At 72.5% G+C, this 57,671-nt stretch carries 48 protein-coding genes and 6 tRNA genes (2 of these 54 running past the window's edge); 44 read left to right on the top strand and 10 right to left on the bottom strand.

What is annotated here, in order from left to right:
* From PUR61_RS43315 to PUR61_RS43300, 4 genes are all read right to left on the bottom strand, one after another.
* Nucleotides 1-200: the 5' end (the start) of an aminopeptidase P family protein gene (locus PUR61_RS43315; RefSeq protein WP_329885447.1), read on the bottom strand. The gene continues 919 nt to the left of window position 1, outside the view; 200 of the gene's 1,119 nt are visible here — the first part of the coding sequence; its start codon is at nt 198-200; the stop codon falls past the left edge of the window.
* 143 nt (nt 201-343) lie between these two features.
* Entirely contained in the window at nt 344-1,696 is a 1,353-nt protein-coding gene (locus tag PUR61_RS43310) for a dipeptidase (protein WP_329885446.1), read from the bottom strand.
* A gap of 145 nt (nt 1,697-1,841) precedes the next feature.
* Nucleotides 1,842-2,279 (bottom strand): hypothetical protein, encoded by a 438-nt coding sequence (locus PUR61_RS43305; protein ID WP_329885445.1) that lies wholly within the window; start codon nt 2,277-2,279, stop codon nt 1,842-1,844.
* Nucleotides 2,276-4,045: an APC family permease gene (locus tag PUR61_RS43300; protein ID WP_329885444.1), complete on the bottom strand. Its 1,770-nt coding sequence runs from the start codon at nt 4,043-4,045 to the stop codon at nt 2,276-2,278. Before PUR61_RS43300 ends, PUR61_RS43305 begins: the two co-directional genes overlap by 4 nt.
* A 655-nt stretch (nt 4,046-4,700) precedes the next feature.
* Between PUR61_RS43300 and PUR61_RS43295 the strand changes: the two genes are divergently transcribed.
* From PUR61_RS43295 to PUR61_RS43285, 3 genes are all read left to right on the top strand, one after another.
* Entirely contained in the window at nt 4,701-5,234 is a 534-nt protein-coding gene (locus PUR61_RS43295; protein ID WP_329885443.1) for a hypothetical protein, read from the top strand.
* A gap of 200 nt (nt 5,235-5,434) precedes the next feature.
* Nucleotides 5,435-5,929 (top strand): hypothetical protein, encoded by a 495-nt coding sequence (locus PUR61_RS43290; protein ID WP_329885442.1) that lies wholly within the window; start codon nt 5,435-5,437, stop codon nt 5,927-5,929.
* A 168-nt stretch (nt 5,930-6,097) separates the two neighbouring features.
* On the top strand, nt 6,098-6,703 hold the full coding sequence (locus PUR61_RS43285) for a hypothetical protein (RefSeq protein WP_329885441.1): 606 nt from the start codon (nt 6,098-6,100) through the stop codon (nt 6,701-6,703).
* Between the two features lie 89 nt (nt 6,704-6,792).
* Here the strand turns inward: PUR61_RS43285 and PUR61_RS43280 are convergent, their stop codons facing one another.
* Entirely contained in the window at nt 6,793-7,281 is a 489-nt protein-coding gene (locus PUR61_RS43280; protein ID WP_329885440.1) for a YajQ family cyclic di-GMP-binding protein, read from the bottom strand.
* A gap of 216 nt (nt 7,282-7,497) precedes the next feature.
* Here PUR61_RS43280 and PUR61_RS43275 point away from each other — a divergent pair.
* Nucleotides 7,498-7,578 (top strand) — tRNA-Tyr (locus tag PUR61_RS43275).
* A 65-nt stretch (nt 7,579-7,643) separates the two neighbouring features.
* Here the strand turns inward: PUR61_RS43275 and PUR61_RS43270 are convergent.
* Nucleotides 7,644-8,366, bottom strand: a complete 723-nt coding sequence (locus PUR61_RS43270) for an HAD family hydrolase (RefSeq protein ID WP_329885439.1) — start codon at nt 8,364-8,366, stop codon at nt 7,644-7,646.
* A gap of 346 nt (nt 8,367-8,712) precedes the next feature.
* Here PUR61_RS43270 and PUR61_RS43265 point away from each other — a divergent pair, with 346 nt between their 5' ends.
* The 8 genes from PUR61_RS43265 (at nt 8,713) to PUR61_RS43230 (ending at nt 21,379) form a co-directional block, all read left to right on the top strand.
* Complete coding sequence (locus PUR61_RS43265; RefSeq protein WP_329885438.1) at nt 8,713-10,596, top strand: APC family permease; 1,884 nt, start codon at nt 8,713-8,715, stop codon at nt 10,594-10,596.
* Between the two features lie 302 nt (nt 10,597-10,898).
* Nucleotides 10,899-12,893, top strand: coding sequence for an APC family permease (locus PUR61_RS43260; protein ID WP_329885739.1), 1,995 nt, complete (start codon nt 10,899-10,901; stop codon nt 12,891-12,893).
* 434 nt (nt 12,894-13,327) lie between these two features.
* Nucleotides 13,328-13,417 (top strand): K(+)-transporting ATPase subunit F, encoded by a 90-nt coding sequence (gene kdpF, locus PUR61_RS43255; RefSeq protein ID WP_238863773.1) that lies wholly within the window; start codon nt 13,328-13,330, stop codon nt 13,415-13,417.
* A gap of 1 nt (nt 13,418) precedes the next feature.
* Entirely contained in the window at nt 13,419-15,080 is a 1,662-nt protein-coding gene (gene kdpA, locus PUR61_RS43250; protein ID WP_329885437.1) for a potassium-transporting ATPase subunit KdpA, read from the top strand.
* Nucleotides 15,080-17,197: a potassium-transporting ATPase subunit KdpB gene (gene kdpB, locus PUR61_RS43245; RefSeq protein WP_329885436.1), complete on the top strand. Its 2,118-nt coding sequence runs from the start codon at nt 15,080-15,082 to the stop codon at nt 17,195-17,197. Before kdpA ends, kdpB begins: the two co-directional genes overlap by 1 nt.
* A 15-nt stretch (nt 17,198-17,212) precedes the next feature.
* On the top strand, nt 17,213-17,845 hold the full coding sequence (kdpC, locus tag PUR61_RS43240; RefSeq protein WP_329885435.1) for a K(+)-transporting ATPase subunit C: 633 nt from the start codon (nt 17,213-17,215) through the stop codon (nt 17,843-17,845).
* Between the two features lie 259 nt (nt 17,846-18,104).
* Nucleotides 18,105-20,705 (top strand): sensor histidine kinase KdpD, encoded by a 2,601-nt coding sequence (locus tag PUR61_RS43235; protein ID WP_329885434.1) that lies wholly within the window; start codon nt 18,105-18,107, stop codon nt 20,703-20,705.
* Nucleotides 20,702-21,379: a response regulator gene (locus tag PUR61_RS43230; protein WP_329885433.1), complete on the top strand. Its 678-nt coding sequence runs from the start codon at nt 20,702-20,704 to the stop codon at nt 21,377-21,379. The genes PUR61_RS43235 and PUR61_RS43230 overlap by 4 nt, the downstream gene beginning before the upstream one ends.
* 270 nt (nt 21,380-21,649) lie before the next feature.
* Here PUR61_RS43230 and PUR61_RS43225 read toward each other — a convergent pair whose 3' ends face one another.
* Nucleotides 21,650-22,921, bottom strand: coding sequence for a hydrolase (locus PUR61_RS43225; RefSeq protein WP_329885432.1), 1,272 nt, complete (start codon nt 22,919-22,921; stop codon nt 21,650-21,652).
* A gap of 263 nt (nt 22,922-23,184) precedes the next feature.
* Between PUR61_RS43225 and PUR61_RS43220 the strand changes: the two genes are divergently transcribed.
* The 6 genes from PUR61_RS43220 (at nt 23,185) to PUR61_RS43195 (ending at nt 25,748) form a co-directional block, all read left to right on the top strand.
* A tRNA-Thr gene (locus PUR61_RS43220) sits at nt 23,185-23,257 on the top strand.
* A gap of 43 nt (nt 23,258-23,300) precedes the next feature.
* A tRNA-Met gene (locus PUR61_RS43215) sits at nt 23,301-23,373 on the top strand.
* A gap of 87 nt (nt 23,374-23,460) precedes the next feature.
* Nucleotides 23,461-23,625, top strand: a complete 165-nt coding sequence (gene rpmG, locus PUR61_RS43210) for a 50S ribosomal protein L33 (RefSeq protein ID WP_006604855.1) — start codon at nt 23,461-23,463, stop codon at nt 23,623-23,625.
* 116 nt (nt 23,626-23,741) lie between these two features.
* Entirely contained in the window at nt 23,742-24,203 is a 462-nt protein-coding gene (locus tag PUR61_RS43205) for a MaoC family dehydratase N-terminal domain-containing protein (protein WP_329885431.1), read from the top strand.
* A gap of 5 nt (nt 24,204-24,208) precedes the next feature.
* Nucleotides 24,209-24,631 (top strand): MaoC family dehydratase, encoded by a 423-nt coding sequence (locus PUR61_RS43200; protein WP_329885430.1) that lies wholly within the window; start codon nt 24,209-24,211, stop codon nt 24,629-24,631.
* Between the two features lie 73 nt (nt 24,632-24,704).
* Nucleotides 24,705-25,748 (top strand): UDP-N-acetylmuramate dehydrogenase, encoded by a 1,044-nt coding sequence (locus tag PUR61_RS43195; protein ID WP_329885738.1) that lies wholly within the window; start codon nt 24,705-24,707, stop codon nt 25,746-25,748.
* Between the two features lie 38 nt (nt 25,749-25,786).
* On the opposite strand, the gene PUR61_RS43190 is transcribed toward PUR61_RS43195, so the two are convergent.
* Nucleotides 25,787-26,815 (bottom strand): adenosine deaminase, encoded by a 1,029-nt coding sequence (locus tag PUR61_RS43190; RefSeq protein WP_329885429.1) that lies wholly within the window; start codon nt 26,813-26,815, stop codon nt 25,787-25,789.
* A gap of 94 nt (nt 26,816-26,909) precedes the next feature.
* A complete protein-coding gene (locus PUR61_RS43185; protein WP_329885428.1) occupies nt 26,910-28,157 on the bottom strand; it encodes a pyridoxal phosphate-dependent aminotransferase in 1,248 nt (415 codons plus the stop codon).
* A 226-nt stretch (nt 28,158-28,383) separates the two neighbouring features.
* Between PUR61_RS43185 and PUR61_RS43180 the strand changes: the two genes are divergently transcribed.
* The 26 genes from PUR61_RS43180 to PUR61_RS43055 all read left to right on the top strand — a co-directional run bounded on the left by PUR61_RS43180 (nt 28,384) and on the right by PUR61_RS43055 (nt 57,116).
* A tRNA-Trp gene (locus tag PUR61_RS43180) sits at nt 28,384-28,456 on the top strand.
* A 150-nt stretch (nt 28,457-28,606) separates the two neighbouring features.
* Nucleotides 28,607-28,939, top strand: a complete 333-nt coding sequence (gene secE / locus PUR61_RS43175) for a preprotein translocase subunit SecE (protein WP_329885427.1) — start codon at nt 28,607-28,609, stop codon at nt 28,937-28,939.
* A gap of 211 nt (nt 28,940-29,150) precedes the next feature.
* Nucleotides 29,151-30,074 (top strand): transcription termination/antitermination protein NusG, encoded by a 924-nt coding sequence (nusG, locus tag PUR61_RS43170; RefSeq protein ID WP_443035342.1) that lies wholly within the window; start codon nt 29,151-29,153, stop codon nt 30,072-30,074.
* Nucleotides 30,075-30,240: 166 nt separating this feature from the next.
* The gene (gene rplK / locus PUR61_RS43165) at nt 30,241-30,675 is read left to right on the top strand and encodes a 50S ribosomal protein L11 (protein WP_148644356.1); all 435 of its coding nucleotides are present in this window, start codon (nt 30,241-30,243) and stop codon (nt 30,673-30,675) included.
* 76 nt (nt 30,676-30,751) lie between these two features.
* Nucleotides 30,752-31,474: a 50S ribosomal protein L1 gene (gene rplA / locus PUR61_RS43160; protein WP_329885426.1), complete on the top strand. Its 723-nt coding sequence runs from the start codon at nt 30,752-30,754 to the stop codon at nt 31,472-31,474.
* A 178-nt stretch (nt 31,475-31,652) separates the two neighbouring features.
* Nucleotides 31,653-32,540 (top strand): hypothetical protein, encoded by an 888-nt coding sequence (locus tag PUR61_RS43155; protein WP_329885425.1) that lies wholly within the window; start codon nt 31,653-31,655, stop codon nt 32,538-32,540.
* A gap of 117 nt (nt 32,541-32,657) precedes the next feature.
* On the top strand, nt 32,658-33,530 hold the full coding sequence (locus PUR61_RS43150) for a hypothetical protein (protein WP_329885424.1): 873 nt from the start codon (nt 32,658-32,660) through the stop codon (nt 33,528-33,530).
* Nucleotides 33,531-33,982: 452 nt separating this feature from the next.
* Nucleotides 33,983-34,546 carry a 50S ribosomal protein L10 gene (gene rplJ, locus PUR61_RS43145; protein ID WP_329885423.1) on the top strand — a complete coding sequence of 188 codons (564 nt, stop codon included), beginning with the start codon at nt 33,983-33,985 and terminating at the stop codon, nt 34,544-34,546.
* Between the two features lie 87 nt (nt 34,547-34,633).
* Nucleotides 34,634-35,017 carry a 50S ribosomal protein L7/L12 gene (gene rplL, locus PUR61_RS43140; protein ID WP_329885736.1) on the top strand — a complete coding sequence of 128 codons (384 nt, stop codon included), beginning with the start codon at nt 34,634-34,636 and terminating at the stop codon, nt 35,015-35,017.
* A 722-nt stretch (nt 35,018-35,739) separates the two neighbouring features.
* Entirely contained in the window at nt 35,740-39,216 is a 3,477-nt protein-coding gene (gene rpoB / locus PUR61_RS43135; protein WP_329885422.1) for a DNA-directed RNA polymerase subunit beta, read from the top strand.
* Nucleotides 39,217-39,314: 98 nt separating this feature from the next.
* On the top strand, nt 39,315-43,208 hold the full coding sequence (locus PUR61_RS43130; protein WP_329885421.1) for a DNA-directed RNA polymerase subunit beta': 3,894 nt from the start codon (nt 39,315-39,317) through the stop codon (nt 43,206-43,208).
* Nucleotides 43,209-43,429: 221 nt separating this feature from the next.
* Nucleotides 43,430-43,503: transfer RNA gene (locus PUR61_RS43125), tRNA-Met, on the top strand.
* Between the two features lie 122 nt (nt 43,504-43,625).
* Nucleotides 43,626-43,699, top strand: a tRNA-Met gene (locus PUR61_RS43120).
* Between the two features lie 185 nt (nt 43,700-43,884).
* Nucleotides 43,885-44,556, top strand: a complete 672-nt coding sequence (locus PUR61_RS43115) for a hypothetical protein (protein ID WP_329885420.1) — start codon at nt 43,885-43,887, stop codon at nt 44,554-44,556.
* Nucleotides 44,549-45,856 (top strand): sensor histidine kinase, encoded by a 1,308-nt coding sequence (locus PUR61_RS43110; protein ID WP_329885419.1) that lies wholly within the window; start codon nt 44,549-44,551, stop codon nt 45,854-45,856. The genes PUR61_RS43115 and PUR61_RS43110 overlap by 8 nt, the downstream gene beginning before the upstream one ends.
* Nucleotides 45,853-46,533: a response regulator transcription factor gene (locus PUR61_RS43105; RefSeq protein WP_329885418.1), complete on the top strand. Its 681-nt coding sequence runs from the start codon at nt 45,853-45,855 to the stop codon at nt 46,531-46,533. Before PUR61_RS43110 ends, PUR61_RS43105 begins: the two co-directional genes overlap by 4 nt.
* Before the next feature lie 120 nt (nt 46,534-46,653).
* Nucleotides 46,654-47,268, top strand: coding sequence for a hypothetical protein (locus PUR61_RS43100; RefSeq protein ID WP_329885417.1), 615 nt, complete (start codon nt 46,654-46,656; stop codon nt 47,266-47,268).
* Between the two features lie 118 nt (nt 47,269-47,386).
* Nucleotides 47,387-48,127 carry an SIR2 family NAD-dependent protein deacylase gene (locus PUR61_RS43095; protein WP_329885416.1) on the top strand — a complete coding sequence of 247 codons (741 nt, stop codon included), beginning with the start codon at nt 47,387-47,389 and terminating at the stop codon, nt 48,125-48,127.
* Between the two features lie 226 nt (nt 48,128-48,353).
* Nucleotides 48,354-49,745 carry a methyl-accepting chemotaxis protein gene (locus tag PUR61_RS43090; protein ID WP_329885415.1) on the top strand — a complete coding sequence of 464 codons (1,392 nt, stop codon included), beginning with the start codon at nt 48,354-48,356 and terminating at the stop codon, nt 49,743-49,745.
* On the top strand, nt 49,742-50,278 hold the full coding sequence (locus PUR61_RS43085; protein WP_329885414.1) for a hypothetical protein: 537 nt from the start codon (nt 49,742-49,744) through the stop codon (nt 50,276-50,278). Before PUR61_RS43090 ends, PUR61_RS43085 begins: the two co-directional genes overlap by 4 nt.
* Nucleotides 50,279-50,362: 84 nt before the next feature.
* Entirely contained in the window at nt 50,363-51,022 is a 660-nt protein-coding gene (locus PUR61_RS43080; protein WP_329885413.1) for a vWA domain-containing protein, read from the top strand.
* A gap of 13 nt (nt 51,023-51,035) precedes the next feature.
* Nucleotides 51,036-52,250, top strand: coding sequence for a PP2C family serine/threonine-protein phosphatase (locus PUR61_RS43075; protein WP_329885412.1), 1,215 nt, complete (start codon nt 51,036-51,038; stop codon nt 52,248-52,250).
* Complete coding sequence (locus tag PUR61_RS43070) at nt 52,247-53,227, top strand: hypothetical protein (protein WP_329885411.1); 981 nt, start codon at nt 52,247-52,249, stop codon at nt 53,225-53,227. The genes PUR61_RS43075 and PUR61_RS43070 overlap by 4 nt, the downstream gene beginning before the upstream one ends.
* 217 nt (nt 53,228-53,444) lie before the next feature.
* Nucleotides 53,445-54,659, top strand: a complete 1,215-nt coding sequence (locus PUR61_RS43065; RefSeq protein ID WP_329885410.1) for a cytochrome P450 — start codon at nt 53,445-53,447, stop codon at nt 54,657-54,659.
* 36 nt (nt 54,660-54,695) lie between these two features.
* Nucleotides 54,696-55,700 (top strand): ADP-ribosylglycohydrolase family protein, encoded by a 1,005-nt coding sequence (locus PUR61_RS43060; RefSeq protein ID WP_329885409.1) that lies wholly within the window; start codon nt 54,696-54,698, stop codon nt 55,698-55,700.
* Nucleotides 55,701-55,814: 114 nt separating this feature from the next.
* The gene (locus PUR61_RS43055) at nt 55,815-57,116 is read left to right on the top strand and encodes a serpin family protein (RefSeq protein WP_329885408.1); all 1,302 of its coding nucleotides are present in this window, start codon (nt 55,815-55,817) and stop codon (nt 57,114-57,116) included.
* Between the two features lie 42 nt (nt 57,117-57,158).
* On the opposite strand, the gene PUR61_RS43050 is transcribed toward PUR61_RS43055, so the two are convergent.
* A protein-coding gene (locus PUR61_RS43050; RefSeq protein ID WP_329885407.1) for an ADP-ribosylglycohydrolase family protein crosses the window boundary here: on the bottom strand, nt 57,159-57,671 show its 3' portion. The gene runs 591 nt beyond the window's last position; 513 of the gene's 1,104 nt are visible here — the last part of the coding sequence; the start codon falls outside the window, past its right edge — the gene reads right to left on this strand; the stop codon is at nt 57,159-57,161.

Below are 57,671 nucleotides of genomic sequence, written 5' to 3'. Positions count from 1 at the left end.
ACGATCAGGGCGGGCTCGTGCCCGGCGCCGAGGACGAGGGCGGTCAGGCGTTCGGTGATCGCGGTGGGCTGGTACCCGGTCAGGTAGACGAGGTCGGGGCCGGGGGCGACGACCAGGCCGGCCAGCCCGGCGGCGGTGGCGGCCGAGGCCGCCCGGTCGAGGCGGGCTCGGTAGTCCTCGGTGGTGAAGGGTCGGGGCATGCGAGGTCTCCTGGTGGGGGCGAACGCTCCGGGGCGAGCGCTCCGGGGCGGTCGGAGCCCGGGCGGTCGATGTCCGGGGGGTGCGGTGTCCGGGGGTGCGGTGTCCGGCCGGGGCTCGACCGCCCGGGCCGGCGTCAACTCCGTTACGGCCTGGGCGAGTCGGCGTAGTGCTTGAGGAACAGCGCCTCCACGTGCGCCATGTGCTCGATCTCGCCGGGGTCGACGCTCTCGTTGGGCGCGTGGATCAGGCAGCGCGGCTCCTCGACGCCCATCAGGATGATCTCCGACTCCGGGAAGGTCCTGGCGAACACGTTGCAGAGCGGGATCGAGCCGCCCTGGCCGAGGAAGGAGAGCGGTCGTCCGTAGACCTCCTGCGCGGCCTTGTCGAGCGCCGCGTACGCGGGCCCGCCGGTGGCGGCCCGGAACGGCGAACCGGTGCTCTCCGGGGCCACCTCGACGTGCACGCCCCAGGGCGCGGCGGTCTTCAGGTGCGCGACGAGGGCCTCCTGCGCGGCGTGCGGGTCCGTACCGGGCGGGACGCGGAGGCTGACCCGGGCCCGGGCGGTCGCCGGGACGGCGGCGGCGGAGCCGACCACGGGCGGGCAGTCGATGCCGAGCACGGTGACGGCCGGGCGGGCCCAGAGCCGGTCGGCGACGCTGCCGGAACCGGTCAGCCGGACGCCGTCCAGGACTCCCGCGTCGGTGCGGAACTGCTGCTCGTCGTAGCCGACGCCGCTCCAGCCGCCGGTGCTGTCCAGGCCGTCGATCCGCGTGCCGCCCTCGGCGTCGCGCAGCGTGTCGAGGACGCGGATCAGCGCGGCCAGCGCGTCCGGGGCCGGACCGCCGAACATGCCGGAGTGCACGTCGCCCTTGAGCGTGGCGACCGTGACCACCACGTTGGTGAGGCCGCGCAGGGAGGTGGTGGCGGTGGGCACGCCGACCGACGCGTTGCCGGTGTCGCAGACCAGCAGGGCGTCGGCGTGCAACTCGCCCGCGTGCGGCGGCACGTAGGCCTCCAGGCCGCCTGTGCCCTGCTCCTCGGACCCCTCGACGACCAGCTTGATGCCGACCGGGAGGTCGTCGCCGAGCGCCCGCAGCGCGGTGAGGTGCATGACGATGTTGCCCTTGCAGTCGGCGGTGCCGCGCCCGTACCAGCGGCCCTCGCGCTCGGTCAGCTCGAACGGCGGGGAGGTCCAGGCGGCGTCGTCGAGCGGGGGCTGGACGTCGTAGTGGCTGTAGAGCAGGACGGTCGGTGCGCCGGGCGGGGGCGGACGGTGGCCGACCACGGCGTGGCTCCCGTCCGGGGTCTCCTCCAGGTGGACGTCGCGCAGCCCGGCTTCACCGAAGGCGGCGGCGACCCACTCGGCGGCCTGGCGGCACTTCTCCGGCGGGTACTGGCGGGGGTCGGCAACGGAGGGGATGGCGACCAGTTCGGCCAGGTCGGCCTTGGCGCGGGGCATCAGGGCGGCGATCCGGCCGGCGAGTTCGTCGGTCATGGGTTCGGCTCCTTCCGGGGCAGGTGGGGCGGCCGGCTGTCGGGTCCGGTCGGGTGCCGGCGGGTCGGTGGCCGGCGGGTCGGTGGCCGGCGGCTCAGGTGCGCGGCTCAGGTGCCGGCGGGTCGGTGGCCGGCGCTGTCGGGCGTCAGTTGCGCACGGTGTCGTGGAGCTTGAGGTCGTCGATCTTGTCCTTGATGGCGGAGAGCTTGTCCGGGCAGTAGACCGAGAGCACGATCGTCTCGGCGAGGATCACCTCGCGGTCGGAGAGCACCGGACGCTGGCCGGGGCCGCCCGCGCCGTTGGACATGCCGTGCTTCCACTGCGCCTGCGTCAGCGAGCCGGCCGGGTCCTGGCAGACGGCGCCGCCGTCCTCGCCGAGGGTGTGCACGATCTGGCTCTGGGAGGGCACCGGGTAGCCGGCCGCGCCGAGTGCCTCGGAGAGCTGTTGGGCCTTGCGGTTGGCCTCGTTGGTGGAACGCAGCTGGGAGTAGGTCAGGAGGCCGGTGACCAGCATGGCGACCAGGAGGACGATCGCGCCGATGTAGATCCAGCGGTGCTGGGAGGCCATCAGGCTGCGGGTCATGACGCACCTCCGGGGGTACCGCCGGTGCCGGGTCCGTCGGGTCCGGTGCCGGGTCCGTCGGGTCCGTCGTCGGGTCCGGTGCCGGGTCCGTCGGGTCCGCGGGGGTCGTCGTGGGCGCTGCCGGGGCCGACGTGGTCCGCCGGTCCGCCGCCGTGGGGCCGGTTGCCGGCCGACCTCTCGGCGGCCGACCGTTCGGCGGAGGACCTCTCGGCGGCCTCCACCTCGGCGAGTTCCGCCTGCGCGTCGGGCGAGCGCCACTCGGGCTTGCGCAGCCGCAGGAACAGGTACGGGATCACCAGCCCGAGCAGGGCCAGACCGCCGCCGACGATCACCACGTACGACCAGACCGAGCCGCTGCCGAACTGCGAGGAGGGGACGAAACCGATCGCCATCGCGGCGGCCGAGGCGATCAGGCCCGTCACCGCGATCGGCACCAGCGCCGGCGCGCGGTAGCCGCGCGGGTGGTCGGGCTGGGTGCGGCGCAGCCGGATCGCGGCGGTGAACATCAGCAGGTAGACGATCAGGTACACCTGCGTGGTGATCACCGAGAAGATCCAGTAGGCACTGGAGACGTTCGGGATCAGCGCGTACGCGAGGGCGATGACGGTGGTGACCACACCCTGGGTGACCAGCAGGTTCTGCTGGACCCCCTCCCCGTTGAGCCGCTGCAGGAACGGCGGCAGGTAGCCCTCCTGCCGGGAGATCATCAGCAGGCCCTTGGACGGTCCGGCCAGCCAGGTGAGCATGCCGCCGAGCGAGGCGGAGACCAGCGCCACTGCGATCACCGGGGTGAGCCAGCCGATGTGGAAGTACTGGAAGAACGAGTCGAAGGCCTGCATCACGCCCGCGGTCAGGCTGAGCTCGCTGGACGGCACCACCCAGCTGATCGCCAGCGCCGGCAGGATGAAGATCGCCAGCACCATCCCGGAGGAGGTGAACATCGCCCGTGGGAACTCCTTGGCCGGGTCGCGGAGCGAGGAGACGTGCACCGCGTTCATCTCCATGCCGGAGTAGCTGAGGAAGTTGTTGACGATCAGCACCAGGCTGGCCAGACCGGTCCACTGCGGGAACAGGTGCGCGGCGTTCATCGGCGCGGCGGAGGGGTTGCCCTGGCCGAGGAAGACCAGACCGAGCACCACCAGCAGCACGCCGGGGATCAGCGTGCCGATCACCAGGCCCATCGAGGAGAGGCCGGCCACGGCCTTGGTGCCGCGCGAGGAGACCCAGACGCCGGTCCAGTACAGCACCATGATCACGATCGCGGTGTACAGGCCGTTGCTGGCGAGCGCCGGGTTGACCACGTAGGCGATGGTCGACGCCACGTACGCGAGCAGGGACGGGTAGTAGAAGATCGTCATCGCGAACTGGCACCAGACGGCCAGGAAACCGAGCGGCTTCGACAGGCCCTCCGACACCCAGCGGTAGACACCGCCCTCCCAGCCGGACGCCAGCTCGGCGGAGACCAGCGCGGTCGGGAGCAGGAAGACGACCGCCGGGAGGAGGTAGAGGAAGACGCACGCGAGGCCGTAGACCGCCATCGTCGGGGCGGAGCGGAGGCTGGCCACCGAGCTGGTCGTCATCAGGGCGAGCGTCAGCCAGGACATCCGGGGCGCGCTCGCGAGCCTGGTCGCGACCGCGCCGGTGCGCTGCCGGGTGGCCGGGCCGGTGCCGGCGCCTCCGGGACCCGCTCCGCCCGGTCCCGATCCTCCCGGCCCGCCCGTACCGGGACTGCCACGACCGGACGAGGGCACGTCCATGGAACTCATCAGTCCTCCTCGGGGCCCGGCGGGTCTGGTTCGGCGGGCCTGGTCCAGCAGCCCGCCCCGGGGATGGCCCCGGGGCGGGCCGTACCCGGCCAGTTCACCCGGTTGCCGGTGAGGCCGCATGCGGCGTGCACCCGCACGGGTGATCGACTCTCAGGGGTGGGCGGAGGAGTGCGGCCGGCCCGCCGTCCGGTTTTCGGGTCGGCGGACCGGTGGGGCGGTGTACCGGTGGGCGGTGTACCGGTGGTCGGGCGAGGCGGTGGACCGGCGGGCGGGGCGGGGGTCGCCGGGACCGGCGCCCAGGCCACCGCGAGCAGCAGCACGCCGGGGCCCGCCGGCCGGTGCAGCCGGCCCACCAGGAACGCGCCGGCCAGTGCCCCGACGGCCTACCCGGCCGGCGCCGACCCGATCCCGCCGCTCGACGTACCCTGCCCGCGCGGGATCACCATCACCGGCAGCAGCATCGCGGTGGCCGCCACGTCGAGGACCAGGACGACGGCGAGGGTCGGGCGGAGGAAGGCGTTGGCGGCGAGGAAGCGGAAGCCGGCGAGGGCACCGCCGTCCTTCTCCGGGGAGTCCTGCCCCGGGGGGGCTCGCGTCCGCCGCTTCCGGGCGGTTCGGGAACCGGGCCAGCAGGGCCAGCAGAGCCGAGGCCAGCGTGAGCAGCGAGGCGAGCGCCGTCCCGACGAACGGTGCGCCCCGGCCGGGCCCGAACAGTGCCCCCGCCGACGGCGGCCCGACCAGCCCCGCGCCGCTCATCCGCGCCTCGTCCTGCGCCGGCGCCTGCCTCAGTTGCTCGGGCGGGACGACCGAGCGCAGCGCGAGCAGCCGGACCGGACCGCTGTACGCGACGGTCGCGCCGATCACGACGGCCACCGGACAGGGTGTGGACGAGGGGCGGCCGGTCCAGGGCCATCGCCGGCGGGACGCTCGCGGAGGCGAGCAGCCGGGTGCCGTCGGCGGCGATCAGGATCCGCCGGCGGTCGTACCGGTCGGCGACCGCGCCGCCGTGGACCCCGAGGGCGACGGCGGTGCCGACCTGGAGGGGTCGACTTTCTCCACCCCGCAGGAGGGCTCGGTCGGCCTCCCCGGTCTGTTCTCGCACGTCACGCTGCGGCTCAGCCCCGAGCGGCTGGTCCGGCTCCGGGCCCAACTCAAGGACGTGTACGACGAGTTGCACACCGAAGGGTAGAGCACGTCGGCGGATGCGGGGGAGGTGGCCGCCTTCGCCCTGCTGTACGGGGTCCGGCCGGACGCAGCCGTCCCGGCCGGGTCGGCCGATCCGTCGGAGCCTGCCGGTCCCTCGCCGGCCGGCTCTCGAAGCGGTACCCGGCCGGGCACGGAATCGTAAACGCCGGGCGCACTGTCAGTGCCATGGTTCAGGATGACTGAATGTCATACGAACTTCAGGCGCTGATCGGCTCGGCGGAGCTGGTCGCAGTGGCGGCCGCCGAGGTTCCGGCGGCCCGCCCCCGACCGCTGGCCCAGGGGTTGGCGATGATCCCGGCGACACCAGCCTTCCTGGCCTCGCTGCGACTCGGCGGGCAGGAGTCGGCGACCACCGGAGCCGTCGGCTTCGCCTGGTTCCCGGACGGCCTCGAACGCAGGCTCGCCGCCTGGTCCAAGGCCGGCCCGATCGCCTGCGTCGAGGCGAACTTCTTCGGCGGCACCGGCACCCAGCGCGCCGCCGTCTGGGCCGACGGCCGGCTCGACCTCGGCCCGCTCACCGGTGGCGAGTTCGAACCCACGCCGCCCGAGGGCAGTCCGATCTCCCGCGTCCTGCGCAGGCTCGGGGCCCGGGTGGAGGACGCCGCCCACCGCGACGAGTTCGACGCCGTCGGCCTCGGCGAGCACCGCAGCACGGCCTCCTGGGCGTCGGCCCGCTGACCCGTCACCCCGGGGAGCGGTCGGCGCCGACCGCCTGACGGCGTGTCGCCGCCGGTCGCCGCGTGTCGTGCACCGTTCGGCGTACACGCGGTGGCTGGGCCAACTGGCCTGCCCCACGGTGTGAATCAGGCATTTCGCCTGATTCGTACCGAGAGGAAAGCATCACCCATGCGTGCCACCTGGATGGCCACCGCGCTGACCGCAGCCCTTGTGCCGGCTCCGATCGCCACGGCGACCTCCGCCACCGCCGCCGGCAACGGAGCCGCGGTCGCCCCCGCCCACGTCAGTACCTTCGCGGTCCCCGTCGACCTCCCCCTGCCCGTCCCGGCCGCCGCCGCGGTGCCCGGTGCGGCGGCCCTCCCGTCCCTGCCGGATCTCTCGACGCTGTTCGCCCTGCCGGCCATCCCGGCGGCCCCGGTCGCTCCTGCCGTCCCGGCCGCTCCCGCGGTCCCCGATCCGACGGCCGCCCTCGGCGGAGTCCTCCAGCTGGTCGACGGCCTGCTCTCGACCGTCGCTCCGCTGCTCAGGGCGCCCGACCTCGGGCCCCTCCAGCAACTCCTCGCCTCGCTGGAGGCGACTGTTCAGGCCCTGATCGGCCAACTGCCCGCGCCCCCAACGGTGACGGCCCCCGTCCCGCCCCCGACCGTCGACCCCCCGGCGACCCCGACCGTCCCGCCGGCGGACCAACTGGCCTTCCTCAAGGCCCAGGCGCAGGCCCAGGTCCAGGCCCTCCTCCAGGCCCGCCCCCTGCCCGGTGTCGTCGCTCCCCACTGACGGCGCCCGCCCGCACGACGGCGGCCCCGGTCGCGAGCCGCAGCTCGCGACCGGGGCCGCCCCGTCGCCGGTCCGCCGTCCCTCGGGGGTCAGCGGTAGTTCACGTACTGGACCGCGAAGTCCAGGTCCTTGCCCTTGAGCAGGGCCTGGACGGTCTGCAGGTCGTCGCGGCTCTTCGAGCTCACCCGGAGCTCGTCACCCTGCACCTGGGCTTTCACGCCCTTGGGGCCCTCGTCCCGGATGATCTTCGCGATCTTCTTGGCATCGTCCTGGGAGATGCCCTCCTTCACGTCCGCGAAGATCTTGTACTCCTTGCCGGACAGCTGAGGTTCCTTGGTGTCCAACGCCTTCAGCGACAGACCGCGCTTGATGAACTTGCTCTGCAGCACGTCCAGGATCGCCTTGACGCGCTCCTCGCCGTTCGCCTTCATCTCGATCGTCTCGCCGGAGCGGCTGATCTCGGCGCCGACGTTCTTGAAGTCGAAGCGGGTGGCGATCTCGCGGGAGGTCTGGTTGATCGCGTTGTCGACCTCCTGCCACTCGACCTTCGAGACGATGTCGAAACTGGAGTCGGCCATGGGTGTTGGTCTCCTTGATGCTCTGCCTGCACTGACACGGCGTGCCCCACCGGGCGTCCGCCGCCCCAGCCTATCCAGCCCACCCCCGCCCTCGCCCCCGACCGCCACGCCGCACCACGTGATCACCCGCCGCCCAACCGGGTGGCGAAGCACCCCCTTCCATCGGGTAAGGTTTACCCAGTCGAACGGGGCAAGCCCCGGGCGGCAAAACATCCTGGCTGGTTGCCCGAGCGGCCAAAGGGAGCAGACTGTAAATCTGCCGCGCAAGCTACGCAGGTTCGAACCCTGCACCAGCCACAGGATTGAGAACGGCCCGTGATCAGCGGAAACGCTGATCACGGGCCGTTCTTCGTTTTCCGCGATCAGGAGGGCCCGGGGGAACGGGTCGGCCGGAGCGTCAGGAGCAGGGTGGCGGCTGCAGGGGTGTCGGGGGCGGTGTGGGTGGGGGTGGGGTGGGCCGGGGGGAGTGGTGGGGGCGGGGTGGGGGTGATCCAGACGGAGCGCAGGCCGGTGGCGTGGGCGCCCCGGAGGTCGGTGGCGGGGTTGTTGCCGACCATCCAGTCGGCGGCGGTCAGGGTGCGGCCGAGGCGGGTGGCGGCGAGGTGGAAGATCGCGGGGGCGGGCTTGCGGGCGCCGGCCTCCTCGGAGACGCAGACGGCGTCGACGGCGGGCAGCAGCCCGGTGCGGGCGAGTTTGGCGCGCTGGATGTCGGTGGAGCCGTTGGTGACGACGGCGATGGTCCAGCCCGCGTCGCGGAGGGCGGCGAGGGCTTCGGGGACGCCGGGAATCAGGTGGGTGCGGGCGGCCTCCTGGGCGACGTGTTCCTCCCAGAGGGTCGCGCCGGAGCGCGGCAGGCCGTAGTGGTCGGCGATCCGGGCGAAGCCGGCCGGGGACCGGTCGGCGCGGAGGAGTGCGAAGACGGTGGGGGCGGCTTCGGCGGGGAGGCCGTGGGCGGCGCAGAAGCCGGGTGTCCAGGCGTCGGCGCCGCCGTCGCGTTCGACCAGGGTGTGGTCGAGGTCGATCAGGAGGAGAGGACGGCGGGGGCGGAGCCCGTCGCGAGATGGCGACGTGAAGTGATTTTTCATGTGCGGAGGGTAGTGGTCGGCGTCGGTGCCACTATTGCGAATGGCTTGCAATTACCTCGGCCAAGCAGCAAAGTGGTGGGGCAGGGGTGGGGTCGGGCCGTTCAGCCTCCCCGCTGAGAAGCCCCGGTCGTGCGGAAGCGCGCCGGGAGTCCTCCGTAAGAGCTGATCGTCTTCCCAACCGGCGCCCGCCGGGACAGCGGTCCGCCCACCCCGCCTCTCGTCCCCACCGCGTCAAAGGCGTGTCAAGGCTGCGCGCCGGAGCGTCAGGAACGCGTAGGGGGCGGCGGCGTACGGGTGCGCGGCCCGCAGGATCGGACCATCCGATCGACTGCGGAGGTCCCGCCCGATGTCCAGCCCCGTCACTCCGGCCGTCGCCGTCGTGCCCGAGCAGCCCGAGCCGTCCGAGCAGCCCGAGCCGTCCTGGCGGTCCGGACCGCCAGGAACGGATGCCGCCGGCGCGGACGCCGACCGTCACCGGCTCACCGCCCTCGGCGGCCTGGCCGCACTGTCGTTGGACGCGATGGCCTCCGTGGCGTACGGGCCCGAGTCGATCGTGCTGGTGCTGGCCGCGGCGGGGGCGTACGGGCTGGGGTTCACGCTTCCGGTGACGGCGGCGATCGCGGTGCTGCTGGCGGTGCTGGTGGCTTCGTACCGGCAGGTGATCGCGGCGTTCCCGGACGGCGGCGGTTCGTATGCGGTGGCCAAGGCGCACCTGGGGCGGCGGACGGCGCTGACCGCCGCGGCCTCGCTGGTGATCGACTACGTGCTGAACGTGGCGGTGTCGGTGACGGCGGGCGTGGCGGCGCTGACCTCCGCCGTACCGGGCCTGTACGGGGACCGGGTCTGGCTCTGCCTGGGCGTGCTGGCGCTGGTGACGGCGGTGAACCTGCGCGGGATCGCCGAGTCGGCCCGCTGGTTCATGGCGCCGACCGCCGTGTTCGTGGTCTCGATCCTGACGATCGTCGTGGTGGGCCTGTTCCGTGACGCCCCGGTGAGCACGGCGGCGGCCGAGGGGCACGCCTCGGTGCTGGCCGGCAACGCGACCGCCGTCGGGGCGCTGCTGCTGCTCAAGGCTTTCGCGGCCGGCTGCTCGGCGTTGACCGGCGTGGAGGCGGTGGCGAACGCCGTGCCGTCCTTCCGCACGCCCGGCGTGAAGCGGGCCCAGCACACCGAGGTCGCACTGGGTGCGCTGCTCGGCGTGATGCTGATCGGACTGGCCGTGCTGATCGGCCGCTTCCACCTCCAGCCGGTGGAGGGCGTCACCGTCCTCGCCCAGCTCGCCGACGCCTCGCTCGGCCACGGTGCCGGCTTCTACCTGGTCCAGTTCGCCACGGTGGTCCTGCTCGGCCTGGCCGCCAACACCTCCTTCGGCGGGCTGCCGGTCCTGCTCCACCTGCTGGCCCGCGACAACCACCTGCCGCACGTCTTCGCCCTGCGCGCCGACCGCCAGGTGCACCGGCACGGCGTGCTGTTCCTCGCGGCCGTCTCCGCGGTGCTGCTGGTCGGTTCGGGCGGCGACGTCAACAGCCTGGTGCCGCTCTTCGCGATCGGCGTGTTCGTCGGCTTCACGATCTGCCAGGTCGGCATGGTCCGCCACTGGGTGCTGGAGCGGCCGGCCCGCTGGCGGGCGAAGGCCGCGCTGAACGGCTTCGGCGCCCTGCTCACCGCCGTGGCGGCGCTGGTCGTCACCGGCACCAAGTTCACCGAGGGCGCCTGGGGCATCTGCCTGGCCCTGCCGCTGCTCGTCCTGCTCTTCGAGGCGGTCCACCGCAGCTACGCACGGATCGGCGAGCGACTGGAACTCGGACGCGTCCCCGGCCCGCTCACCCCGCAGCGCAGCCTCGTCCTCGTGCCCGTCACCGCCATCACCCGCCTCACCCGCGACGGCCTCTCCGCCGCACTCTCACTCGGCGACGAGGTCCTCGCCGTCACCGTCGTCCACGACCCGGCCGAGGCCGAAGCCCTGCGCCGGGACTGGGAACTGTGGCAGCCCGGCGTACCGCTGGTGGACATCCCGGACGGCCACCGCCGCCTCGGCCCGCCGATCGCCGAGTTCGTGAACCGCCTGGCCGCCGAACGCGCCTACGACCGGCTGACCGTCCTGATCCCCGAGGTCGAACCGGCCCGTCCCTGGCAGCGCGCCCTGCAGAACCGGCGCGGCGCGGTCATCGACCGGGCGCTGCGCCGGCACACCGACGCGGTGGTCTGCCGGCTCCGGATGCGGATGTGAGGGCTCGCCGTGTGGCGGTGAATTGCGGAGATAGTGGGTATTTGTCCGAGCCGATCGTCATATCTTGACGATGTCTTAACGGCCCCCCACCGTGCTCCCCGAATGCCCTCCGAACGCCCCCGCGCCACCTGGCGTGCCGCGCCCGCAGCGGCCCCGACCTGCGGGAACGCCCCCGCCGATCGGAGATGCCGGGCGTTCCGGACACTCCTCGGAGGCCCGTTCCGCGCCGGCCGGACGCGCTTACGCTCGCCCATGTGTTCAACGTGCCCCAGGCGCTCAAGCGCCTAGTGATCGGCAGAGCCATGCGCAGCGAGGAGCTGGGCGAGACGCTGCTCCCCAAGCGGCTGGCGCTGCCGATCTTCGCTTCCGACCCGCTCTCCTCGGTCGCCTACGCGACCCAGGAGATCCTGCTGGTGCTCACCGTCGGTGGCGCCGCCTTCCTCTCGCTGACCCCGTGGGTCGCGGCCGGTGTGGTCGCCCTGATGGCGGTCGTGGTGATGTCGTACCGCCAGGTCGTGCACGCCTACCCGAGCGGCGGCGGCTCGTACGAGGTGGTCTCCCGGAACCTGGGCGCCAACTCGGGCCTGGTGGTGGCCGCCTCGCTGCTGGTCGACTACGTGATGACGGTCGCCGTGTCGGTGGCCTCCGGTGTGGACAACATCATCTCGGCGCTTCCCTCGCTCGCCGACCACCGGGTCGAGCTGGCGGTCGGCTTCGTCGTGCTGCTGATGGCGGGGAACCTGCGCGGAGTGCGGGAGTCGGGCAAGGCCTTCGCCGCGCCGACGTACCTGTTCATCGGCGGCATCCTGCTGATGGTGGTCACCGGGCTGGTCCGGGCCGTGCTCGGCGACGCACCGGTGGCGGCCAGCGCCTCGTACGGGATCGTGCCGGAGGACGGCAAGGACACCCTGGCCGGACTGGGACTGCTGCTGCTGGGACTGCGGGCGTTCGCCTCCGGCTGCACGGCGCTGACCGGGGTCGAGGCGATCTCCAACGGCGTGCCGGCGTTCCGGGCACCGAAGTCGAGGAACGCCGCCGCCACCATGGCCGTGATGGGCACCACGGCCGTGGTCATGTTCGTCGGCATCACGGCGCTGGCGCTGGTGTCCGACGTCCACATCGCCGACGACGCCTGCCACCTCACCGGGTTCCCCGGCGACTGCACGACCGCGCCCCAGCAGACCGTGATCGCCCAGCTGGCGGCGGCGGTCTTCGGCGGCGACGGGAGCGTCCTCTTCTACGCGATCCAGGCGGTCACCGCGCTGGTGCTGATCCTGGCGGCCAACACCGCGTTCAACGGCTTCCCCCTGCTCGCCTCGATCCTGGCCGAGCACCGCTACCTGCCCCGGCAGATGCACACCCGCGGTGACCGGCTGGCCTTCTCCAACGGCATCATCGCGCTCGCGGTGGTGGCCGGCGGGCTGCTCTGGCTGTACGACGCGGACGTCACCAGCCTGATCCACCTCTACATCCTGGGGGTCTTCACCTCCTTCACGCTGTCGCAGATCGGCATGGTGCGGCACTGGAACCGCACCCTGGAGACCGAGACCGACCCGGCGGTCCGGGGCGGCGCCCTGCGGTCCCGGGTGATCAACTCCTTCGGTGCGGTCACCACCGCGCTGGTGCTGGTCGTCGTGCTGCTGACCAAGTTCACCCAGGGCGCCTGGCTGGCCGTGGTCGCGGCGGCGGTGCTCTGGGTGATGATGCGCGGCATCCGGCGGCACTACGACGGCGTCGCCGAGGAGCTGGCGGTGGACGACCCGGACGCCGAGTCGGTGCGGCCCTCCAAGGTGCACGGCATCGTGCTGGTGTCCAAGGTGCACAAGCCGACCCTGCGGGCGCTCGGCTACGCCGAGGCGTTCCGGCCGGACTCGCTGGAGGCGCTCACCGTCGCCGTGGAGCCGGACGCCACCGGCGAACTGGAGCGGCAGTGGCGGGAGCTGGCCGTGGCGGTGCCGCTGAAGGTGCTGGACTCGCCGTACCGGGAGATCACCCGGCCGGTCGTCCAGTACGTGCGGGAGTACCGCCGGACCGGCCCGCGCGAGGCGGTGGCGGTGTTCATCCCCGAGTACGTGGTCGGGCACTGGTGGGAGCACCTGCTGCACAACCAGTCGGCGCTCTGGCTGAAGAGCAGGCTGCTCTTCACCCCGGGGGTGATGGTGATCAGCGTGCCGTGGCAGCTGACCTCGGCCGGCCGGGCCGACCACCCGTCCCGCCGGGCGCCGGGTGCGGTCCGGCGCGGCGAGCCGGCGGTGCGGTCGGAACGGGAGAAGCTGCCGGCGCCCGAGCACGCCTGACGCACGCGGGCAGGGGGGCGGCAGGAGCACAGGAGCACAGGAGTACGGGAGTCACCCCACGGGCCCCGGACGGCATCGGCCGTCCGGGGCCCGTGGGGTGACCCGGCACAGCGGCCCCGGACGTGACCCCGGACGTGACCGGCTGCGACCCCCTACGCACGGAGCCCCGGCCCCGCCGCCTCCGGGCCCGTATGGAGCCCGTCAACAATCGAACGTACGCCGTATGGAGGGCGTCAAGAACGCCGTTGACGCACCGTGAGGGCGGTTGGCTGGCGTAGCCGGCCCGCCGCCGGTGCCGCGCCCCGCCCCTTCTACGCAGGCCGCGGCCACCTCCGAACCACTGTGGTGGAGCCCATGTCCGATCTCATCTACGTCGGTGTCACGGTCGCCGTGTTCGCCGTCATCGCCCTGATCGCGCGGGGGGTGGAGAAGCTGTGAGCGCCGAGAACGTCGCAGGTCTCATCGTGGCCGTCGCCCTCGTCGGCTACCTCGTCGTGGCGCTGATCTACCCGGAGAAGTTCTGACATGAGCTCCACTCTCGCGGGCTGGCTGCAGGTCCTCGCCCTGGTGGGCGCACTGGCCCTGTGCTACCGGCCCCTGGGCGACTACATCGCCCGGATCCTCACCACCTCCCGGCACCTCAGAGCCGAGCGCGGCCTGTACAAGGTGATCGGCGTGGACCCGGACGCCGACCAGCGCTGGTCGGTGTACCTGCGCTCGGTGCTGGCCTTCTCGGCCGTCTCGGTGCTCTTCCTCTACGGCCTGATCCGCCTCCAGGGCCACCTCCTGCTGAACCTCGGCGTCGAGCAGATGCCGGGCCACCAGGCGTGGAACACCGCGATCTCGTTCGTCGCCAACACCAACTGGCAGTCCTACAGCGGCGAGGCCGCGATGGGGCACGTGGCCCAGATGGCGGGTCTGGCGGTGCAGAACTTCGTCTCCGCGGCCGTCGGCATCGCCGTCGTCGCCACCCTGATCCGGGGCTTCACCCGCAACCGGACGGACCGGGTCGGCAACTTCTGGGTCGACCTGACCCGGATCAGCCTGCGCCTGCTGCTGCCGGTCGCGGTCGTCTTCGCCCTGGTGCTGGCGGCGACCGGGGTGGTGCAGAACTTCCACGGCTTCCACGAGGTGGCTGCGCTGGTCGGCGATCCGCAGTCGGTCCCGGGCGGGCCGGTGGCCTCGCAGGAGGTCATCAAGCTGCTGGGCACCAACGGCGGCGGCTTCTTCAACGCCAACTCGGCGCACCCGTTCGAGAACCCGACGGGTCTGAGCAACTTCCTGGAGGTCTTCCTGATCCTCCTGATCCCGTTCGCGTTGCCGCGGGCCTTCGGCCGGATGGTCGGGGACCACCGGCAGGGCTACGCGATCGTCGCGGTGATGGGTCTGTTCTGGGCGGCGTCGGTGGCGCTGATCACCTTCTCCGAGTCGCAGCACGCCGGTTCGGCGATGCAGGCGGCCGGCGGGGCACTGGAGGGCAAGGAGCAGCGGTTCGGTATCGCGGCGTCCGGTCTGTTCGCGGCGTCGACGACGCTGACCTCGACCGGTGCGGTGAACTCGTTCCACGACTCGTACTCGGCGTTCGGCGGCGGGTTGACGATGTTCAACATGATGCTGGGCGAGATCGCGCCCGGCGGTGTGGGCTCGGGCCTGTACGGGATGCTGGTGCTGGCGATCGTCGCGGTGTTCGTGGCCGGTCTGATGGTCGGGCGCACCCCGGAGTACCTGGGCAAGAAGCTCGGCGGGCGGGAGATGAAGTTCGCCTCCCTGTACATCCTGACCACGCCGACGCTCGTGCTGGTCGGTACGGGTGTGGCGATGGCGCTGCCGGGTCAGCGGGCCGGGATGCTCAACTCGGGTGCCCACGGCTTCTCCGAGGTGCTGTACGCGTTCACCTCGGGCGCGAACAACAACGGCTCGGCGTTCGCCGGCATCACGGTCAACACCGACTGGTACGACACCGCGATCGGCCTGGCCATGGTGTTCGGCCGGTTCCTGCCGATGGTCTTCGTCCTGGCCCTGGCCGGCGCGCTCGCACAGCAGCAGCCGGTCCCCGCCACCCCGGGCACCCTGCCCACCCACAAGCCGCTGTTCGTGGGCCTGCTGTCGGGCGTCGTCCTGATCGTCGTCGGCCTCACCTACTTCCCGGCCCTGGCTCTCGGGCCGATCGCGGAAGGTCTCTCCTGATGTCCTCCACCCTGACCGAGAAGCCGGCCCCCCGGCCGGAGGCGCCCGCCGAGGCGCCGCACAGAGCGGCCGGCGGCCTGCTCGACCCGAAGGTGCTCCTCGCCGCCCTGCCGGACGCGGTGAAGAAGCTCGACCCGCGCGTGATGGTCAAGAACCCCGTCATGTTCGTGGTCGAGGTCGGCTCCGTCGTCACCACGGTCTGCGCGATAGCCGACCCGTCGGTGTTCGCCTGGTCGATCACCGTCTGGCTCTGGCTGACCACGGTCTTCGCCAACCTGGCCGAGGCCGTCGCCGAGGGCCGTGGCAAGGCGCAGGCGGACACCCTGCGCCGGACCAGGACCGACACCGTGGCCCGGCGGCTCACCGGCTGGCCCGCGGGCCGGGGCGAGGAGGAGGTCCCCGGTGCGTCGCTGCGCCTGGGCGACCACGTCGTGGTCGAGGCCGGCCAGATCATCCCCGGTGACGGGGACGTCGTCGAGGGCGTCGCGAGCGTCGACGAGTCGGCGATCACGGGCGAGTCCGCGCCGGTGATCCGCGAGTCGGGCGGAGACCGCTCCGCCGTGACCGGCGGCACCAGGGTGCTCTCCGACCGGATCGTGGTGAAGATCTCCTCCGAACCCGGAAAGACCTTCATCGACCGGATGATCGCCCTGGTCGAGGGCGCCGCCCGGCAGAAGACGCCGAACGAGATCGCGCTCAACATCCTGCTGGCCTCGCTGACCATCGTGTTCCTGGTCGCGGTCGTCACCCTGCAGCCGATGGCCACCTACGCGGGCGCCCCGCAGTCGATGATCGTGCTGGTCGCCCTGATCGTGGCGCTCATCCCGACCACCATCGGCGCGCTGCTCTCCGCGATCGGCATCGCCGGCATGGACCGGCTGGTCCAGCGCAACGTGCTGGCGATGTCCGGCCGCGCGGTCGAGGCCGCCGGCGACGTCAACACCCTGCTGCTCGACAAGACCGGCACCATCACCCTCGGCAACCGCCAGGCCGCCGAGTTCCTCCCGGCCGCCGGCGTCACGGTCGAGGAGCTGGCCGACGCGGCGCAGCTCTCCTCGCTGGCCGACGAGACCCCCGAGGGCCGCTCGATCGTCGTCCTCGCCAAGACGCGGTACGGCCTGCGGGCCCGCGCCCAGGGCGAGTTGGCGCACGCCACCTGGGTGCCGTTCACCGCCCAGACCCGGATGTCCGGCGTCGACCTCGACGAGCCCGACGGTCCGCACCAGGTCCGCAAGGGTGCGGCGGGATCGGTCACCACCTGGGTCACCGAGAACGGCGGCACCGTCGGCCGGGACGTCGCCGAGCTGGTCGACGGCATCTCGGCCGCCGGCGGGACCCCGCTGCTGGTCGCCTCCAAGGCCGGCCCCGCGGCCCCGAAGGCCCTCGGCGTGATCCACCTCAAGGACGTGGTCAAGGAGGGCATGCGGGAGCGCTTCGACGAGCTGCGCCGGATGGGCATCAGGACGGTCATGATCACGGGCGACAACCCGCTGACCGCCCGGGCGATCGCGGAGGAGGCGGGCGTGGACGACTTCCTCGCCGAGGCCACCCCCGAGGACAAGATGGCGCTGATCAAGAAGGAGCAGGCCGGCGGCAAGCTGGTCGCGATGACCGGCGACGGCACCAACGACGCCCCGGCCCTCGCCCAGGCCGACGTCGGTGTCGCGATGAACACCGGGACCATGGCGGCCAAGGAGGCCGGCAACATGGTCGACCTCGACTCCAACCCCACCAAGCTGATCGAGATCGTCGAGATCGGCAAGCAGCTCCTGATCACCCGCGGCGCGCTCACGACCTTCTCGATCGCCAACGACGTCGCGAAGTACTTCGCGATCATCCCGGCCATGTTCGCGTCGGTGTACCCGGGCCTCGACAAGCTCAACATCATGGGCCTGCACAGCCCGCAGTCCGCGATCACCTCGGCGATCGTTTTCAACGCCCTGGTCATCGTCGGCCTCATCCCGCTCGCCCTGCGCGGGGTGAAGTACCGCCCCTCCGACGCCAGTTCGCTCCTGCGTCGCAACATCGGGGTCTACGGCCTCGGCGGGCTCGTCGTCCCCTTCGCCGGGATCAAACTGATCGACCTGGTCGTCCAGTTCGTCCCCGGCCTGAGCTGAGAGAGGAGAACCCCCGTGTCCAAGCCCCTGCCCACCGCCGTGCGCACGCACCTCACCGCCCTGCGGATGCTGCTGGTGATGACGGTGATCCTCGGTATCGCCTACCCGCTGCTGGTCACCGGCATCGCCCAGGCCGCCTTCCCCGACAAGGCCGACGGCTCGATCGTCAGGGTCGACGGCAAGGAGGTCGGCTCCGGCCTGCTGGCGCAGAGCTACGACCTGCCCAAGCAGAACCCGGACGACCCGGACGAGGTCGCGCTGCCGGACCCGAGGTGGTTCCAGCCCCGGCCCTCCGCCGGCGGCCACGACCCGAAGAGCTCCGGCGCCTCCAACCTGGGCCCCACCAGCGAGGACCTCGCCGCGACGGTCGAGGAGCGCCGCAAGGCCGTCGCCGCGTTCGACGGCGTCGACCCGGCGAGCGTCCCGGTGGACGCCGTCACCGCCTCCGGATCCGGCCTCGACCCGCACATCTCGGTCGCCTACGCCGAGCAGCAGGTCGACCGGGTCGCCAAGGCCCGTGGCAACGTCTCGCCCGAGCAGCTGAACAAGCTGGTCGAGAAGTACACCGAGGGCCGCTCGCTGGGCTTCCTCGGGGAGCCGGGCGTGAACGTGGTCCGACTCAACGCCGCGCTGGCGCAGCAGAAGTGAGCGCGGAGGGCGTGCGGACGCAACGCGCGCCGGCCGACCGGCCGGACCTGTGAGACTGGCCGACCCGGGCCGGGGCACTGCCCCGCGCCCGGGTCGGCCGCCGTCCGTCCCGGCCCCGGGAACCGCCCTCGTCCCGGCCCCCCCGGAACCGCCCCGTTCCGGGGACCGCCCCCGGCCACCCTCGCCCCTGACCTCACCTTCGCCCCCGCCCCCCGCCCCCGAAGCCGCCTCGTGCGCAGAAGACGAAAGAGCAGCGCCCATGGTCCGCGACCTCGCTCCCGGCACCGGCCACCGCCGAGGCCGGCTGAGGGTCTATCTCGGCTCCGCCCCCGGTGTCGGCAAGACCTACCGGATGCTGGACGAGGCGCGGCGCAGACAGGACCGCGGCGCGGACGTGGTGGTCGGCTACATCGAGTGCCACGGCCGCCGGCACACCGAGTCCATGCTCGCCGGTCTGGAGGTCCTCCCGCGGGTCCACCGCTCCTACCGGGAAGGCGACTTCGAGGAGATGGACCTCGACGGCGTGCTCGCCCGCGGGCCCGCCGTCGTCCTGGTCGACGAGCTGGCCCACACCAACGTCCCCGGCGGCCGGCACACCAAGCGCTGGCAGGACGTCGAGGAGCTGCTGGACGCCGGGATCGACGTCATCACCACCGTCAACGTCCAGCACCTGGAGTCGTTGAACGACGTCGTCCAGAAGATCACCGGCATCCCGCAGCGCGAGACCGTCCCGGACGAGGTGGTCCGCCGGGCCGACCAGATCGAGCTCGTCGACATGGCCCCGCAGGCACTGCGCCGGCGGATGGCCCACGGCAACGTCTACAAGGCGGAGAAGGTGGACGCCGCGCTCTCCCACTACTTCCGGGTCGGGAACCTCACCGCCCTGCGCGAACTCGCCCTGCTCTGGGTGGCCGGGCGGGTCGACGAGGGCCTGCGCGACTACCGGGCCAGCCACGACATCGACCGCGTCTGGGAGGCCCGCGAGCGCGTCGTGGTCGCCCTCACCGGCGGCCCCGAGGGCGAGACGCTGGTCCGCCGCGCCGCCCGGATCGCCGACCGCACCGCCGGCGGCGACCTGCTCGCCGTCCACGTCACCCGCAGCGACGGCCTGGCGGGGGCCTCGTCGGGGGAACTCGCGCAACAGCGGCAGCTGGTCGAGAACCTCGGCGGCAGCTACCACGTGGTGGTGGGCGACGACATCCCCACCGCGCTGCTCGCCTTCGCCCGGGCCCACGACGCCACCCAGCTCGTCCTCGGCACCAGCCGGCGCGGCCGGACCACCCGCTTCCTGACCGGCCCGGGAATCGGCGAGACCACCGTGGACGCCTCCGAGGACATCGACGTCCACATGGTCACCCACGAGTTCACCGGCCGCGGCCGACTGCCGTCGCTCGGCCGCCGCCACTCCAGGCGCCGCACCGTCACCGGCTTCCTCGCCGGGCTGGTGGTGCCCTGGCTGATCACCGCCGGACTCTCGCAGTCCCACGACACCGTCAACCTCACCACCGACGCGCTGATCTTCCAGCTCGGCGTGGTCGTGGTCGCCCTGCTCGGCGGGGCGACCTCCGCGCTGGTGGCCTCGGTGGTCGCCTCGCTGCTGCTCAACTACTTCTTCATCCCGCCCGTCCACGCCTTCACCATCGGCGAGACCAACAACATCATCGCCCTCACCGTCTTCGCCGCCGTCGCGCTGACCGTCTCCACGGTGGTCGACCACGCCGGCCGGCTCACCGCCCGGGCCGCCCGGGCCACCGCCGAGGCCGAGACGCTCTCCACCCTCGCCGGCAGCGTGCTGCGCGGAGCCGACGCCCTGCCCGCCCTGCTGGAGAAGTCCCGCACCGCCTTCGGCATGCACGCCGTCGCCCTGCTGGAGCGCACCGGCGGCGAGGTGCTGGCCGCCTGCGACGGCGGGGGCGAGCCCGAACCCGGACAGCCGGCCGAGGCCACCGAGGTCCCGGTCGGCGCCGACGCCGTCCTCGTCCTCACCGGACGCCGGCTGCCCGCCGCCGACCAGCGCGTCCTCACCGCCTTCGCCGCGCACGTCGCCGCCGCGCTGGAACGCGACCGGCTCGCGGTGGTCGCCGCCGAGGTCGAACCCATCAAGGCCGCCGACCGGATGCGCACCGCCCTGCTCGCCGCGGTCAGCCACGACCTGCGCACCCCGTTGGCCGCCGCGCTCGCCTCGGTCGGCTCGCTGCGCAGCCCGGACGTCGAGTTCTCGCCCGAGGACCGGGCCGAACTGCTGGCCACCGCCGACGAATCCCTGGTCAAGCTCACCCGGCTGGTCGACAACCTGCTCGACATGAGCCGCCTCCAGGCCGGCGCGCTCACCCTGCACCTCGCCGAGACCCACGTCGACGAGATCCTGCCGCGCGCCCTCGACTCGCTGCCCGACCCGTACGCGCCCGTCCAGCCGCTGGACCTGGAGAACGTGCCGCCGGTCCTGGCCGACCCGCCGCTGCTGGAACGCGTCCTCGCCAACGTGATCGCCAACGCGCTGCGCCACAACGCGCCCGGCGCGCCGGTCCTGGTGGCCGCCAGCCATCACCGGGGCCGGGTCGAGGTCCGGGTGATCGACCGCGGCCCCGGCATCGCCCCCGAGGATCGCGACCGGGTCTTCCTGCCGTTCCAGCGCCTCGGCGACACCGACAACACCACCGGCGTCGGCCTGGGCCTCGCGCTCTCCCGCGGCCTCGCCGAGGCCATGGGCGGCAGCCTGGAGGTCGAGGACACCCCCGGCGGCGGCACCACCATGCTGCTCACCCTGCCCGCCGCGGGGCCGTACGGGCCCGACGGGGGCCGTCCGGACGAGACCGGGCCCGGCACGGGGGAGCGGCACCCGGGAGGGGTCCCCGCATGAGCGAGATCCTGGTCGTCGACGACGAGCCCGCCCTGCTGCGGACCCTGCGGATCAACTTGAGCGCCCGGCAGTACGCCGTGCGGACCGCCGCCACCGGCGGTGAGGCGCTGGACCGCGCCGCGCACACCGCCCCGGACGCCGTCCTGCTCGACCTCGGCCTGCCCGACCTGGACGGCATGGAGGTCATCCGGGGCCTGCGCAGCCGCAGCGCGGTGCCGATCATCGTGCTGTCCGGCCGCTCGGGCGGAGCCGACAAGGTGAACGCGCTGGACGCCGGCGCCGACGACTACCTCACCAAGCCGTTCCTGATGGAGGAGCTGCTGGCCCGGCTGCGGGTGGTGCTGCGCCGCCCGCGGGCCGGCCCGCCGGCGCCCGTGCCGGTGCTGGTCGGCGACCACACGGTGGACCTCGCCGCCACCACCGTCACCGGTCCGGACGGTCCGGTCCGGCTCACCCCGACCGAGTGGCGGATCCTGGCCCTGCTGCTGGCCAGCCCGGGCCGGCTGGTGCCGGGCCGGCGCATCCTGCGCGAGGTCTGGGGGCCGGACCGGGAGCTGCGCGGCAACTACCTGCGGGTCTACCTGGCGGGGCTGCGCCGCAAGCTGGAACGCGATCCGGCGCGCCCGCGCCACCTGATCACCGAACCCGGGATCGGCTACCGGTACGAGCCCTGAGGCCCGCGCGGTGCGCGGGCGGCGTCAACGAGCCGTCAGGAGCGGACCTCCGGGCGTCAGGAGGGCGTCAGGAGGGGTCGGTGGGGGCGGTTCGCGGGCGTAGCGTCAGCGGTGAGGAAGCGGCCCCGCTCCATGTGGGGGATGCCTGGGGCCGCTTCGCCGCCTCGGCGGCCAGTGTGGGGGAAGGGGCGCGCGGTCGACACTGCGCGCCCCTGCCGGCTGTTCGGAGCAGGGCGACCGCCCCTGCCCGGGCGCCCGCGCTGCGGCCGGTCACCCCCCGCCCGCGCTGCCCGACTGCCGGGGCAGCGCCAGCGCCACCGTGTCGGCGAACTCCCGCACCGCGCTCGTCCGGCTGACCACGCGTCCGCTGTGCACCACCAGCCGGCTGTGCCCGCCGGCCAGCGCCCCCGCCAGGCTGTCGCCGCGGACCGCCAGCAGCTCGGCCGGGAAGCCGGCGTCCACCCGCACCGGAGGCAGCCCGAGCGCCGCCCGCGCCTGGTTGGACACGGTGTCGTACGCCGCGTCGGGGCTCAGCACCCCGCCCGCCGCCAGCAGGTACGCGGCCTCCAGCGGATCGGCCCGACCGACCGGGTTGGCGCCGTCCCGCAGCGAGCCGCTGCCCGCCACCAGTGGCACCCGCGCCTCCACCAGCTCGCGCAGCACCGAGTGCCGCAGCCCGACCGCCGGGCCCTCCAGACCGGAGCAGCCGCCGTTCTGCGGCAGGCAGACCACCCGGACCCCGCTGCTGGCCAGCACCGCCGAGGCGCCCGGCGCCAGCGACCCGCACGGCCCCAGCACCACCCGCGGCCGCAGCGGTCCGAGCGCCCCGGCCAGCCGGGCCAGCTGTCCCGGGTCGGCGGCCGTGGTGTGCAGGTCCACCGGGCAGTCCGCCTCCCGGGCGGCCTCCAGCAGCACCTGGACGAAGCCCGCCGGGTCCGGGTCCAGTTCGGGGCAGCCGCCGGCCGCGGTGGCCCCCAGCTTGAGCGCGTCCCGCAGCTGGGCCCGGCCGTCCGCGCCGGCCCGGCCGGTGAGCAGCCGGGGCATGGCGACGGCCTGCAGATCGGCGAGGCCGCGCAGCGCCTGGCGGGCGGTGAGCACCGCCTCCAGCCGGCGCAGCCCGTGCACGTCGCCGATCCGGACGTGGGTGCGCTGGGCGGTGGCGCCGTAGCCGAGCGAGGTGAGCGCGGCCTCGGTGACCCGCCGGGTGAGGTCGGAGGGCGTCTCCGGCGGAGGGGCGGGCAGCGCGGCGGAGAAGGCGACGTCGTAGTGGGCGTGCACCTCGGCGGGGGCCGGCAGCAGCAGGTAGCCGCGGAGGTCGATCCGGGCGCCGGTGGTGACGGTGGGGGCGCCGGGCAGGGCCGGCAGCGGGCCGAGACCGCCGGAGGTGCCGACGGCCTGGATCCGGTCGCCGCTGATCCGGACGTCCACCACCCGGCCGTCGGCCAGCCGTGCGTCGGTGAGGAGCAGGACGGGGCCGTGCCCGAGCGGGTTGGCCGCCGGGCCGGGTCCGGGCTGCGGCCCGTCGGCGGCTGCGCTGTCCATCGCCCGGCTCCCTCTTCGTGCCGGCCCGGCCCGCTGTCCACGGCCCCGTCCCGGTTCCGATCAATGAGCGACGAGCCTACGGCGGGCAGGGGCGGGGCGCAGGGAGGCGGGCAATAGTCGTATCGGGTCGGGCCGCGGCCCGACCGGGCCGGTCGAACGCGCTGCCTTCGATCGCTCGCCAGTGCAGGCCGTCCACCTGCGGACTTCGCCGCGGGATACGGATTTCACCTCTGGGCGCGGAACGTGTAATCTCTTCCTCGTTCGCCCCTATAGCTCAGTCGGTAGAGCGTCTCCATGGTAAGGAGAAGGTCTGCGGTTCGATTCCGCATGGGGGCTCTGGTGAGAGAGGACCGGCCTCGGCCGTGTTCAGGATCACCGTGGCGGTGTAGCTCAGTTGGTAGAGCAAGCGGCTCATAATCGCTGTGTCACCGGTTCAAGTCCGGTCACCGCTACTCCGCGTAGTCGGTCGGGAGATCGCACTCCCGGTCGGCTACTCTTGTCTTTGTTCTCATTCATTGTTGTACAAGGAAGGCACTCCCGTGGCTGCCACCGATGTCCGCCCGAAGATCACGCTGGCCTGCGTGGAGTGCAAGGAGCGGAACTACATCACCAAGAAGAACCGGCGTAACGACCCGGACCGTCTTGAGATGAAGAAGCACTGCCCCCGCTGCAACTCGCACACCGCGCACCGCGAGACCCGTTGACCCTGTTGCAGGGCGCCGGGCCTGTGTGAACCAGGTCTACGACTCCGGGCCGCAATCCTCATTGGGTTGCGGTCCGGAGTTTTTTTGTCATCCAACGCGCTTCCGAGGAGTTGCCCGTGGCACTCGACCCCTCCTTCATCGGGCGGACGTACCCGCCCACCGAGCCGTACGAGGTCGGCCGGGAGAAGATCCGCGAGTTCGCCGCCGCCGTGGGCGACGCCAACCCGGCGTACACCGACCAGGAGGCGGCCAAGGCGTTCGGTCACCCGGACGTGATCGCCCCGCCGACCTTCCCGTTCATGCTCACCTTCCGGGCCGCCGCCCAGGTGGTCCAGGACCCCGAGCTGGGCCTGGACTACAGCCGGGTCGTGCACGGGGACCAGAAGTTCGTCTACACCCGCCCGGTCCGGGCCGGTGACCGGCTGACCGTCGAGGTCGCCATCGACAACATCAAGTCACTGGCGGGCAACGACGTCCTCACCGTGCGTGGCGAGGTGTCGGACGAGACCGGCGAGCACGTGGTGACGTCGGTCATGACGCTGGTGGCCCGGGCCGCCGACGAGAAGACGGGGGAGTGAGCCCGATGGCGATCAGCTACGACGAGGTCGAGGCCGGCACCGAGCTGCCCGCGCAGTCCTTCCCGGTGACCCGCGCCACACTGGTGCAGTACGCCGGAGCCTCGGGCGACTTCAACCCGATCCACTGGAACGAGAAGTTCGCCCTGGAGGTCGGCCTGCCCGACGTCATCGCGCACGGCATGTTCACCATGGCCGAGGCGATCCGGGTGGTCACCGACTGGGTCGGCGACCCGGCCGCGGTGGTCGAGTACGGCGTCCGCTTCACCCGGCCGGTGCCGGTGCCCAACGACGGGGTCGGCTCCGTGATCGAGGTCACCGGCAAGGTGGCCAAGCTGCTGGACGACCGCAGGGTCCAGGTCGACCTGGTGGCGACCTACGGCGGCCAGAAGGTGCTGGGCATGTCCCGGGCCGTCGTCCGGCTGGCCTGATCCTCCGGCCGGCCCGACCCTCCGGCCCGAACGGGCGGGGTGCGTACGGGGGCCCCGTACGCTGGGGGGCGTGCTGGAAGAACTCGACGCCCCCCTCGCCCCGCTGACCACCCTCCGGCTCGGCGGCCCGGCCCGCCGCCTGGTGACCGCGCACACCGACGACGAGGTGGTCTCGGCCGTCCGCGCGGCCGACGCGGCGGGCGAGCCGCTGCTGGTCCTCGGCGGCGGCTCCAACCTGGTGATCGGCGACGCCGGCTTCGCCGGCACGGTGCTGCGGATCGCCACCGCCGGCTTCGCGCTGGACGGCACCGCACTGGAGCTGGCCGCCGGTGAGGTCTGGGCCGACGCGGTGGCCCGGACGGTCGACCACGGGCTGGCCGGCGTCGAGTTCCTGGCCGGCATCCCCGGCTCGGCCGGGGCCACCCCGGTGCAGAACGTCGGGGCCTACGGCCAGGAGGTGGCCCAGACGATCACCGAGGTGGTCGCGTACGACCGCCGGTCCGGCGAGGTGCTCGCCCTCACCGGCGCCGAGTGCGGCTTCTCCTACCGGCACAGCCGCTTCAAGGCCGAGCCCGACCGCTACGTGGTGCTGCGGGTCCGCTTCGCGCTGGAGGACGCCGGCGGGCAGTCCACCCCCGTCCGCTACGCCGAGGTCGCCAAGCACTTCGGGGTGGCCCAGGACGAGCGGGTCGGACTGCGCGAGGCGTACGAGGCGGTGCTGGGCCTGCGCTCCGGCAAGGGCATGGTGCTGGACCCGGCGGACCACGACACCTGGTCGGCGGGCTCCTTCTTCACCAATCCGGTGCTGGACCCCGAGCAGTACGCCGTGTTCCTGGCACTGGCCGCCGAGCGCGAGCTGACCGCCCCCGCCTACCCGGCGCCGGACGGCCGCACCAAGACCTCGGCGGCCTGGCTGATCGACAGGGCCGGGTTCGGCAAGGGCTACGGCAGCGGCCCGGCGACCCTCTCCACCAAGCACACCCTGGCGCTCACCAACCGGGGGGCCGCCACCACCGAGGACCTGCTGGTGCTGGCCCGGGAGATCCGGGACGGCGTGCGCGCCGCCTTCGGGGTGGAGCTGGTGAACGAGCCGGTGATGGTCGGCGTCACCCTCTGAGGCCCCCCGGGAGCTCCGGGCTGACTCCCCGGGGTGACTCAGCCCGCCAGCCAGGCGTCGACGTCCGCGAGCAGTTCCTTCCGCACGCTCTCCGGCGCGCACGAACCGCGCACCGACTGGCGCGCCAGTTCGGCCAGTTCGGCGTCGGAGAAGCCCAGGACGTCGCGGGCCAGGCCGTACTGGTCGGCCAGCCGGCTGCCGAACAGCAGCGGGTCGTCGGCGCCGAGCGCCAGCGGCACCCCGGCGTCGAACAGCCGTCGCAGTGGGACGTCCTCGGGCCGCTCGTAGACGCCGAGCGAGACGTTGGAGGACGGGCAGACCTCGCAGGTGACCTGGCGGTCCGCCAGCCGTTGCATCAGCCGGTCGTCCTCGGCGGCCCGGACCCCGTGGCCGATCCGGCCGGCGCCCAGGTCGTCCAGGCAGTCGCGGACCGACTCCGGTCCGGCGAGTTCGCCGCCGTGCGGGGCCGCGAGCAGTCCGCCCTTGCGGGCGATGTCGAAGGCCCGGTCGAAGTCGCGGGCCAGGCCGCGCCGCTCGTCGTTGGAGAGGCCGAAGCCGACCACGCCCCGGTCGGCGTACCGGACGGCGAGCCGGGCCAGGGTCCGGGCGTCCATCGGGGACTTCATCCGGTTGGCCGCGACCAGGACCCGGATACCGACCCCGGTGGCCGCGGCGGCCTGCTCGACGGCGTCCAGGATCAGTTCCAGGGCGGGGATCAGCCCGCCCAGCCGGGGCGCGTACGAGGTCGGGTCGACCTGGATCTCCAGCCAGCGCGAGCCGTCCCGCCGCTCGTCCTCGGCGGTCTCCCGGACCAGGCGGCGGATGTCGTCCTCGTCACGGAGCACCGAGCGGGCGGTGTCGTAGAGGCGCTGGAAGCGGAACCAGCCGCGTTCGTCGGTGGCCCGCAGGCTCGGCGGCTGGTCGGAGCTGAGCGCCTCCGGCAGCCGGACGCCGTGCCTGTCGGCCAGTTCCAGCAGGGTGGCCGGGCGCATCGAGCCGGTGAAGTGCAGGTGCAGGTGGGCCTTGGGCAGGTCCCTGACGTCTCGCGGGTTCAGCAGGCGTTCCATTCACGAATCCTGCCGTACGGAGGGCCCGGACGGGAACCGCCCCCTTCACATCCCCCGAAGGGGTGAAAAGGGGGCGGGCCGGGAGCCGGTGCCGTCAGTCGCGGGCCTCGGCGAGCAGCTTCTGGATCCGGCCGACGCCCTCGGCCAGGTCGGCGTCGCCCAGCGCGTAGGAGAGGCGCAGGTAGCCCGGGGTGCCGAAGGCCTCGCCGGGGACGACCGCGACCTCGGCCTCGTCGAGGATCAGGGTGGCCAGCTCGCCGGAGGTCTGCGGGCGCTTGCCGCGGATCTCCTTGCCCAGCAGGCCCTTGACGGACGGGTAGACGTAGAAGGCGCCCTCGGGCTCGGGGCAGACCACGCCGTCGATCTCGTTGAGCAGCCGCACGATGGTCCGGCGGCGGCGGTCGAAGGCGGTGCGCATCTCGTGCACGGCCGAGAGGTCGCCGGAGACGGCGGCGAGCGCGGCCCGCTGGGCGACGTTGGAGACGTTCGAGGTGGCGTGCGACTGCAGGTTGGTCGCGGCCTTGACGACGTCCTTGGGGCCGATCACCCAGCCCACCCGCCAGCCGGTCATGGCGTAGGTCTTGGCGACACCGTTGACCACGACGGTCTTGTCGGCGAGCTCCGGCAGCAGGGCCGGCAGCGAGGTGAACTCCGCGTCGCCGTAGACCAGGTGCTCGTAGATCTCGTCGGTGAGCACCCAGAGGCCGTGCTCCAGCGCCCAGCGGCCGATCGCCTCGGCCTCGGCCCGGGTGTACACCGCGCCGGTCGGGTTGGACGGGGAGACGAAGAGCACCACCTTGGTGTTCTCGGTGCGCGCGGCCTCCAGCTGCTCGACCGAGACCTTGTAGCCGGTGGTCTCGTCGGTCACGACCTCCACCGGCACGCCGCCGGCCAGCTGGATCGACTCCGGGTAGGTGGTCCAGTACGGGGCCGGGACGATGACCTCGTCGCCCGGGTCGAGGATCGCCGCGAACGCCTCGTAGATCGCCTGCTTGCCGCCGTTGGTGACCAGCACCTGGGAGGCGTCCACCTGGTAGCCCGAGTCACGGAGCGTCTTGGCGGCGATCGCCTCCTTCAGCTCCGGCAGTCCGCCGGCCGGGGTGTAGCGGTGGTTCTTCGGGTCACGGCAGGCCTCGACGGCCGTCTCGACGATGTAGTCCGGGGTCGGGAAGTCCGGCTCGCCGGCGCCGAAGCCGATGACCGGACGGCCGGCCGCCTTCAGGGCCTTGGCCTTGGCGTCGACGGCGAGCGTGGCGGACTCGGCGATCGCGCCGATCCGGGCGGAGACGCGCCGGTCGGCGGGGCGGACGGAACTGTCGGGCTGCGGGGTGGAAGCGCTCATGCCTGCATGGTCGCAGACGGCACACGGCCCGGGCATGGCGGTTTCACGATATGTACGGGGCCGTCCACATGGCGGCCCGGAAAGAAGAGGTTCGACCAAACACCCCCCGACCACGTACACTCACTGCTCGACGGACACCGAGCCGACCGGAACGCTCGCCACCTGTACCTGGGGCGGCGGGAGATGCGGTAGGTTGGTGGTCGCTACTGGAGCCGAAAAGCTCCGTAGGGCAATAGCTCAATTGGTAGAGCACCGGTCTCCAAAACCGGCGGTTGGGGGTTCAAGTCCCTCTTGCCCTGCTGCTTGATCCGTACTCAGCCCGTTCGCTCCAAAGAGCGAGCGGGCTTGATGCGGAGAGGGCACCGAACAGCACCGCTTTAGCCGGCCGCTCGTGCCCTACCCGGGTACGCAGGTGATGCTCGGCAGGACCCGGATTCAGGTGAGGACGAGTGACGGAGACCACGGGCTCCACCGCAACGCCTGAGAGCGGCAACCCCGAGGGGGCCGACGGCGCTGCCGAGACCACGCCTGCGGAGGGCGAGTCCCGCCGCAAGCGCTCTGGCGAGAAGAAGTCGGGCAAGCGCGGCAAGAAGGGCCCCTTCGCCCGGCTCGCGCTGTTCTACCGGCAGATCATCGCCGAGCTGCGCAAGGTCGTCTGGCCGACCCGCAGCCAGCTGGTGAACTACACCACGGTCGTGGTCGTGTTCGTCGTGATCGTGATGGCGTTCGTCTCCGGTCTCGACTACGGCTTCTCCAAGCTGGCCCTCTGGATCTTCGGCTGACGGAACCGCCACACCTTTGAAACAGCTTCCCGACCCGGGCCGGTCCTCGGCCCGGGTCGAGCTGTCTGCGTCGGAGGTACGGGGCCGCTACCGTTGACTCGGTACTGTTGAAGTCTCCGAGGCGAACTTCCGGCGCCCGCGAGAGCGGACCGGCACCGGGAACGCCACGGAGCGCGCCACCTTCACCATCTCCAGGAAAGAAGCAGCCACCGTGTCTGACTCCCCCCTGTACGACGCCGACGAGACCGTCCGCGAGGCGGATGTCGCCGCCGAGCTGGACGCGGCCGAGCTGGCTGACGACGTCGAGGCCGCCGAGCAGATCGTGGACGCCGCGGACAGCGACGAGGACGAGGCCGAGGCGCACGACGAGGTCGAGGCCGGTGAGCCGGCCGAGGAGGCCGCGCTGCACGAGGAGTCCGACGAGGAGCTCGCCGAGGAGACCGAGGCCGCAGCCGAGGACGAGGCCGTGACCGAGGACGAGGCCGTGACCGAGGACGAGACCGAGGCCGAGGCCGAGGAAGCCGTCGAGGTCGACCCGGTCGCCAAGTTCCGCGAGGACCTGCGGTTCATGCCGGGCGAGTGGTACGTGATCCACACCTACGCCGGCTACGAGAACCGGGTGAAGCAGAACCTGGAGCAGCGCGCCGTCTCGCTCAACGTCGAGGAGTACATCTTCCAGGCCGAGGTGCCGCAGGAGGAGGTCGTCCAGATCAAGAACGGCGACCGCAAGACCATCCGCCAGAACAAGCTCCCCGGCTACGTCCTGGTGCGCATGGACCTCACCCCGGAGTCCTGGGGCGTCGTGCGCAACACCCCCGGCGTCACCGGCTTCGTCGGCAACGCCTACGACCCGTACCCGCTGACGCTGGACGAGGTCGTCAAGATGCTCGCCCCGGACGTCGAGCGCCAGGCGGCCAAGGAGGCCGGCAAGCCCTCCCCGGTCAAGCCCAGCGAGATCCAGGTCCTCGACTTCGAGGTCGGCGACTCGGTCACCGTCACCGACGGTCCGTTCGCCACCCTGCAGGCGACCATCAACGAGATCAACCCCGACTCGAAGAAGGTCAAGGGTCTGGTGGAGATCTTCGGCCGGGAGACCCCGGTCGAGCTCTCCTTCGACCAGATCCAGAAGAACTAGTCCCAACCGTCCGCGGATTCGGGGCAGGGCCGACGGCCCTGCCCCGAATCCGTTTTGGTCCAGCGACGCCGAGGCGTTAGCCTGGTCCGATGTGTGTGCTGGCGACTGGGTGTCGCCCCGGTTCCGCACACACCAGCAATCACCTCTCGGAAGGACCCGGAGAGACATGCCTCCCAAGAAGAAGAAGGTCACGGGGCTTATCAAGCTCCAGATCAACGCCGGTGCGGCCAACCCGGCGCCGCCGGTCGGCCCCGCGCTGGGCCAGCACGGCGTCAACATCATGGAGTTCTGCAAGGCCTACAACGCTGCGACCGAGTCGCAGCGCGGCATGATCGTGCCGGTGGAGATCACGGTCTACGACGACCGTTCCTTCACCTTCATCACGAAGACGCCGCCGGCCGCGCGCCTCATCCTGAAGGCTGCGGGTGTCGACAAGGGCTCTGCCGAGCCGCACAAGACCAAGGTCGCCAAGCTCACGGCCGCCCAGGTCCGCGAGATCGCCACGGTCAAGCTCCCCGACCTGAACGCCAACGACCTGGACGCCGCGTCGAAGATCATCGCCGGCACCGCCCGGTCGATGGGCATCACGGTCGAGGGCTGATCACCCTTCTCGTCCATGTGGTAGGGCCTGCGCGGCCCGCACATACCACGACTCCATTCCCCATTCAGGAGCAGCAGTGAAGCGCAGCAAGGCTCTGAAGGCCGCGGACGCTCAGGTCGACCGCGACCGCCTTTACGCCCCCCTCGAGGCCATCCGCCTCGCCAAGGCGACCAGCACCACCAAGTTCGACGGCACCGTCGAGGTCGCCATGCGTCTGGGCGTCGACCCGCGCAAGGCGGACCAGATGGTCCGCAGCACCGTGATCCTCCCGCACGGCACCGGTAAGACCGCTCGGGTCCTGGTCTTCGCGACCGGCGAGCGTGCCGAGGCCGCGCGTGCTGCGGGCGCCGACATCGTCGGTTCCGACGAGCTCATCGACGAGGTCGCCAAGGGCCGCCTCGACTTCGACGCCGTCGTCGCCACCCCGGACCTCATGGGCAAGGTCGGCCGCCTCGGCCGCGTGCTCGGTCCCCGTGGCCTGATGCCGAACCCGAAGACCGGCACCGTGACCCCGGACGTGGCCAAGGCCGTGAACGAGATCAAGGGCGGCAAGATCGAGTTCCGCGTCGACAAGCACTCGAACCTGCACTTCATCATCGGTAAGGTCTCCTTCACCGACGAGCAGCTGGTCGAGAACTACGCCGCCGCGCTGGACGAGGTGCTCCGCGCCAAGCCGTCCGCCGCCAAGGGCCGGTACATCAAGAAGACCGCGCTCTCCACCACGATCGGCCCCGGCATCCTCGTGGACCCGAACCGCACCCGGAACCTCCTCGTCGAGGAGGACCCGGCCGCGCTCTGATCGCAGCCGTAGTCCGTACGGCGGGCCCGCACCCCTTCGCCGGGGGTGCGGGCCCGCCGTCGTTTCCCGATCGAGATCCCGCCAGTGGGGAACTGTTGCGCGGTCCGTCGTACGCTCGGCCGGACCGATCACGCGCCCCGACCGGGGCCGCATCCCAGCCCGACCGCCGGAGTGTGCCGTGCCGTCCGCCCCCCGCCCCGCCGTCAAGGGCGCGGCCCTCCTCCTGCTCGCCGCCGGTCTCACCGCGTGCAGTGTGCTGGCCGTCTCCGGGGAACGCACTCCGGACAGCGGTCGACCCACCGTCCGGCCGCCCCGGGAGGTGCTGCTGTCGGCCGCCCAGCGGCTGGACGACGTCGGCGGCGCGCGGGTCCAGCTGGTCGAGGAGGGACCGGCCGGGCGGAGGAGCGCGAGCGGGACGGTCTCCTGGGGCGCGCACGACGCGGCCGACCTGACCGTGACCGACGAGCTGGGCACCGGCCGGCTGAGCGGCCGGGACGGCGTCCTGGACCTCGGGTACCCGGGCGCGGCGCCGAAGCGCGCCGAGCGGGCCGACGCCGAGTCGCTGGACTCCCGCGCGAGCGCCGCCGGCCGGGGCGGCTGGGCCGGCGGGTGGATGACCGGCCTGGTCTCCAACCCCGGCGGGCAGATGCACTCGATGGCGCTGGCGGGCAAGCTCAGCTCCCTCGGCGGCGAACAGCTGAACGGCGGGACCGTCGCCCACTACCGGGGCACCGCGTCGGTCGAGGACTTCTTCGCCGCCGACGAGGGGCTGGGCCCCGAGCGGCTGGCCGCGGTGGTCGGGTACCACCGGCAGCGCGGGGTCACCGGCGTCGGCTACGACTTCTGGGTGGCTCCGGGGGACCGGCTGCTCCGGGTGCGGTCCACCTTCCAGGGCACCGCCGGGGCGGTGGTGACCACGACGGAGGTCGCCGAGCCGGTCGAGCCGGTCGCGGAGTCGGGCTCCGCCGAGCCGGGGGCGGGGCCGTCGGCCGTGCAGCCGTCGGGTCCGGAACCGGTTCCGGGGCCTGCTCCGGGCTCCGCTCCGGCGGCCGTCCCGGTCGGCTGACGCCGCGTCGCAGGGGGGCGCCGCCGGGCGCGCGGGCGCCGGGTGGCAAGGTGGCGGGGAGAGGGCGGCCAGGGAGCGCGGCCGCCGGGGCGGGAACGGTACGAAGGGGAGACGGGGATGGCGGTGCGGCAGCGGCTGGCGGCGGCGGTGGCCGTCGCGGTGCTGGCGGGCGGCCTGACCGGTTGCAGCGGGTCCGGCGGCCCGGCGCCGGGTCCGTCCGCTTCCGGCGCCGCGACCCCGACCCCGAGCAGTGCCTCGCCGACCTGGCCGGCCAGGCCGACCGACCGCTCGCCGCACGGCGTGCTGCTCTCCGCCCAGCTGGCCATGCAGACCGCCCGCCGGGCCAAGGTGAGCTACCGCCTGGGGGCGGACGCCGGCTCGGGCCCGCTGTTCTGGCAGCCGAAGACCGCGCTCCAGGTCAAGCGGTCCACCCCGGCCGAGGCCGAGCAGCTGATCGTCGTGGACACCGTCGCCTACCAGGGCGGGGACGCGGCCACCGCGGCCCGGCAGGGCGGGCGGCACTGGGAGCGGTTCGCCGTGGCGCCCGGCCCGGACGGGCACCGGGAGGTCCCGTACGCGGGGCTGATCGACCTGCTCAACCCAGTGGTGGCGCTGGCCGCCGCGACCGCCGACGGTGTCACCGCGCAGTACGTCGGCGAGGAGAAGTTCGAGGACTCCACGGTCGAGCACTACCGGGCCGTCACCGACGCCGCGCGCTACGCGGCGGCCCAGACCCAGCTCGGCCAGGCCCGCCGGGACGGCCTCCGGGCCGCGCTGGCGCCCGGTGGCTCGTCCTCGCTCACCCTGGACCTCTGGCTGAACGACAAGGACCAGCTGGTCCGGCTGCAGCGGACCGGCGCCGGGGAGAGCGGCCGGGTGGACGACTCGGTGCTCTACACCGATCCGGGCGGGGCGCTCTCGGTGCAGGCGCCGGCGGAGGCGGACACCGTGGACGTGGGCATCCGGAGCATCTCGCCGTTGAGCCGTTGAGCCGTTGAGCCGTTGAGCCGTAGGGCCGTAGGGCCGTAGGGCCGTTGAGCCGTAGGGCCTTGGGTCGAGGGCTGTCGCGCCGCGGGACCGCCGGCCCCGGGCCGGCCTGCGGCTTCGGGCAGATGGGCGATTTGCCCCGGGCGGCGGTGTCCCGCTACTGTGGCGGAAGCCAAAGACCGCTGGTTGTCGCCGTGGGCCCGCGAGGGACCGCGCGACCGAAGGATCTGCGCTTCACGCGCAGGCAGCCCGCGCAGGATTGTTTGGAGCTTGGACTTCCGGCCCGTGCGCCTCGTGCACACGTCCGTCGAGGTCGTACTGAGCCCCGTGCGCCTGCGCACCGGGGCTCTTCTGCATTTTCCGCAGGGGGATCCCTTCCGTCCAGTGGTCCACGGCTGAATGGTCGACTTTCGCGGTCGGCCGGACTTCGACATCACGGAAGGAGGCGTAAGCCTATGGCTAGGCCCGACAAGGCTGCTGCCGTCGCCGAGATCACGGAGCTTTTCCGTGGCTCGAACGCGGCGGTGCTGACCGAGTACCGCGGTCTCACGGTGAAGCAGGTTAAGACCCTGCGTCGCTCGCTGGGCGAGAACGCCCAGTACGCCGTGGTGAAGAACACGCTGACCAAGATCGCGGCCAACGAGGTCGGGATCACGGAGCTCGACGACCTGTTCGCCGGTCCGACGGCTGTCGCCTTCGTCACCGGTGACCCGGTGGAGTCGGCGAAGGCTCTGCGTGACTTCGCCAAGGACAACCCCGCTCTCGTCATCAAGGGCGGTGTCCTTGACGGTAAGGCGCTGACCGCCGACGAGATCAAGAAGCTCGCGGACCTCGAGTCCCGCGAGGTGCTGCTCGCCAAGCTGGCGGGTGCCCTGAAGGCCAAGCAGTCCCAGGCTGCCGCGCTCTTCCAGGCCCTGCCGTCGAAGCTCGTCCGCACGGTGGACGCGCTGCGCGACAAGGTCGAGCAGGGCGGTGCCGGTACGCCGGCTCCCGCCGCCGAGGACGAGGCCGCCGAGTAATTCGGCAGGCTCACGCCTCGCTGCGGGCCCGTACGCCCGCCAACCCGTACATCCGGCACCACCTGCCGATTTAGTGGAAGGACGCCAATCATGGCGAAGCTGTCCCAGGACGAGCTGCTCGCGCAGTTCGAGAACCTGACCCTCATCGAGCTGGCCGAGTTCGTCAAGGCGTTCGAGGCGAAGTTCGACGTCACCGCCGCCGCCCCGGTCGCCGTCGGCATCGCCGGCCCGGCCGTCCCGGCCGAGGTCGTCGAGGAGCAGGACGAGTTCGACGTCATCCTTGAGGGTGCCGGCGACAAGAAGATCCAGGTCATCAAGGAGGTGCGCACCCTGACCTCCCTCGGCCTGAAGGAGGCCAAGGACCTCGTTGACACCGCTGGTGCCAAGGTCCTGGAGAAGGTTGCCAAGGACGTTGCCGAGAAGGCCAAGGCCGCCCTTGAGGGTGCCGGCGCCAAGGTCACCGTCAAGTGATCTCGCGCCCCCTCCTCTGAGGGGGCCTGAGGCCGGGCCGATCACCCTTACGGGTGGTCGGCCCGGCCTTTTCGCGTTCCCGGCCCAGGACGGCCCACAGGCCCGCGGAGCGCCGGCCGGACGGGGCGTACACCGGAGTGGCCGAACGTCCACTCGGCACTGTCGGTGCGGGCGGGTATGGTGATCGCTGTCATCGCCTGACGCTCCCACCACGGCTTCTGTAACGCCGGGGGGCCCACGGCCGATGGACGGGTCGAGGTCCGCAGCCGGAGGCGGGCCCTTGACGAACCGGACGGGTCGCGCGATTCTCAAGGCGCGAGTCCGACCCGGTTGGTCCGCCGCTGGATGCATAACCAGTGGCTCCGGCGGGAAGTGACTCCACGTGAGTCCTGGGCCCGGCAAGTCCGGGCCGATGCAGTACCCGTCGGGCGTTCGCGTCCGACGGCAACCGGGAGGAGTCTCCGATTCGGTCTCCGAATCAGAGCTGGACAGCAGTGTCGCCATTGGCTACACTGTCCCTTTGCGCTGCCTGTTAGCTGCTCCGTGACTCGTCGCCCGGAGTATGCGTTGCCCTGAAGGGGTCTGGCATCGCCTCCGCAAAGCGGCTCTGACCTGGGATTCACTCCCGGGCGGAGGCCGGCGGCGAGGAGGCGGGACCAAGCCCAGCCAGGCCCGGCTGGTACGCGCGTAGTGAGCTCCGAGCCCTCGGAAGGACCCCCCTCTTGGCCGCGCCGCGCAACGCCTCGAACAATTCCGCCGCATCCACCGCCCCGCTCCGCGTCTCGTTCGCGAAGATCAAGGAGCCCCTCGAGGTACCTAACCTCCTCGCCCTGCAGACCGAGAGCTTTGACTGGCTGCTCGGCAATGCGGCCTGGAAGTCCCGGGTCGAGGCGGCGTTGGAGAGTGGTCAGGACGTCCCCACGAAGTCCGGTCTGGAGGAGATCTTCGAGGAGATCTCCCCGATCGAGGACTTCAGCGGGTCGATGTCGCTGACCTTCCGCGACCACCGTTTCGAGCCGCCGAAGAACTCGATTGACGAGTGCAAGGACCGCGACTTCACGTTCGCGGCCCCGCTCTTCGTCACGGCCGAGTTCACCAACAACGAGACCGGTGAGATCAAGTCTCAGACGGTCTTCATGGGCGACTTCCCGCTCATGACCCACAAGGGCACGTTCGTGATCAACGGCACCGAGCGTGTCGTCGTGTCGCAGCTGGTCCGCTCCCCGGGCGTGTACTTCGACTCCACCCTGGACAAGGTGTCCGACAAGGACATCTACTCCTGCAAGGTCATCCCCTCGCGTGGTGCCTGGCTGGAGATGGAGATCGACAAGCGCGACATGGTCGGTGTCCGCATCGACCGCAAGCGCAAGCAGTCCGTCACCGTGCTGCTCAAGGCGCTCGGCTGGACCAACGAGATGATTCTCGAGGAGTTCGGCGAGTACGAGTCGATGCGCGCCACCCTGGAGAAGGACCACACCCAGGGCCAGGACGACGCGCTGCTCGACATCTACCGCAAGCTGCGTCCGGGCGAGCCGCCGACCCGCGAGGCCGCGCAGACGCTTCTGGAGAACCTCTACTTCAACCCGAAGCGCTACGACCTCGCCAAGGTCGGCCGGTACAAGGTCAACCGGAAGCTGGGCAACGCCGAGTCGCTGGACTCCGGCGTGCTCACCGAGCCCGACATCATCGGTGCGATCAAGTACCTGGTGAAGCTGCACGCCGGCGAGGTCGAGTGGAGTGACGAGACCGGCCGCGACATCGTGGTCGAGGTCGACGACATCGACCACTTCGGCAACCGCCGCCTGCGCAACGTGGGCGAGCTCATCCAGAACCAGGTCCGTACGGGTCTCGCCCGTATGGAGCGCGTCGTGCGTGAGCGCATGACCACCCAGGACGTCGAGGCGATCACGCCGCAGACCCTGATCAACATCCGGCCGGTCGTCGCCTCCATCAAGGAGTTCTTCGGCACCAGCCAGCTGTCGCAGTTCATGGACCAGACGAACCCGCTGTCGGGCCTGACCCACAAGCGCCGTCTGTCCGCCCTCGGCCCCGGTGGTCTCTCCCGTGAGCGCGCCGGCTTCGAGGTCCGTGACGTGCACCCCTCGCACTACGGCCGCATGTGTCCGATCGAGACCCCGGAAGGCCCGAACATCGGTCTGATCGGGTCGCTGGCCTCGTACGGCCGGGTCAACGCGTTCGGTTTCATCGAGACCCCGTACCGCAAGGTCATCGAGGGTGTCGTCACCGAGCAGGTCGACTACCTCACGGCCGACGAGGAGGACCGCTACGTCATCGCGCAGGCCAACGCCCCGCTGACGGCGGAGCTGACCTTCGCCGAGCCGCGTGTCCTGGTCCGCCGCCGTGGCGGCGAGATCGACTACATCCCGGGCACCGAGATCGACTACATGGACGTCTCGCCGCGCCAGATGGTGTCGGTCGCGACCGCCATGATCCCGTTCCTCGAGCACGACGACGCCAACCGCGCGCTCATGGGCTCGAACATGATGCGCCAGGCGGTGCCGCTGCTGAAGAGCGAGGCCCCGCTGGTCGGCACCGGCATGGAGTACCGCTGCGCCGTCGACGCCGCGGACGTCATCACGGCCGAGAAGCCGGGTGTCGTCCAGGAGGTCTCGGCCGACTACGTCACCGTGGCCAACGACGACGGCACGTACACCACGTACCGCGCCGCCAAGTTCACCCGCTCCAACCAGGGCACCGCCTTCAACCAGAAGGTGCTCGTGGACGAGGGCGCCCGGGTCGAGGCCAACCAGGTGCTGGCCGACGGCCCGTGCACCGACGAGGGCGAGATGGCCCTCGGCAAGAACCTGCTCGTGGCGTTCATGTCGTGGGAGGGTCACAACTACGAGGACGCGATCATCCTGTCGCAGCGCCTCGTGCAGGACGACGTCCTCTCCTCGATCCACATCGAGGAGCACGAGGTCGACGCCCGTGACACCAAGCTCGGCCCCGAGGAGATCACCCGGGACATCCCGAACGTCTCCGAGGAGGTCCTCGCCGACCTCGACGAGCGCGGCATCATCCGCATCGGCGCCGACGTCGTCACCGGCGACATCCTGGTCGGCAAGGTCACCCCGAAGGGGGAGACCGAGCTGACCCCGGAGGAGCGCCTGCTCCGCGCGATCTTCGGTGAGAAGGCCCGTGAGGTCCGCGACACCTCGCTGAAGGTGCCGCACGGTGAGTCCGGCAAGGTCATCGGCGTCCGCGTCTTCGACCGCGAAGAGGGCGACGAGCTGCCCCCGGGCGTCAACCAGCTGGTCCGCGTCTACGTGGCCCAGAAGCGCAAGATCACCAACGGTGACAAGCTCGCCGGCCGTCACGGCAACAAGGGCGTCATCTCGAAGATCCTGCCGGTCGAGGACATGCCGTTCCTGGAGGACGGCACCCCGGTCGACATCATCCTCAACCCGCTGGGTGTCCCGTCCCGAATGAACCCGGGACAGGTCCTGGAGATCCACCTCGGGTGGCTCGCCAAGCAGGGCTGGGACGTCTCCGGTCTCGCCGACGAGTGGGCCCAGCGCCTGCAGGCGATCGGCGCCGACACCGTCGAGGGTGGCACCAACCTCGCCACCCCGGTCTTCGACGGCGCCCGCGAGGACGAGATCACCGGCCTGCTGGACAACACCACCCTCACCCGTGACGGTGAGCGCCTGGTGAACTCCACCGGTAAGGCCCGGCTGTTCGACGGCCGCTCCGGCGAGCCGTTCCCGATGCCGGTCTCGGTCGGCTACATGTACATCCTCAAGCTGCACCACCTGGTCGACGACAAGCTCCACGCCCGCTCGACCGGCCCGTACTCGATGATCACCCAGCAGCCGCTCGGTGGTAAGGCGCAGTTCGGTGGTCAGCGCTTCGGTGAGATGGAGGTGTGGGCCCTTGAGGCATACGGCGCGGCCTACGCGCTGCAGGAGCTCCTCACCATCAAGTCCGACGACGTTCTCGGCCGTGTGAAGGTCTACGAGGCCATCGTCAAGGGCGAGAACATCCCCGAGCCCGGCATTCCCGAGTCCTTCAAGGTGCTCATCAAGGAAATGCAGTCGCTCTGCCTCAACGTGGAGGTGCTGTCCTCGGACGGCCAGTCCATCGAGATGCGGGACTCCGACGAGGACGTGTTCCGCGCCGCCGAGGAGCTCGGCATCGACCTGTCCCGGCGCGAGCCGAGCAGCGTCGAAGAGGTCTGACGGAGGCTGGGCCGGCCCGGTGACGGGCCGGCCCGCCCCCAGGCCCCCCTCAGACCACATGAACGACTCTCGACTTACGAAAGAGGGCTTGACGACCAGTGCTTGACGTCAACTTCTTCGACGAGCTCCGCATCGGCCTGGCCACCGCCGACGACATCCGCCAGTGGTCCCACGGCGAGGTCAAGAAGCCGGAGACCATCAACTACCGCACCCTGAAGCCCGAAAAGGACGGACTCTTCTGCGAGAAGATCTTCGGCCCCACCCGGGACTGGGAGTGCTACTGCGGCAAGTACAAGCGCGTCCGCTTCAAGGGCATCATCTGTGAGCGCTGCGGCGTCGAGGTGACCCGCGCCAAGGTGCGCCGTGAGCGGATGGGCCACATCGAGCTGGCCGCCCCGGTCACCCACATCTGGTACTTCAAGGGTGTGCCGTCCCGCCTCGGCTACCTGCTCGACCTGGCGCCGAAGGACCTCGAGAAGGTCATCTACTTCGCCGCCTACATGATCACCTGGGTCGACGACGAGCGCCGCCAGCGCGACCTGCCGTCCCTGGAGGCGCACGTCTCGGTCGAGCGCCAGCAGATCGAGAACCGTCGCGACTCCGACCTCGAAGCCCGCGCCAAGAAGGCCGAGACCGACCTGGCCGAGCTGGAGGCCGAGGGCGCCAAGGCCGACGTGCGCCGCAAGGTGCGCGAGGGCGCCGAGCGCGAGATGAAGCAGCTGCGCGACCGCGCGCAGCGCGAGCTCGACCGTCTCGACGAGGTGTGGGCGCGCTTCAAGAACCTCAAGGTCCAGGACCTGGAGGGCGACGAGCTGCTCTACCGCGAGCTGCGCGACCGCTTCGGCACCTACTTCTCCGGCTCGATGGGCGCGGCGGCCCTCAAGGACCGCCTGGAGACCTTCGACCTGGCGGAGGAGTCCGAGCGCCTGCGCGAGATCATCCGCACCGGCAAGGGCCAGAAGAAGACCCGCGCGCTCAAGCGCCTCAAGGTCGTCTCCGCGTTCCTGCAGACCACCAACAAGCCCAACGGCATGGTGCTGGACTGCGTCCCGGTCATCCCGCCGGACCTGCGTCCGATGGTGCAGCTGGACGGTGGCCGCTTCGCGACCTCCGACCTGAACGACCTGTACCGCCGCGTGATCAACCGCAACAACCGCCTGAAGCGGCTTCTCGACCTCGGCGCGCCCGAGATCATCGTGAACAACGAGAAGCGCATGCTCCAGGAGGCCGTCGACGCGCTGTTCGACAACGGCCGTCGTGGTCGCCCGGTCACGGGCCCCGGCAACCGCCCGCTGAAGTCCCTCAGCGACATGCTGAAGGGCAAGCAGGGTCGTTTCCGTCAGAACCTGCTCGGCAAGCGAGTCGACTACTCGGCCCGTTCGGTCATCGTCGTCGGCCCGCAGCTCAAGCTGCACCAGTGCGGTCTGCCCAAGGCCATGGCGCTGGAGCTCTTCAAGCCGTTCGTGATGAAGCGCCTGGTCGACCTGAACCACGCGCAGAACATCAAGTCGGCCAAGCGCATGGTCGAGCGCGCCCGCCCGGTCGTGTGGGACGTCCTCGAAGAGGTCATCGCCGAGCACCCGGTGCTGCTGAACCGTGCACCCACCCTGCACCGCCTCGGCATCCAGGCCTTCGAGCCCCAGCTGGTCGAGGGCAAGGCCATCCAGATCCACCCGCTCGTCTGCACCGCGTTCAACGCGGACTTCGACGGTGACCAGATGGCCGTCCACCTGCCGCTCTCCGCGGAGGCGCAGGCCGAGGCCCGCATCCTGATGCTGTCCTCGAACAACATCCTGAAGCCGGCCGACGGTCGCCCCGTCACCATGCCGACCCAGGACATGGTGCTCGGTCTGTTCTTCCTCACCTCGGACCGGCCGAAGGTCAAGGGCGACGGTCGTTCCTTCTCCTCGACCGCCGAGGCGGTCATGGCGTTCGACGCCAAGGAGCTGGACGTCCAGGCCGTCATCGACGTCCGCCTGCCGATCGGCACCGTCCCGCCCCGCAGCTGGACCCCGCCGGTCGACGAGGACGGTCAGCCGGCCTGGTTCGAGGGCGAGTCCTTCCGCCTGCGCACCACCCTGGGCCGCGCGCTCTTCAACGAGCTGCTGCCCGAGGACTACCCGTTCGTCGACTACGAGGTGGGCAAGAAGCAGCTCTCCGCGATCGTCAACGACCTGGCGGAGCGCTACCCCAAGGTCGTCGTCGCGGCGACCCTGGACAACCTGAAGGCGGCCGGTTTCCACTGGGCCACCCGCTCGGGTGTCACCGTCTCGATCTCGGACGTCGTCGTCCCGCCGCAGAAGGCCCAGATCCTCGAGGGCTACGAAGCGCAGGCCGAGAAGATCCAGAAGCAGTACGAGCGCGGTCTGATCACCAACGACGAGCGCAAGCAGGAGCTCATCGGCATCTGGACCCGGGCGACCAACGAGGTCGCCGAGGCGATGAACGCCAACTTCGAGAAGACCAACCCCATCTTCATGATGGTGGACTCGGGCGCTCGAGGAAACATGATGCAGATGCGCCAGATCGCCGGTATGCGTGGTCTGGTGTCGAACGCGAAGAACGAGACGATCGCCCGTCCCATCAAGGCGTCGTTCCGTGAGGGCCTCACCGTTCTCGAGTACTTCATCTCGACCCACGGTGCCCGTAAGGGTCTGGCCGACACCGCTCTCCGTACCGCCGACTCCGGTTACCTCACCCGTCGTCTGGTCGACGTCTCCCAGGACGTCATCATTCGCGAGGAGGACTGCGGTACCGAGCGCGGCCTGAAGCTGGCGATCGGCACCGTCGGTGCCGACGGCGTCCTGCGCAAGACGGACGACGTCGAGACCAGCGTCTACGCCCGCATGCTCGCCGAGGACATCACGGTGGACGGCAAGCTCCTTGCCACCGCCAACACCGACCTCGGCGACGTGCTGATCGACGAGCTGATCCGCCACGGCATCAGCGAGGTCAAGACCCGTTCGATCCTGACCTGCGAGTCGGCCGTCGGCACCTGCGCCTTCTGCTACGGCCGCTCGCTGGCCACCGGCAAGCTGGTCGACATCGGTGAGGCGGTCGGCATCATCGCCGCCCAGTCCATCGGTGAGCCCGGTACCCAGCTGACCATGCGTACCTTCCACACCGGTGGTGTGGCCGGTGACGACATCACGCAGGGTCTGCCGCGTGTCGTCGAGCTCTTCGAGGCCCGTACCCCCAAGGGTGTGGCCCCGATCTCGGAGGCGCAGGGCCGGGTCCGCATCGAGGACACCGAGAAGACCCGCAAGCTGGTCGTCACCCCGGACGACGGCACCGACGAGATCGCCTACCCGGTCTCGAAGCGTGTGAAGCTGCTGGTCGGCGAGGGCGAGGCGGTCGAGGTCGGCCAGAAGCTGACCATGGGTGCCACCAACCCGCACGACGTCCTGCGCATCATGGGCCAGCGTGCCGTCCAGATCCACCTGGTCGCCGAGGTCCAGAAGGTCTACAACTCGCAGGGCGTGTCGATCCACGACAAGCACATCGAGATCATCATCCGGCAGATGCTCCGCCGCGTGACGATCATCGAGTCGGGCGACGCCGAGCTGCTCCCGGGCGAGCTCGTCGAGCGCGGCCGCTTCGAGCAGGAGAACCGTCGCGTGGTCTCCGAGGGCGGTCACCCCGCCTCCGGCCGTCCGCAGCTGATGGGTATCACCAAGGCCTCGCTGGCCACCGAGTCCTGGCTGTCGGCCGCCTCCTTCCAGGAGACGACCCGGGTCCTGACCGACGCGGCGATCCACGCCAAGTCGGACCCGCTGCTGGGCCTCAAGGAGAACGTCATCCTCGGTAAGCTCATCCCGGCCGGTACGGGTCTGCCCCGCTACCGCAACATCCGGGTCGAGCCGACCGAGGAGGCCAAGGCCGCGATGTACTCGGCCGTCGGCTACGACGACTACGACCTGTCGCCCTTCGGCGCCGGCTCCGGCCAGGCGGTCCCGCTGGACGACTACGACTACGGCCCGTACACCGGCTGAGTCCACGGTTGAACCGCAGGGCGGTCACCCCTCACGGGGTGGCCGCCCTGCGGCGTTCCCGGGGGCTTCCCGGGGCTTCTGGCGCCTGATCTCCCGCCCGGTGCGGGCCCGTGCTGCGGGGCGGTCGGTCCCCGGTGGGTGGCCGGCGGGTGGTGTTTTCGGGGGCCGGGGGAGTCCGGTTAGGTTTCCCGGCCGTGGTCGCGTAAGGTCGTGTTTACCGACGCGGGGTGGAGCAGCTCGGTAGCTCGCTGGGCTCATAACCCAGAGGTCGCAGGTTCAAATCCTGTCCCCGCTACTGAATCGAAGGGCCCGGAGGCACATCGCCTCCGGGCCTTTCGGCGTTTTGCCCTCCTGCGAGGGGCCGGGGGAGTCCGGTTAGGTTTCCCGGCGGTAGTCGCGTAAGGTCGTGTTTACCGACGCGGGGTGGAGCAGCTCGGTAGCTCGCTGGGCTCATAACCCAGAGGTCGCAGGTTCAAATCCTGTCCCCGCTACTGAATCGAAGGGCCCGGAGGCACATCGCCTCCGGGCCCTTCGGCGTTTCCCCGTTTCCCCGTTTCCTCCGCCCTCCCTCCTGCGGGGGAGGGCGGGAAACGGGTCGGGCGGGGGAAGCGGGGGCGGGGGCCGGCGCGGCAGGCTCGGGGCGTCGGCAACGGACGTGGACGAGAGGGTGTCGGGGATGGGTGCGAAGCGGGCGTTGGGGGCCGTGGCGATCACGGGGGCGGTGCTGCTCGGGTCGGTGGGGTGCTTCTGGGACGAGGACGAGCGCCGGACGGTCTCCTACGGGGTGGCCGAGCCGGTGCGGGAGCTGGTGGTCGAGGGGCGGACCGGGGGGATCGAGGTCCGCGCGGGGGACACGGTGCGGGTGGTCGAGAAGCAGAGCTACCGCGGCCCCGCGCCGGAGACCCGGCACGAGGTGCGGGACGGCACGCTCAGGCTGGCGTACGACTGCTCGGACTGCGGGGTGGGCTACGAGGTGACCGTGCCGGCCGGAACGGTGGTGCGGCTGAGCAGCGAGACCGGCGGGATCCGGCTGCACGGGCTGGCCGGCGAGGTGGAGGCCAAGGTGGGCACCGGTGGCGTCCAGGGGACGGCGCTGACCTCGCCGACGGTGCGGGTGAGCGCCGAGACCGGTGGTGTCGAGGTGGCGTTCGCGGCGAGCCCGACCACGGTGGAGGCGCGGTCGGTGACCGGCGAGGTCAGGGTGCGGGTGCCGGGCGGGGAACCGTACGCGGTGGACGCGGAGGCGGTGACGGGCGAGGTCGAGGTGGCGGTGCCCCGGCAGGCCGGCGCGCCGCGCACCATCTCGGCGCGGACCGACACCGGGGGTGTGGTGGTCACCGATGCCTGACCGCGTGGTGCGGGACGCCGGCCGGGGCGTGCTCACGCTGCTGCCGGTCGGGCATGATCTTCTCCGCGGGGTGGGCCTGCCCGCGGACGGGGGAGGTGTCACGGTGGGGCGAGCGGTGCGCTGGCGGGCGGGGCTGGCCGGGGTCAACCCGTACGTGGTGGACGGCCTGTTGACGGTCGGCTCGGCGGGGGTCTCGCTCTGGTCGGTGTACCACGACGACACGGCGTGGTCCTGGTGGGCCTATCTGCTGGCCCTGGGGACGGCCCTGCCGTTGCCGTGGCGGCGGATCGCCCCGGTCACGGTGCTGGCGGTCAGCGGCGGGGTGTCGGCGGTGCTCTCGGTGCTCGCCCACTCGGCGATGCCGCAGCTGCCGTTGTACGCCGTGGTCACCCTCTACACGGTGGCCGACCGGGCCAGGGACGGGCAGCGCTGGGCCGTGCTGGCCGTGGTGGTGGTCGCCAACGTGGTGGGGACGCGGTCGCCGAACGGCATGCTGTTCTCGCTGCTGACCTCGGTCGGGGCGTTCGTCTTCGGCTCGCTGGTGCGTGAACTGCGGAGGCTGGCGCAGGTGGAGTCGGAGCGGGCGCGGGAGGCCGGGCGCCGGGCGGCCAGCGACGCGGCGCGCGCGGTGGCCGAGGAGCGGGCCCGGATCGCCCGGGAGATGCACGACATCCTGGCGCACGCCGTCTCGCTGATGGTGATCCAGGCGGAGGCGGGGCCGGTGGTGGTGCGCTCGGACCCGGAGCGGGCGATCAGGACCTTCGACACCATCGCCGACTCCGGGCGGGACGCCATGGTGCAACTGCGTCGGGTGCTCGGCGTGTTGAAGGAGGAGGGGGCGGCGCCCGAACTGGCGCCGCAGCCGCGGCTGGCGGAGCTCGCGGCACTCGCGGAGCGGGTGCGTACGGCCGGGCTCTCGGTCGATCTCGACCTCGGACGCGTCGGCGGTCCGCTGCCGGCGGACGTGGAGGCGGCCGCGTACCGGATCGTGCAGGAGGCGCTGACCAACACGGTCAAGCACGCGGGCGCCTCGCACACGCTGGTGCGGGTGGTCCGGGAGGGGGAGGAGCTGGCGGTCGTGGTCTCCGACGACGGGCGCGGTGTGCCGTTGCCGGCCGGCCGGGCCGCGAGCGGCTGGTCCGGGGGGCGCGGGCTGGTCGGCATCCGGGAGCGGGCGGCGGCCTGCGGCGGCCGGGCCGAGGCCGGTCCCGGGCCCGACGGCAGGGGTTTCCTGGTGAGCGCCCGGCTGCCGTTGGGGGCGTCCGGGCTGGTGGGCGGAGTGGGCGGAGTGGGTGGATGAAGCCGATCCGGGTGGTCGTCGCGGACGACCAGGAGCTGGTGCGGGCCGGGTTCGGGATGATCCTGGACGCGCAGCCGGACATCGAGGTGGTCGCCGAGGCGGGCGACGGCGCGGAGGCGATCGAGGCGGTCCGGGTGCACGGGCCGGACGTGCTGCTGCTGGACGTCCGGATGCCGGTGATGGACGGGCTGGAGGCGGCCCGCCAGGTCTGCGCGGAGTACCCGGAGACGAAGGTGATCATGCTGACCACCTTCGACGCCGACGACTACGTCTTCGACGCGCTGTACGCGGGAGCCAGCGGGTTCCTGCTGAAGGACGTCCGCCGGGACGACCTGGCACACGGTGTGCGGATGGTGGCGTCCGGAGAGGCGCTGCTGGCGCCGTCGGTGACCCGCCGGCTGATCGGCGAGTTCGCCGCCCGGCGGCCGGGCGGCGCGGAGCGGGCGGTACGGCCGCCGTCCGGGCTGCTGGAGCAGCTGACCGGGCGCGAGCGGGAGACGCTGCGGCTGCTGGCCCGGGGGCTCTCCAACGCCGAGATCGCCGCCGAGCTGGTGGTGAGCGAGCACACGGTGAAGACCCATGTCAGCAATGTGCTGGGCAAGCTGGGTCTGCGTGACCGGGTGCACGCGGTGGTGTTCGCGTACGAGGCGGGCGCGGTGGTGGCGGGCGAGGGCTGACGGCTCCCCCGCGCGGGGGAGGGGCCGGATTCGCCGGTGCGGGCGATCCGCGACGAGGGCGGCGGCGGACAGGATCCGGGGTGGCGGAACAACGACGGCCCCAACCTCGGGAGAGCACCCATGGACACCTCGACGCTCGGTCGCGTCACCCCGTTCGCGGTCATCGGCGGACCCGTTCTGATGGCGCTGTACGGCGGCATCCGGCTGCTGGACGGATCGCGTGACCCCGGTGCGGGCTGGCTGGTCGGTCACGGCCTGATGCTGGCGGGGCTGGTGCTGTTCGCACCGGTGCTCGTCGCGCTGGAGCGGCGGCCGGCGCCGCACCGCACGGCGGCGGGCAGGGTCGCGGCGCGCGCCGCCCTGGGAGTGGCGTCCGCAGGGCTGGCGGCGTCGGTCGTGCAGATCGTCATCGACCTGTACGTGGGGGCGGTGGCCGTCGACAAGGCGGACCAGCACCGGCTGTTCGACAGCGTCCAGAGTCATCCGGGGGTGGTGCCGGTGGTCTACTCGGTCGGTCCGGTGCTGTTCTACGTCGGTCTGCTGGCGCTGCTGGTGGCCGGCGCGGTGGGCCGGGCGCGCACGCTGCGCTGGTGGAGCCCGGTGCTGGTGCTGGCCGGGACGGTGCTGACGGCGGCGGACCTGGCGCTGATCCCGGTCGCTGCGGGCTGCTACCTGGTGGCGCTGGCTCCGTTGGCGGGCTTCGGCGCCGGCGCCGGGCGGCCGGTCGTGGCCTGAGCGGGCCTGAGCGGGCCTGAACGGGGCCTGAACGGGGCAGGCCGGGGCGCGGGCCTGCGCGCGACCTGGGGCGGATATCGGTGGCGGGCCGGCGAGGAGTGGCCGTACCGTCCGGGGCATGAACGCGAAGCGCCCGCTGATCGCCGTGCTCACCGGCGCCGGCATCTCGACCGACTCCGGCATCCCCGACTACCGCGGCCCGAACGGACTCTGGCAGCGCGATCCGGAGGCCCCGCGGCTGGTCACCATCGGCCCGTACACATCGGACCCGGACGTTCGCCGCCGGTCCTGGCTGATGCGCGCCGAGGTCGGCGCGCTGGCCGCCGAGCCGAACGCCGGGCACCGGGCGCTGGTCGACCTCGAACAGTCCGGGCTGCCCGTCCGGGTGCTCACCCAGAACGTCGACGGGCTGCACCAGAGGGCCGGCCAGTCCCCCCGCAAGGTGCTCGAACTGCACGGCACCGCACAGGAGGTGCAGTGCATGCGGTGCAAGGTGGTGGGCCCGGTGGCGGAGGCGCTGGACCGGGTGGCGGCGGGCGAGCCGGACCCGGCCTGCCGGGCCTGCGGCGGGGTGCTGCGGCCGCGGACCGTCATGTTCGGCGAGCAGCTGGACCCCCAGGTGATCCAGCAGGCCGACGCCGTCAGCAAGGCCTGCGACCTGTTCCTCGCTGTCGGCACCAGCCTGCAGGTCTTCCCGGTGGCCGAACTGCCGTACAGCGCGCTCGGGAACGGGGCCCGGCTGATCGTGATGAACGGCGAGCCGACCCCGTTCGACGAGGTCGCCGACGAGGTGATCCGCGAGCCCATCTCCACCGCGCTGCCGGACCTGGTCCGCCGGCTGGTGGCCCGGTACGTCTGAGACCTCCGACTCGCCCGGGCCCCGGGGGCCCGGGCGAGTCGGTGACGAACAGGTATCCACTGGACGAACTGCCCAGTCCCGCAGGGTGGTTCTGCGCTACGCTGCGGCACGGAGCGGCGTGGCCGGATTCCGGCCACCGGGGGGAGGCTGCGCGGGCGGCTCCGCCCGCGCACCGCACCGGCCACGGGCGTTCACCCCCGCGGCGGCGCGCACCGAAGGAGCCCTCATGACGTCAGGTCGACTGCTGGACCGTCGTGCGATCGGGGGTGAGCTGCGCGCTCTGGCGGCCAGGCCCGGCCTGGTGGGTCGTCAGGAGGAGCTCAAGGAGCTCGGGTTGGCGATCTCGGGCACCGGCGACCTGGACCAGTGGGCCGACCTCGACCTGGTGCAGAGCTTCGTCCGGCCGGAGAGCGTCCGGGCGGCGGTCCGGCCGCGGCCCGAACCGAGGTTCTGGTCCTGGCTCGAAGTCGCCCTGGGTGGACTGGTGTTCGTCCCGCTGCTGGTCACCTGGGCCGGCCTGATGCAGGCGACCAGCGCCTACCAGGCCCTGATCGGTGCGGATGCGGCGCAGGCCGCCCGGCCGTTCCTCCAGCTCTGGCAGACCGGCTTCGAGGGCCGGCTGGCCGGCTGGGCCACCTTCGGCGACATCGCGCTGTCCGCCACGCTGTTCATCGCCCTGCTGCTGGTCTTCTCCGTCGCGCACGGCGTCCGCAGGGCCGGGACCGAGCGCCGCGAGACCGGGGCGGTGCAGGAGGCGGAGGAGCTGCTGGCCGAGCTGGCCCCGGTGCTCACCCGGGCGCAGCTGGTGCTGAACGAGCGCCGCCGGTCCTCGCCGCAGCGGTTCGTGGCCGAGCTCACCGGCGCGGCGGAGACCCTGGAGCGGCTCGGTCGGCAGGCCGCCGACACCCAGCGGGACCTCAGCGATGCGGCGCTGGTGGTCGAGCGGTCGGTGACCGGGGCCAGGGAGCGGCTGGCCGAGGTGGGCGCGGCGGTCGACCCGCTGCGGCAGGCGGTCGACGGGATCGAGAAGGCGGTCGACGGCGTGGGGAAGGCCGTGCGGGACAGCGGCGAGAAGCTCGCCGGGACCGTCCGGGACGGCGCCGCCGCCACCGACGACCTGGTCTGGCGCGGCGGGCAGCAGGCGGCCGACGCCGCCGATGCCGTACGGCGGGCCACCGAGCGGGTCGGCGCCGAACTGTCCGACGCGGGCGAGCGGGTGGAGGACGCGGTGCGGGACCTCGCGGTCGCCCAGCGGGGGTTCACCACCGGCGCGGAGACCGTCGCCGATGTCGGCGGGCGGCTGCTGGAGCAGCTCGACGGGCTGGCCCGGGAGGTCGCGTCGATGGCCGACCGGGTCACCGCGGCGGCCTCGGCGGCCGCGGCCGCGGCGGCGCGGGTGGACGCCCGGGACGAGCGGCGGGCCCCGGGCCCGGGAGCACTGCTGGTCAGGACCGTGTCGGAGCCCGGACCGGGCGCGGGCGGCACCCGCTCGCGCCCCTCGGACCCGTCGGACGCCCCGGGGACGCCGGCGCCGGGCGTCTCGGACGCGGTCGCGGTCGCGGACGAGCGGACGCTGCTGGAGCTGGACGAGGTGCCGGTGCGGCAGGCGGGCCGATGAGGGACCGGTTCCGAACCGGGCGGCCGCGCGTCCGGAGCGCACACCTCGCGGGCTGGCTCTTCGCGGACCTGCTGCTGGTTCTGGCCCTGGTCGCGATGGGCGACCAGGGCGACCCGGTGGCGGCCGCGCGCGCCACCGCGACGCCCGCGCCCGCGCCCGCGGCCACGGCCACGGCCGACGCGAGTGCCACCGCCTCCGAGACACCCCGGCCGACGCCCACCCCCACCGGCCCGCGCGGGGTGGAGCACGACGCGGTCACCGTCGACGTCACCGGGGACTCCTCCGACACGGCCGGCCTGGTGGCGCAGATCCGCGCGGCCACCGAGCGGTACGCCGGGCGCCAGGCCGCGGTGGTGCTCACGTTCGGCAGCAACCGCGACCCGGGCGCCGGACAGGCGTACGCGCACACCGTCAACGGGCTGCTCGCGCAGGCCCGTCCGGAGATGTTCCGGGGCACCACCACCCGGGACTTCATCTCGCTGACGGACAACCCCCGGCACGCCTCGCTGGAGATCTACTTCTACACCGGCTGACCGGGGCCCCGGCCGTCCGGTCCGGGCCCCGTTCCGAACCGTGCCCCACACCTGCTGTGAACTGCGAGACCAAGGAGAAGTGCCGTGCAGATCCTCCCGTTCTACGCCGTGTGCGACGAGTCGGGGTCGATGAGCGCCGACGTCGACACCCTCAACAAGGCCCTGTTCAACCTCCACCAGGAGATCAGCACCAACCCGACCATCTCCGACAAGACGCGGTTCGGGCTGATCGGCTTCTCCACCGACGCCAACGAGCTGCAGCCGCTGGTCGATCTGAGCGACCTGGACGAGCTGCCCGCCCTGGAGGCCTCCGGCCTGACCTCCTTCGGCAACGCCTTCACCCTGCTCCGGCAGTCCATCGAGCGGGACGTACAGCAGCTGAAGGCGGAGGGCCACGACGTCTACCGTCCGGTGGTCTTCTTCCTCTCCGACGGCGTGCCGACCGACTCCGACTGGGAGCAGCCGTACCAGGACCTGCTCGCCGCCGCGTTCCGGCCGCACATCATCGCCTTCGGCATCGGCCAGGCGGACCGCACGGTGATCGCGCACGTCGCCACGTTCAAGGCCTTCATGCAGGAGGAGGGGTCGGCGGACCCGGCGGTCGCGCTGCGGGAGTTCGCGGCCAGCCTGACCCGGTCGATCGTCCGCTCGGTGAGCGGGGCGACCGCGGCCGGGCAGGGCATGAGCCTCCAGGTCGACGACCACGTGCCCGGGTTCACCGCCGTCTCGCTCGACAAGCTCTGAGCGGGGTCGCCAGGTGAACCCGTACGACAATCCGCAGGGCAGTCCGTACGACAACCCGCACGGCAACCCACAGGGCGGTCAGGGCCCGGAGCCCGTGTCCGAGCGGGCCTTCGACCCGATCGACGTCGCCTCGTCCGTCTACGAGCACGGCTGGGGGCCGGGCCCGGTCGCCCCGGCCCCGGCCAGGCCCGTGCCGTCCACCCCGGTGCCGTTCCTGCCGCATCCGGCCACCACCGGGCCGGACGCGGCGGGGCAGCCCGGCCGAGACCGGCCCGCGGCGCCGCCCGGCGTGCCGCCGGCACCGGCGGCGGGAGCGTCCGGCCCGGTGCCGGTGTTGGGCGAGGAACCCGGCGCCGTCCACCACGTCGGCCGCAAGCCCCCGGCCTACACACCCGAGCCGACCGGCATCGCGGACGTCGGCGCCGACCTCTACGCGGGGACGCTGCCCGACACCGTGGTGGACGGCGGCACCTTCGGCCCGGTCACCGTCCGGGCCGCCTCCGTCCGCGGCGACTCGCACCGCTACCGGGGCGAGTGCCGCCAGGACGCCGTCCTGGTCACCCGGGCCGGTGACCTGCTGCTGCTCGCGGTGGCCGACGGCGTCGGCTCCCAGCAGCACTCCCAGCGCGGTTCCAACGGCGTCCTGCGGCTGCTGGCCCGGCAGGTCGCCCACAAGGCGGAGACGCTGCTGGCCTGCCTGCGGATCGGGGCCGAGGCCGACTTCGCGGTGCTCATGGGGCAGATGGTCGCGGCGGTGGCGGGCGAGCTGGCGAAGGACGCGGGGCAGTGGGGCCTGGACCCCAAGTCGTACGCGACGACGCTGCGCGCCCTGCTGGTGCCGGCCGACGCGGACGTCGCCGCCCGCGGCTTCGTCTCGGTCGGCGACGGCGGCCTGCTGCGCCTGCGGGAGGGCGGCTGGACCAACTGCGAGCAGGACGAGGACGACGGCGCGCTGATCAGCACCCGGACCCACTGCCTGCCCGAGGCCTACGAGCAGACCCGGGTCCGGTTGATCACCGACACGCGCCCCGGCGACCTGCTGGTGCTGTGCACCGACGGTCTGGCGCTGCCGTTGCTGAAGGAGCCCGACCTGCAGGACTTCCTCGCCGACCGGTGGGGCGGCCCGGACGTCCCCGGCCTGGCCGAGTTCCTCTGGCAGGCCCAGGTGAGGGTGCGCAGCTACGACGACGACCGCACGGCCGTCTGCCTCTGGGAGGCCGCCCGGTGAGCGCCCCGGACATCGCCACGGCGCTGGCCGGCGGGGCGGACGTGGAACTCGCGCTGCTGGCGGTGGGGGCCGAGGCCGGGCGCGGTGGCCAGGGCCTGGTGCAGCGCCTGGCCGGCTACCCGGGCCTGCTGTTCAAGCGTTACCTCGACCCCGGGAAGGTGCACGGCCCGGCCCTGGCCGAGCTGGTCGCCCTGCGCCTCGCACTCCCCGGGGAGGAACGGGACCGGCTGGACGCGCAGGCCGCCTGGCCGCTCTGCCGGGTGGTCGACGGCCCGGGCTGCGTCGGGTTCCTGATGCAGGAGGCGCCGGCCGCGATGTCCTGGCAGACGGGTGCCGGCGGGCGCAGGCTCACCGAGGCGCAGTACCTCTTCTACCCGGAGAAGCCCGCGACCCAGGGCGTGGTCCGCCCGGACCCGGAGCAGCGGCTCGCCCTGGTGCTGGAGCTGGCCGGGCTGATCGAGCGCCTGCACCGCTGGGGGCTGGTGATCGGTGACCTCTCGCACGCCAACGTGCTCTGGTCGGTGGTCCCCGAGCCCGCCGTCCATCTGCTCGACTGCGACGGTATCCGCCGGGTCGGGGCGGCGCCGGTCCTGGAGCAGACCGACACGCCCGACTGGGCGGACCCGCTCTCCCCGCACGGCAGCAGCGCCACCGTGGACAGCGACCGCTACAAGGCGGCCCTGCTGTTCGGGCGGACCCTGGCCCAGGACCCCTACCTCACGCCGGGGCAGCCGTTCGAACCGCTGCCGGACGTGCTGACGGACCGGCAGCTGGCGACGGTCCGCCGGATCTGGGAGCAGGCCGGCGGGCCGTACGGGACCAGGCCGGACCTGACCGCCTGGCTGCTGGCGCTCGGCGGCCGGGGCAGCATCCCGCTCGGGGCCGGCGGTCCGGCCAGGGCCGCCCGCCCGGTCGACGAGCGGCTGTTCGACGGTCGGGCCCCGCGGGGCAGCATCCCGCTGCGCCGCCCGACCTGACGCGGGCGGGCCGGAGGCCGGCGGGCCGCACGGGGGGCGTAGGAGGAGGGCCCGTACGAGGAGGGCCGCACGGGGGAGGGGACGGGGGAGGGGACGAGGGAGGGGACGAGGGAGGGGACGAGGGAGGGGCCGGACATCGGAGGGGCCGGAGGCCGGACGGACTGCATGCGTACGATGATCCTTCCGGCTTCCCCTCACGGCCTGGAGTGATCGACCGATGACGACGACACCGAAGTTCGACCCCTGGTCGGCGGAGTTCGTGGCCCACCCGTACGACGCCTACGCCGACCTGCGCGAGCAGGCCCCGGTCACGTACTACGAGCCGACCGGGCAGTGGCTGGTCTCGCGGTACGAGGACGTCAGCGCCCTGCTGCGGGACCGCCGGCTCGGCCGGACGTACACCCACCGCTTCAGCCACGAGGAGTTCGGGCGGCCCCTGCCCGACCCGGCCCACGAGCCGTTCCACACCCTCAACGACAACGGCCTGCTCGACCTGGAGGCGCCCGACCACACCCGGATCCGCCGGCTGGTCTCCAAGGCCTTCACCCCGCGCATGGTCGAGGGGCTCCGCCCGACCGTCCGGCGGCTCGCCGGCGAACTGGTGGACGGCCTGCTCGCGGCCGGCGGCGGCGACCTGATCGGAGCCGTCGCCGAACCGCTGCCGGTCGCGGTGATCGCCGAGATGCTCGGTGTCCCCGAGGCCGACCGGCACCTGCTGCGCCCGTGGTCCGCCGACATCACCGGCATGTTCGAACTCAACCCCACCGAGGAGGCCGCCCGCCGGGCCGTCACCGCGAGCGTCGAGTTCTCCGACTACCTGCGCGCCCTGATCCGCGAACGCCGCGCCGCCCCCGGCACCGACCTGATCAGCGCGCTGATCCACGCCCAGGAGGGCTCGGACGCGCTCAGCGAGCAGGAGATGATCTCCACCTGCGTGCTGCTGCTCAACGCCGGCCACGAGGCCACCGTCAACACCACCGGCAACGGCTGGTGGGCGCTGTTCCGCAACCCCGGGGAACTGGCCCGGCTGCGCGCCGACGTCGACGGGCTGCTGCCCACCGCCGTCGAGGAGCTGATGCGCTGGGACACCCCGCTGCAGATGTTCGAGCGCTGGGTGCTGGAGGACGTCGAGGTGCGCGGGGTCACCGTCCCGCGCGGCTCGGAGGTCGCCCTGCTCTTCGGCTCGGCCAACCGCGACCCGGAGCGGTTCACCGACCCGGACCGGCTCGACCTCGGCCGCGCCGACAACCCGCACATCACGTTCGGCGCCGGAATCCACTTCTGCCTGGGCGCCCCGCTTGCCAGACTGGAGCTCACCGAGTCGTACGGCGAGCTACTGCGCCGGGCGCCGGGCCTGCGGCTGGTCCGCGAGCCCGAGTGGCGCCCGGGCTACGTGATCCGCGGGCTCAAGGAACTGCTGGTCGAGGTCTGACGGTTCGGCCGACGGCCGGGCGAGGGGGAGTGCATCGTGGGCAGGGGCAAGGCGACGGGCGCGCTGCTGGGGCTGGCGATCGGCGACGCGATGGGCAGGCCGACCGAGTTCGAGGACATCGAGCAGATCGCCCGGCAGTGGCCCGACTGGCGGGAACTCCCCCTGCCGGGCCGGGCGCTGATCACCGACGACACCCAGATGACGCTCGCGCTGGCCCGCGGCCTGCGGACCGCCCTGGAGACCGGTCCGCTCACCGCGGCCCGGCTGGAGCCGCCGGTGCGCGAGGAGTTCCTCGACTGGTGGCGTTCGCCGGACAACAACCGTGCCCCCGGCAACACCTGCCTGGCCTCCTGCGCGCGGCTCAGCACGCCCGGCCGCCGGTGGCAGAGCGCGAGCGACACCGGTTCCAAGGGCTGTGGCGCCAACATGCGGGTCGCTCCGCTCGGCCTGATCCGCGAGCCGGCGCCGGCCCAACTGGCCGGCGCCGCCCAGCTCCAGTCCGGGCTCACCCACGGCCACCCCACCGCGCTGGCCGCCAGCGATCTCACCGCCTTCGCCGTCCGCGAGCTCGCCGAGGGCCTGCCGCCGGCCGGCCTGCCCGCCGTGCTGCGCGCGTACGCGCTGGCCAACCGCACCCGGTACGACCGGTCCTGGCTCGGCGACCTCGCCGACCACGCCCAGGACAGCACCCCGGAGGCGTTCATCGCCCGCGGCTGGGACGACTGCCTGGCCGTCCTCGACCGGCTCACCGCCGCGCTCGCCGCACCCGACGTCGAGGCCGACCCGTGCCTGGCCACCGGCGAGGGCTGGATCGCCGAGGAGGCGCTCGCCACCGGACTGCTCTGCTTCCTGCTGCTGCCGGACGACCCGGTGGCCGCCGTCCGCCGGGGCGCCTACTCCTCGGGGGACTCCGACTCGATCGCCTGCCTGGCCGGCGCCTTCGCCGGGGCGCACCTGGGCGCGGACGCGTGGCCCGCCGAGTGGGTGGAGCGGATCGAGCACCGGGACGAACTGCTGGAGTTCGGCGCGCTCTGGGACTGATCCCGGCCCCGCGGCCGGCGGGGCCCGTGGAACCGCCTCGGGCCCCGCCGCGTCGAACCGGCACCGAGGCGCGGGCACCGGCCCGCGCCGCCGACCCATGGGACGAGGCCAGTCATGTCCGTCCGTACCCGCCGCCCGGCGGTGTTCCTGCTCTGCTGCACGGCACTGCTCGCCGGCTGCGGCTCCACCGGAGGCGGCCAGGTCGTGATCCGCGCCTCCTCCCCCGAGTCGCTGCCACCGGCCGATCCCGCCCAGGTCGCCGCGACCGCCGCCGCCACCGGCGCCTTCGGGCTGGACCTGCTGCACGCCCTCACCGCCGACCCCGCCGAGACCGGCCGCAACCTGGTGCTCTCGCCGTCCGGCCTGGCCACCGCGCTCGCCATGCTGCTGCCCGGCACCCGCGGCACCACCGCCGACGAGCTCGCCAAGGCGCTGCACACCGAACTCACCCCGCAGCAGTACGCGCTCGCCACCGGCGCCCTGAACCGTCCCGTCCCGGCCAAGGACGGGCTGGTGCTCAAGCAGGCGGACGACGTCTGGGCCCAGCGGGACTTCCCGCTCGACCAGCGGTACCTGGGCGTGCTGGCCGCGGCCTTCGGCGCCGGGGTGCACACCGCCGACTTCCGCAAGGACCCGGAGGGCGCCCGGAAGACCGTCAACTCCGCCGTGGAGAAGGCCACCGAGGGCCGCGTCAAGGACCTCTTCGGCCAGGGGTCGATCAACCCCGACACCCGGCTCGCGCTCACCGACGCGCTCTACCTCAAGGCCGAGTGGGCCACCCCGTTCAAGGCCGGGCGCACCACGGACCGGCCGTTCCACCGCCTCGACGGGTCCGCGCCGGCCGTCCCCACCATGGGGCAGAGCGGCTCGCTCCGCTACGCCGAGGGCTCCGGCGGCATCCTCGGGGAGCCCTGGCAGGCCGTCGAACTCCCCTACGCGGGCGGCACGCTGGCGATGGACCTGGTGGTGCCCGCGCAGGGCGGCTTCGAGGCCTTCCGCAAGGGCCTGGACCAGGCCCGGTTGGAGATGATCCTGGGCTCGCTCGACGAGCGGACCGTCGACCTGACCCTCCCGAAGTTCCACTTCGACACGGCCAACGAGCTGAAGCCCACCCTCCAGGCGCTCGGCGTCAAGGCCGCGTTCGGGCCGGGTGCCGACCTCTCCGGCATCCCCGGCGCGGGCGCGACCGAGCCGCTCAGGGTCGGCACGGTGGTGCAGAAGGCCACCGTCCAGGTCGACGAGGAGGGCACCGTCGCGGCGGCCGGCAGCGGGGTCGGCGTCGAGGCGATGGCCGCGCCGATGCCGAAGGACCCGGTGCAGCTGGACATCGACCGGCCGTTCCTCTTCCTGATCCGGGACACCGCCACCGGCCGGCCGCTCTTCCTCGGCCAGGTCACCGACCCGCAGGCCAAGTGAGCACGGCCCCCCGGGCCCCGGCGCCGCCCGCGCGGCCCCGGCTCACCAGGCCGGGTAGCGGTCCCCGAGGGCCGGGTGGCCCGGTTCGCGGCTGCCGAACAGCACCAGCAGGTCGTCCGCCACCCGCAGCAGCGTCTCCCGGCCCTCCACCGCCTCCGTCCAGTCCGTCGACAGCGCCGAGGCGCCGTACGCCGCACCGACCAGGTTGCCGCAGACCGCACCCGTGGAGTCGCTGTCCCCCGAGTGGTTGACCGACAGCAGCAGCGCCGTCCGGGCCGGCTCCGGACCGGAGGTCCCCGCCAGCAGGCAGTACACCGCGATCGCCAGGCACTCCTCGGCGATCCAGCCCAGCCCGACCCGCTCCACCGCCTCCGCCGACGGCTCGGCCTCCTCGGCCACCCGCACCGCCCGGGCCAGCGCCTGGACCGTCTCCTTGGACGCCGGCCACTCCCGGGTCTGCTCCACGACCTCGCCGACCGCCGCCCACGGCTCCACCCCGGCCGCCAGCCGCTCCACCAGCGACGCGAACGCGCCGGCCGCCAGGTAGCCGGTCGG

Source organism: Streptomyces sp. BE20, assembly GCF_036322525.1.
Classification (GTDB): Bacteria; Actinomycetota; Actinomycetes; order Streptomycetales; family Streptomycetaceae; genus Kitasatospora.
Note: the sequence above shows the minus strand (reverse complement) of the source record. Positions and strands in the feature narration are given on the sequence as shown.

What these genes read in the sequence shown, in the direction of transcription:
- PUR61_RS43310 (WP_329885446.1), bottom strand. Translation starts at nt 1,696, where the DNA reads ATGACCGACGAACTCGCCGGCCGGATCGCCGCCCTGATGCCCCGCGCC.
- PUR61_RS43305 (WP_329885445.1), bottom strand. Translation starts at nt 2,279, where the DNA reads ATGACCCGCAGCCTGATGGCCTCCCAGCACCGCTGGATCTACATCGGC.
- PUR61_RS43300 (WP_329885444.1), bottom strand. Translation starts at nt 4,045, where the DNA reads ATGAGTTCCATGGACGTGCCCTCGTCCGGTCGTGGCAGTCCCGGTACG.
- PUR61_RS43290 (WP_329885442.1), top strand. Translation starts at nt 5,435, where the DNA reads ATGTCATACGAACTTCAGGCGCTGATCGGCTCGGCGGAGCTGGTCGCA.
- PUR61_RS43285 (WP_329885441.1), top strand. Translation starts at nt 6,098, where the DNA reads ATGCGTGCCACCTGGATGGCCACCGCGCTGACCGCAGCCCTTGTGCCG.
- PUR61_RS43280 (WP_329885440.1), bottom strand. Translation starts at nt 7,281, where the DNA reads ATGGCCGACTCCAGTTTCGACATCGTCTCGAAGGTCGAGTGGCAGGAG.
- PUR61_RS43270 (WP_329885439.1), bottom strand. Translation starts at nt 8,366, where the DNA reads ATGAAAAATCACTTCACGTCGCCATCTCGCGACGGGCTCCGCCCCCGC.
- PUR61_RS43265 (WP_329885438.1), top strand. Translation starts at nt 8,713, where the DNA reads ATGTCCAGCCCCGTCACTCCGGCCGTCGCCGTCGTGCCCGAGCAGCCC.
- PUR61_RS43260 (WP_329885739.1), top strand. Translation starts at nt 10,899, where the DNA reads ATGCGCAGCGAGGAGCTGGGCGAGACGCTGCTCCCCAAGCGGCTGGCG.
- kdpA (WP_329885437.1), top strand. Translation starts at nt 13,419, where the DNA reads ATGAGCTCCACTCTCGCGGGCTGGCTGCAGGTCCTCGCCCTGGTGGGC.
- kdpB (WP_329885436.1), top strand. Translation starts at nt 15,080, where the DNA reads ATGTCCTCCACCCTGACCGAGAAGCCGGCCCCCCGGCCGGAGGCGCCC.
- PUR61_RS43235 (WP_329885434.1), top strand. Translation starts at nt 18,105, where the DNA reads ATGGTCCGCGACCTCGCTCCCGGCACCGGCCACCGCCGAGGCCGGCTG.
- PUR61_RS43230 (WP_329885433.1), top strand. Translation starts at nt 20,702, where the DNA reads ATGAGCGAGATCCTGGTCGTCGACGACGAGCCCGCCCTGCTGCGGACC.
- PUR61_RS43225 (WP_329885432.1), bottom strand. Translation starts at nt 22,921, where the DNA reads ATGGACAGCGCAGCCGCCGACGGGCCGCAGCCCGGACCCGGCCCGGCG.
- PUR61_RS43200 (WP_329885430.1), top strand. Translation starts at nt 24,209, where the DNA reads ATGGCGATCAGCTACGACGAGGTCGAGGCCGGCACCGAGCTGCCCGCG.
- PUR61_RS43190 (WP_329885429.1), bottom strand. Translation starts at nt 26,815, where the DNA reads ATGGAACGCCTGCTGAACCCGCGAGACGTCAGGGACCTGCCCAAGGCC.
- PUR61_RS43185 (WP_329885428.1), bottom strand. Translation starts at nt 28,157, where the DNA reads ATGAGCGCTTCCACCCCGCAGCCCGACAGTTCCGTCCGCCCCGCCGAC.
- rplK (WP_148644356.1), top strand. Translation starts at nt 30,241, where the DNA reads ATGCCTCCCAAGAAGAAGAAGGTCACGGGGCTTATCAAGCTCCAGATC.
- PUR61_RS43150 (WP_329885424.1), top strand. Translation starts at nt 32,658, where the DNA reads ATGGCGGTGCGGCAGCGGCTGGCGGCGGCGGTGGCCGTCGCGGTGCTG.
- rplJ (WP_329885423.1), top strand. Translation starts at nt 33,983, where the DNA reads ATGGCTAGGCCCGACAAGGCTGCTGCCGTCGCCGAGATCACGGAGCTT.
- PUR61_RS43115 (WP_329885420.1), top strand. Translation starts at nt 43,885, where the DNA reads ATGGGTGCGAAGCGGGCGTTGGGGGCCGTGGCGATCACGGGGGCGGTG.
- PUR61_RS43110 (WP_329885419.1), top strand. Translation starts at nt 44,549, where the DNA reads ATGCCTGACCGCGTGGTGCGGGACGCCGGCCGGGGCGTGCTCACGCTG.
- PUR61_RS43105 (WP_329885418.1), top strand. Translation starts at nt 45,853, where the DNA reads ATGAAGCCGATCCGGGTGGTCGTCGCGGACGACCAGGAGCTGGTGCGG.
- PUR61_RS43100 (WP_329885417.1), top strand. Translation starts at nt 46,654, where the DNA reads ATGGACACCTCGACGCTCGGTCGCGTCACCCCGTTCGCGGTCATCGGC.
- PUR61_RS43095 (WP_329885416.1), top strand. Translation starts at nt 47,387, where the DNA reads ATGAACGCGAAGCGCCCGCTGATCGCCGTGCTCACCGGCGCCGGCATC.
- PUR61_RS43090 (WP_329885415.1), top strand. Translation starts at nt 48,354, where the DNA reads ATGACGTCAGGTCGACTGCTGGACCGTCGTGCGATCGGGGGTGAGCTG.
- PUR61_RS43085 (WP_329885414.1), top strand. Translation starts at nt 49,742, where the DNA reads ATGAGGGACCGGTTCCGAACCGGGCGGCCGCGCGTCCGGAGCGCACAC.
- PUR61_RS43065 (WP_329885410.1), top strand. Translation starts at nt 53,445, where the DNA reads ATGACGACGACACCGAAGTTCGACCCCTGGTCGGCGGAGTTCGTGGCC.
- PUR61_RS43055 (WP_329885408.1), top strand. Translation starts at nt 55,815, where the DNA reads ATGTCCGTCCGTACCCGCCGCCCGGCGGTGTTCCTGCTCTGCTGCACG.